General features: G+C 68.1%; 52 protein-coding genes, 1 tRNA gene and 1 pseudogene (1 of these 54 cut by a window edge). 26 read left to right on the forward strand and 28 right to left on the reverse strand.

What is annotated here, in order from left to right; genetic code table 11:
• Window positions 1–90: 90 nt before the first annotated feature.
• Window positions 91–984 (forward strand): alpha/beta fold hydrolase, encoded by an 894-nt coding sequence (locus AC3ERS_RS02515; RefSeq protein WP_431963000.1) that lies wholly within the window; start codon window positions 91–93, stop codon window positions 982–984.
• A 63-nt stretch (window positions 985–1047) separates the two neighbouring features.
• Here the strand turns inward: AC3ERS_RS02515 and AC3ERS_RS02520 are convergent, their stop codons facing one another.
• Entirely contained in the window at window positions 1048–2445 is a 1398-nt protein-coding gene (locus AC3ERS_RS02520; RefSeq protein WP_431963002.1) for a WS/DGAT/MGAT family O-acyltransferase, read from the reverse strand.
• A 171-nt stretch (window positions 2446–2616) separates the two neighbouring features.
• Between AC3ERS_RS02520 and AC3ERS_RS02525 the strand changes: the two genes are divergently transcribed.
• The 3 genes from AC3ERS_RS02525 to AC3ERS_RS02535 are packed head-to-tail and all read left to right on the forward strand — an operon-like array spanning window position 2617 to window position 6428.
• Entirely contained in the window at window positions 2617–3519 is a 903-nt protein-coding gene (locus AC3ERS_RS02525; RefSeq protein ID WP_431963004.1) for a metal-dependent hydrolase, read from the forward strand.
• Entirely contained in the window at window positions 3516–4622 is a 1107-nt protein-coding gene (locus AC3ERS_RS02530) for a PDR/VanB family oxidoreductase (protein ID WP_431963006.1), read from the forward strand. Before AC3ERS_RS02525 ends, AC3ERS_RS02530 begins: the two co-directional genes overlap by 4 nt.
• Window positions 4623–4655: 33 nt before the next feature.
• A complete protein-coding gene (locus tag AC3ERS_RS02535) occupies window positions 4656–6428 on the forward strand; it encodes an SDR family oxidoreductase (protein ID WP_431963008.1) in 1773 nt (590 codons plus the stop codon).
• On the opposite strand, the gene AC3ERS_RS02540 is transcribed toward AC3ERS_RS02535, so the two are convergent.
• Entirely contained in the window at window positions 6421–6948 is a 528-nt protein-coding gene (locus AC3ERS_RS02540) for a glycine-rich domain-containing protein (RefSeq protein WP_431963010.1), read from the reverse strand. The genes AC3ERS_RS02535 and AC3ERS_RS02540 overlap by 8 nt on opposite strands.
• A 521-nt stretch (window positions 6949–7469) precedes the next feature.
• Here AC3ERS_RS02540 and AC3ERS_RS02545 point away from each other — a divergent pair.
• Entirely contained in the window at window positions 7470–8465 is a 996-nt protein-coding gene (locus AC3ERS_RS02545; protein WP_431963012.1) for a zinc-binding dehydrogenase, read from the forward strand.
• 208 nt (window positions 8466–8673) lie between these two features.
• Here the strand turns inward: AC3ERS_RS02545 and AC3ERS_RS02550 are convergent, their stop codons facing one another.
• Window positions 8674–9105 carry a nitroreductase/quinone reductase family protein gene (locus tag AC3ERS_RS02550; protein ID WP_431963014.1) on the reverse strand — a complete coding sequence of 144 codons (432 nt, stop codon included), beginning with the start codon at window positions 9103–9105 and terminating at the stop codon, window positions 8674–8676.
• Between the two features lie 174 nt (window positions 9106–9279).
• Here AC3ERS_RS02550 and AC3ERS_RS02555 point away from each other — a divergent pair.
• Both AC3ERS_RS02555 and AC3ERS_RS02560 read left to right on the forward strand, forming a co-directional pair.
• Window positions 9280–9353: transfer RNA gene (locus tag AC3ERS_RS02555), tRNA-Ile, on the forward strand.
• Between the two features lie 497 nt (window positions 9354–9850).
• Window positions 9851–14158, forward strand: coding sequence for an nSTAND1 domain-containing NTPase (locus AC3ERS_RS02560; RefSeq protein WP_431963016.1), 4308 nt, complete (start codon window positions 9851–9853; stop codon window positions 14156–14158).
• A gap of 122 nt (window positions 14159–14280) precedes the next feature.
• Here AC3ERS_RS02560 and AC3ERS_RS02565 read toward each other — a convergent pair whose 3' ends face one another.
• Window positions 14281–14652, reverse strand: coding sequence for a hypothetical protein (locus tag AC3ERS_RS02565; protein ID WP_431963018.1), 372 nt, complete (start codon window positions 14650–14652; stop codon window positions 14281–14283).
• 263 nt (window positions 14653–14915) lie between these two features.
• Between AC3ERS_RS02565 and AC3ERS_RS02570 the strand changes: the two genes are divergently transcribed.
• A complete protein-coding gene (locus AC3ERS_RS02570) occupies window positions 14916–15797 on the forward strand; it encodes a hypothetical protein (RefSeq protein ID WP_431963020.1) in 882 nt (293 codons plus the stop codon).
• 52 nt (window positions 15798–15849) lie between these two features.
• Here the strand turns inward: AC3ERS_RS02570 and AC3ERS_RS02575 are convergent, their stop codons facing one another.
• The 5 genes from AC3ERS_RS02575 to AC3ERS_RS02595 all read right to left on the reverse strand — a co-directional run bounded on the left by AC3ERS_RS02575 (window position 15850) and on the right by AC3ERS_RS02595 (window position 20129).
• A complete protein-coding gene (locus AC3ERS_RS02575) occupies window positions 15850–16530 on the reverse strand; it encodes a class I SAM-dependent methyltransferase (protein ID WP_431963022.1) in 681 nt (226 codons plus the stop codon).
• A 106-nt stretch (window positions 16531–16636) separates the two neighbouring features.
• A complete protein-coding gene (locus tag AC3ERS_RS02580; RefSeq protein WP_431963024.1) occupies window positions 16637–17005 on the reverse strand; it encodes a hypothetical protein in 369 nt (122 codons plus the stop codon).
• A gap of 230 nt (window positions 17006–17235) precedes the next feature.
• The gene (locus AC3ERS_RS02585; protein ID WP_431963026.1) at window positions 17236–18372 is read right to left on the reverse strand and encodes an SGNH/GDSL hydrolase family protein; all 1137 of its coding nucleotides are present in this window, start codon (window positions 18370–18372) and stop codon (window positions 17236–17238) included.
• A 204-nt stretch (window positions 18373–18576) separates the two neighbouring features.
• Complete coding sequence (locus AC3ERS_RS02590) at window positions 18577–19704, reverse strand: zinc-dependent alcohol dehydrogenase (protein ID WP_431963028.1); 1128 nt, start codon at window positions 19702–19704, stop codon at window positions 18577–18579.
• Complete coding sequence (locus tag AC3ERS_RS02595; RefSeq protein WP_431963030.1) at window positions 19704–20129, reverse strand: tautomerase family protein; 426 nt, start codon at window positions 20127–20129, stop codon at window positions 19704–19706. Before AC3ERS_RS02595 ends, AC3ERS_RS02590 begins: the two co-directional genes overlap by 1 nt.
• Window positions 20130–20208: 79 nt before the next feature.
• On the opposite strand from AC3ERS_RS02595, the gene AC3ERS_RS02600 reads away from it, so the two are divergent.
• Window positions 20209–20793 (forward strand): TetR/AcrR family transcriptional regulator, encoded by a 585-nt coding sequence (locus tag AC3ERS_RS02600; protein ID WP_431963032.1) that lies wholly within the window; start codon window positions 20209–20211, stop codon window positions 20791–20793.
• A 33-nt stretch (window positions 20794–20826) separates the two neighbouring features.
• Here the strand turns inward: AC3ERS_RS02600 and AC3ERS_RS02605 are convergent, their stop codons facing one another.
• The 4 genes from AC3ERS_RS02605 to AC3ERS_RS02620 all read right to left on the reverse strand — a co-directional run bounded on the left by AC3ERS_RS02605 (window position 20827) and on the right by AC3ERS_RS02620 (window position 24357).
• Window positions 20827–21621 (reverse strand): enoyl-CoA hydratase/isomerase family protein, encoded by a 795-nt coding sequence (locus AC3ERS_RS02605; RefSeq protein ID WP_431963034.1) that lies wholly within the window; start codon window positions 21619–21621, stop codon window positions 20827–20829.
• A 54-nt stretch (window positions 21622–21675) separates the two neighbouring features.
• A complete protein-coding gene (locus AC3ERS_RS02610) occupies window positions 21676–22416 on the reverse strand; it encodes an SDR family NAD(P)-dependent oxidoreductase (protein WP_431963036.1) in 741 nt (246 codons plus the stop codon).
• A 404-nt stretch (window positions 22417–22820) separates the two neighbouring features.
• Window positions 22821–23450: a TetR/AcrR family transcriptional regulator gene (locus AC3ERS_RS02615; RefSeq protein ID WP_431963038.1), complete on the reverse strand. Its 630-nt coding sequence runs from the start codon at window positions 23448–23450 to the stop codon at window positions 22821–22823.
• Between the two features lie 97 nt (window positions 23451–23547).
• Window positions 23548–24357 (reverse strand): enoyl-CoA hydratase/isomerase family protein, encoded by an 810-nt coding sequence (locus AC3ERS_RS02620; RefSeq protein WP_431963040.1) that lies wholly within the window; start codon window positions 24355–24357, stop codon window positions 23548–23550.
• A 163-nt stretch (window positions 24358–24520) separates the two neighbouring features.
• Here AC3ERS_RS02620 and AC3ERS_RS02625 point away from each other — a divergent pair, with 163 nt between their 5' ends.
• Window positions 24521–25324 carry a thioesterase family protein gene (locus tag AC3ERS_RS02625; protein WP_431963042.1) on the forward strand — a complete coding sequence of 268 codons (804 nt, stop codon included), beginning with the start codon at window positions 24521–24523 and terminating at the stop codon, window positions 25322–25324.
• 79 nt (window positions 25325–25403) lie between these two features.
• Here AC3ERS_RS02625 and AC3ERS_RS02630 read toward each other — a convergent pair whose 3' ends face one another.
• Window positions 25404–25682 (reverse strand): hypothetical protein, encoded by a 279-nt coding sequence (locus tag AC3ERS_RS02630; protein WP_431963044.1) that lies wholly within the window; start codon window positions 25680–25682, stop codon window positions 25404–25406.
• A 241-nt stretch (window positions 25683–25923) separates the two neighbouring features.
• On the opposite strand from AC3ERS_RS02630, the gene mraY reads away from it, so the two are divergent.
• Entirely contained in the window at window positions 25924–27000 is a 1077-nt protein-coding gene (mraY, locus tag AC3ERS_RS02635) for a phospho-N-acetylmuramoyl-pentapeptide-transferase (protein ID WP_431963046.1), read from the forward strand.
• A gap of 114 nt (window positions 27001–27114) precedes the next feature.
• Complete coding sequence (locus tag AC3ERS_RS02640) at window positions 27115–27711, forward strand: TetR/AcrR family transcriptional regulator (protein WP_431963048.1); 597 nt, start codon at window positions 27115–27117, stop codon at window positions 27709–27711.
• Here AC3ERS_RS02640 and AC3ERS_RS02645 read toward each other — a convergent pair.
• A complete protein-coding gene (locus AC3ERS_RS02645) occupies window positions 27689–28621 on the reverse strand; it encodes an alpha/beta hydrolase (protein WP_431963050.1) in 933 nt (310 codons plus the stop codon). The two genes, AC3ERS_RS02640 and AC3ERS_RS02645, sit on opposite strands and share 23 nt — an antisense overlap.
• Before the next feature lie 549 nt (window positions 28622–29170).
• Here AC3ERS_RS02645 and AC3ERS_RS02650 point away from each other — a divergent pair.
• The 5 genes from AC3ERS_RS02650 (at window position 29171) to AC3ERS_RS02670 (ending at window position 35802) form a co-directional block, all read left to right on the forward strand.
• On the forward strand, window positions 29171–31099 hold the full coding sequence (locus AC3ERS_RS02650; RefSeq protein ID WP_431963052.1) for a hypothetical protein: 1929 nt from the start codon (window positions 29171–29173) through the stop codon (window positions 31097–31099).
• A gap of 72 nt (window positions 31100–31171) precedes the next feature.
• Entirely contained in the window at window positions 31172–32719 is a 1548-nt protein-coding gene (locus AC3ERS_RS02655) for an ABC transporter substrate-binding protein (RefSeq protein ID WP_431963054.1), read from the forward strand.
• A gap of 271 nt (window positions 32720–32990) precedes the next feature.
• Complete coding sequence (locus AC3ERS_RS02660) at window positions 32991–33656, forward strand: trypsin-like serine protease (RefSeq protein WP_431963056.1); 666 nt, start codon at window positions 32991–32993, stop codon at window positions 33654–33656.
• Window positions 33657–33792: 136 nt separating this feature from the next.
• The gene (locus AC3ERS_RS02665; protein ID WP_431963058.1) at window positions 33793–34266 is read left to right on the forward strand and encodes an SRPBCC family protein; all 474 of its coding nucleotides are present in this window, start codon (window positions 33793–33795) and stop codon (window positions 34264–34266) included.
• Window positions 34267–34329: 63 nt separating this feature from the next.
• Window positions 34330–35802 carry a vWA domain-containing protein gene (locus tag AC3ERS_RS02670; RefSeq protein ID WP_431963060.1) on the forward strand — a complete coding sequence of 491 codons (1473 nt, stop codon included), beginning with the start codon at window positions 34330–34332 and terminating at the stop codon, window positions 35800–35802.
• A gap of 59 nt (window positions 35803–35861) precedes the next feature.
• Here the strand turns inward: AC3ERS_RS02670 and AC3ERS_RS02675 are convergent, their stop codons facing one another.
• On the reverse strand, window positions 35862–36137 hold the full coding sequence (locus AC3ERS_RS02675) for a hypothetical protein (protein ID WP_431963062.1): 276 nt from the start codon (window positions 36135–36137) through the stop codon (window positions 35862–35864).
• Window positions 36138–36368: 231 nt separating this feature from the next.
• Here AC3ERS_RS02675 and AC3ERS_RS02680 point away from each other — a divergent pair, with 231 nt between their 5' ends.
• Window positions 36369–36662, forward strand: a complete 294-nt coding sequence (locus AC3ERS_RS02680; protein WP_357454087.1) for a hypothetical protein — start codon at window positions 36369–36371, stop codon at window positions 36660–36662.
• 66 nt (window positions 36663–36728) lie between these two features.
• Here AC3ERS_RS02680 and AC3ERS_RS02685 read toward each other — a convergent pair whose 3' ends face one another.
• Entirely contained in the window at window positions 36729–37166 is a 438-nt protein-coding gene (locus tag AC3ERS_RS02685) for a group II truncated hemoglobin (RefSeq protein ID WP_431963064.1), read from the reverse strand.
• Window positions 37167–37344: 178 nt separating this feature from the next.
• Between AC3ERS_RS02685 and AC3ERS_RS02690 the strand changes: the two genes are divergently transcribed.
• The gene (locus AC3ERS_RS02690) at window positions 37345–37824 is read left to right on the forward strand and encodes an SgcJ/EcaC family oxidoreductase (protein ID WP_431963066.1); all 480 of its coding nucleotides are present in this window, start codon (window positions 37345–37347) and stop codon (window positions 37822–37824) included.
• Between the two features lie 122 nt (window positions 37825–37946).
• Here the strand turns inward: AC3ERS_RS02690 and AC3ERS_RS02695 are convergent, their stop codons facing one another.
• A complete protein-coding gene (locus AC3ERS_RS02695; RefSeq protein WP_431963068.1) occupies window positions 37947–39968 on the reverse strand; it encodes a TerD family protein in 2022 nt (673 codons plus the stop codon).
• Between the two features lie 133 nt (window positions 39969–40101).
• Between AC3ERS_RS02695 and AC3ERS_RS02700 the strand changes: the two genes are divergently transcribed.
• Complete coding sequence (locus AC3ERS_RS02700) at window positions 40102–40599, forward strand: hypothetical protein (protein ID WP_431963070.1); 498 nt, start codon at window positions 40102–40104, stop codon at window positions 40597–40599.
• A gap of 6 nt (window positions 40600–40605) precedes the next feature.
• Here AC3ERS_RS02700 and pabB read toward each other — a convergent pair whose 3' ends face one another.
• Entirely contained in the window at window positions 40606–42939 is a 2334-nt protein-coding gene (gene pabB, locus AC3ERS_RS02705; RefSeq protein ID WP_431963072.1) for an aminodeoxychorismate synthase component I, read from the reverse strand.
• Window positions 42940–43019: 80 nt separating this feature from the next.
• Here pabB and AC3ERS_RS02710 point away from each other — a divergent pair, with 80 nt between their 5' ends.
• The 3 genes from AC3ERS_RS02710 (at window position 43020) to AC3ERS_RS02720 (ending at window position 46018) form a co-directional block, all read left to right on the forward strand.
• On the forward strand, window positions 43020–44084 hold the full coding sequence (locus tag AC3ERS_RS02710; RefSeq protein ID WP_431963074.1) for a phosphotransferase family protein: 1065 nt from the start codon (window positions 43020–43022) through the stop codon (window positions 44082–44084).
• Between the two features lie 72 nt (window positions 44085–44156).
• Window positions 44157–44741: a DinB family protein gene (locus AC3ERS_RS02715; protein ID WP_431963076.1), complete on the forward strand. Its 585-nt coding sequence runs from the start codon at window positions 44157–44159 to the stop codon at window positions 44739–44741.
• A 146-nt stretch (window positions 44742–44887) separates the two neighbouring features.
• The gene (locus tag AC3ERS_RS02720; protein ID WP_431963078.1) at window positions 44888–46018 is read left to right on the forward strand and encodes an NDMA-dependent alcohol dehydrogenase; all 1131 of its coding nucleotides are present in this window, start codon (window positions 44888–44890) and stop codon (window positions 46016–46018) included.
• 1 nt (window position 46019) lies between these two features.
• On the opposite strand, the gene AC3ERS_RS02725 is transcribed toward AC3ERS_RS02720, so the two are convergent.
• Together AC3ERS_RS02725 and AC3ERS_RS02730 are read right to left on the reverse strand one after the other, a co-directional pair.
• Window positions 46020–46373 carry an iron chaperone gene (locus tag AC3ERS_RS02725; protein ID WP_431963080.1) on the reverse strand — a complete coding sequence of 118 codons (354 nt, stop codon included), beginning with the start codon at window positions 46371–46373 and terminating at the stop codon, window positions 46020–46022.
• Between the two features lie 95 nt (window positions 46374–46468).
• The gene (locus tag AC3ERS_RS02730; protein WP_431963082.1) at window positions 46469–47659 is read right to left on the reverse strand and encodes a serine hydrolase domain-containing protein; all 1191 of its coding nucleotides are present in this window, start codon (window positions 47657–47659) and stop codon (window positions 46469–46471) included.
• A 188-nt stretch (window positions 47660–47847) separates the two neighbouring features.
• On the opposite strand from AC3ERS_RS02730, the gene AC3ERS_RS02735 reads away from it, so the two are divergent.
• On the forward strand, window positions 47848–48678 hold the full coding sequence (locus AC3ERS_RS02735; RefSeq protein ID WP_431963084.1) for a serine hydrolase domain-containing protein: 831 nt from the start codon (window positions 47848–47850) through the stop codon (window positions 48676–48678).
• A gap of 92 nt (window positions 48679–48770) precedes the next feature.
• Entirely contained in the window at window positions 48771–49307 is a 537-nt protein-coding gene (locus tag AC3ERS_RS02740; RefSeq protein ID WP_431963086.1) for a DUF3145 domain-containing protein, read from the forward strand.
• A 190-nt stretch (window positions 49308–49497) separates the two neighbouring features.
• Here the strand turns inward: AC3ERS_RS02740 and AC3ERS_RS02745 are convergent, their stop codons facing one another.
• From AC3ERS_RS02745 to AC3ERS_RS02760, 4 genes are all read right to left on the reverse strand, one after another.
• Window positions 49498–50250, reverse strand: coding sequence for a YwaF family protein (locus AC3ERS_RS02745; protein ID WP_431963088.1), 753 nt, complete (start codon window positions 50248–50250; stop codon window positions 49498–49500).
• A 443-nt stretch (window positions 50251–50693) separates the two neighbouring features.
• Window positions 50694–51563 (reverse strand): metal ABC transporter permease, encoded by an 870-nt coding sequence (locus AC3ERS_RS02750; protein ID WP_431963090.1) that lies wholly within the window; start codon window positions 51561–51563, stop codon window positions 50694–50696.
• Window position 51564: 1 nt separating this feature from the next.
• Window positions 51565–52314: a metal ABC transporter ATP-binding protein gene (locus AC3ERS_RS02755; protein WP_431963092.1), complete on the reverse strand. Its 750-nt coding sequence runs from the start codon at window positions 52312–52314 to the stop codon at window positions 51565–51567.
• Window positions 52311–53231 carry a metal ABC transporter substrate-binding protein gene (locus AC3ERS_RS02760; RefSeq protein WP_431963579.1) on the reverse strand — a complete coding sequence of 307 codons (921 nt, stop codon included), beginning with the start codon at window positions 53229–53231 and terminating at the stop codon, window positions 52311–52313. Before AC3ERS_RS02760 ends, AC3ERS_RS02755 begins: the two co-directional genes overlap by 4 nt.
• 678 nt (window positions 53232–53909) lie before the next feature.
• Here AC3ERS_RS02760 and AC3ERS_RS02765 point away from each other — a divergent pair.
• Window positions 53910–54317, forward strand: coding sequence for a VOC family protein (locus AC3ERS_RS02765; protein WP_431963094.1), 408 nt, complete (start codon window positions 53910–53912; stop codon window positions 54315–54317).
• 173 nt (window positions 54318–54490) lie between these two features.
• On the opposite strand, the gene AC3ERS_RS02770 is transcribed toward AC3ERS_RS02765, so the two are convergent.
• From AC3ERS_RS02770 to AC3ERS_RS02780, 3 genes and pseudogenes are all read right to left on the reverse strand, one after another.
• The gene (locus AC3ERS_RS02770; RefSeq protein ID WP_431963096.1) at window positions 54491–54877 is read right to left on the reverse strand and encodes an MmyB family transcriptional regulator; all 387 of its coding nucleotides are present in this window, start codon (window positions 54875–54877) and stop codon (window positions 54491–54493) included.
• Between the two features lie 494 nt (window positions 54878–55371).
• Complete coding sequence (locus AC3ERS_RS02775; RefSeq protein WP_431963098.1) at window positions 55372–55770, reverse strand: GNAT family N-acetyltransferase; 399 nt, start codon at window positions 55768–55770, stop codon at window positions 55372–55374.
• Window positions 55771–55825: 55 nt separating this feature from the next.
• Window positions 55826–56285 (reverse strand): annotated as a pseudogene (locus AC3ERS_RS02780) (transposase) (its annotated part continues 248 nt past the right edge of the window); the annotation flags it as partial.

Consider the following 56285-nt stretch of genomic DNA (forward strand, 5'->3'; position numbering starts at 1 on the left):
AATCCGCCGCGCAGCACAGACCGGTCCGTAACGCTGTGGCATCATCGAATGGAACGTGTTCCAGTATTGTCGCCCGGAGGAGGTCCGAGGATGGCGAATCCCGACCGGATCCGACGGTGGATCCGCCGCGCGGGCGTTCCCGACATCGCCGAGGTGCCCGGCGGCCGCGTGGTCGAGTTGGCGGGCAGGGGACGCACCTACGTGGTCGACATGCCGGGGCCAGAGGGCGCGCCGACCGTGATCCTGCTGCACGGCACCGCGAGCACCGCCTACCTCACCTGGTTTCCCGCGCTGGCTGCGCTAGCCGAGCGCTACCGGGTGATCCTGTTCGACCAGCGCTGGCACGGGCGCGGCATCAAGTCCCCGCACTTCTCGGTGCGCGACTGCGCCGACGACGTGCTGGCGGTCGCCGACGCCATGAACGTCGAGCGGCCCCTCTGCGCAGGCTATTCGCTCGGCGGCGTGGTCGCGTTGACGGCGGCCCACCGTCATCCGGACCGCGTGGGCGGGCTGGTGCTGTGCGCGACGCCGTATCGATTCCGGGAGAAGTGGCGCGAGCGGGCGTTCCATCAGGTGTTCGGCGCTTTCGCCGATGCCATCGGCCCGTATTCGCTGCGGCGCCTCGACGCATTCGCGAGCAGGTTGTCCGAACTGCCGGAACATACCTGGCCGCCAGGCGGTTTCGAGCGCTGGGCGCTGGAGGAATTCCGCAGCACGAGCGGCTGGGCGCTGGCTCAGGTGATCGCGGAGGTGGGACGGTTCGACGCGTCGGCCTGGCTCGGCGCGATTTCGGCGCCGACGGCGGTGGTCATCACGACCCGCGACCGGGCGATTCCGGTGTATCGGCAGCTGGAGATGGCGACGATGATTCCCGGCGCGACCATTCACCTGGCCGGGACGGGACATACGGGCTGTGTCTTCGGCGCGGAGCGTTTCGTTCCCGCGCTGCTCGACGGCTGCGCTGCCGTTGCCGCGCGGCAGTGACCCGGCGAAAATCGCTGCGGGAGACCCTGTTCGGCGTCGGTGGCGAACAGGGCGGCATGGGGATTACTCCACTTCGCGTGCCGCGGTGCGCAATTCGTCGATGATGCCCGGCACCGCATCGGCCATCGTGGCGAGATCGGGCACGAGCTCCTTGCAGGCGATGAATCCGATGTCGAGATCGCCGTTGTTGGACAGCACCGTGACGGTGAGCCCTGCCCCGTGGAAGACCGGCCCGAACGGATACATCGCGTCCACCTTGATGCCCAAGAAGTACAGCGGCATCGGCGGGCCCGGCACGTTCGAGACCACGAGGTTGTGCACCACCGGATGATGTTCGGCCAGCTTCAGCGACGAGTACACCCGCGCGGCGAGCTGGAAGGTGTTGGGCGGGGCGTACTTCGACCAATCCTGCAGGAAGTCGGCGCCGATCAGATCGTGTTCGTCCTTGGCGTTCCGATTCGCCGCGGCCACCGCGCGCAGCCGCTCGACCGGGTCGGCGATGTCGGTGCCGAGCTCGGAGAAGAGCGAGGAGACTTTGTTGATTCCCTCGGTGTGCCGCGAGGATTCGTGCACCGAGACCGGCACCGAGGCGATGAGCGAGCGATCGGGCAGCTCGTCGTGCTTGTCCAGATAGGCGCGCAGCACGCCGCCGACGACGGTCAGCACAACGTCGTTGACCTTCACGTCGAAGGCGGTCTTGATCTCCTTGATGTCGGCCAGATCCGCTTCGGCGAAGGCCACCGCGCGGTGCGGGGTGATCGCCTTGTTGAACGGGGTGCGCGGCGCGGTGAGCGGAATCGCCATGCCCGCCTGGTTGTTTCGCCGCCGCTGCGCGAAACCGGCGAGCATGCCGACGGTCTTGGGCACCATGCCGACGATGCCCATCTTGCCCGGCAGTCGAACAGCCGCCTCCGCGAACAGCTTCAAGTCGTTCGGCGCGGACTCGGGCCGCCATTCCTCCGTCGGCTCCGGTCGGGTCACGCCCGGTTCCATGTCGCACAGGTGCATCATCATGTTCGTGCCGGTGATGCCGTCCACGGCGGCGTGGTGGTACTTGCAGATCACCGCGACCTTGTCGCCGTCGACGCCTTCGACCACGTTCATCTGCCACAGCGGCCGGTCGCGGTCCATCGGCCTGCTGGCGATGTCGCCGACCAGTTCGGCCAGCTCGCTCCTGCCGCCCGGACTCGGGATGCCGATGCGCCGGATGTGGTAGTCGAGATCGAAGTCGGGGTCCTCCACCCAGACCGGATGGTCCAGGTTGAACGGCACTTCGTGTAGTCGCCGCCGCATCTGCGGGATCAGGGGTACTCGGCGGCCCAGCTCGGCCTTGAAGGAGTCGAAGGAGTAGCGCGCGCCGTCGGCCGCCGGGTCCAGGATGAGCAGCGCGCAGACGTGTAGATGCTGGGTCCCGGTCTCGAGATAGAGGAAACTGGCATCCAATCCGGTCAATCGTTCCATAGCCGAAGCCTACTAGAACGTGTTCTAATTTCGGGCTCGATTGACGCTCCCTATGTGTGTTACCGCTAGTTCCATATACGTGTATGATCGTTGCTACACCCGCGCAGGAACCGGCGCTGACCCATGCCGATTCGCTGCCGAGGTGCACGTATGAGGATCGAGGGAGTACCGATGAAGCTACTTCGCAGGGCTCACCGGCGGCCGGACACCGATCCGGGCGAGGTGGCGCTCAACGCGCGCAATGTCCAGTTCGATTGGGCCGACACTCCGCTGCACTGGATGCCGGAGGAGCCGATCGCCTCGCACCTGATCAATTCGCTGAACCTGCTGCTCCCCGAGGGCGAGCGCATGTTCTGCGCCGCCTACGCCGAGGCCTTGCCCTACGTCAAGGACGAGAAGCTCCGCGAGGCGATGCTCGGCTTCATCGGCCAGGAATCGATGCACGCCGAGACTCACGACAAGGTGCTGCACGAGGTGCTCTCGGCGAACGGCATCGACCCGGAGCCCTATGTGCGCCAGGCCGAATACCTGTTCCGCAAGACGCTCGGGCCCACGGACGTCGAGGGCATCGCGCAGCGCCAGATCATGGTCGAGCGGCTGGCCTTCATCGCCTGCCTCGAGCACTTCTTCGCCTTCCTCGGCGACTGGGTGCTCAACGCCGACCTGGAGAAGTTCGGCGCGGACCCGCGGGTGGCCGACCTGTTCCGGTGGCACGGCGCGGAGGAAGTCGAGCACCGGCATGTCGCCCACGACGTGGCGGTGTATTTCGGCGCGGGGTACGTCCGCAGGTCGGCGCTGATGGTGCTGGTGTTCCCGATCTTCGTCTCGCTGGTCGTCCGCGGCACCAAGTTCATGGTCCAGCAGGACCCCGCGCTGCCCGATCTCGGATACCCGCGGCTGATCAAGCGCGTTTTCGGCGCCATGTGGCGCGGCTCACTGCCCGGCGTACCCTCGCTGCTGTGGAGTGCGCTGTCCACGTTCAAGCCCGGCTACAACCCGGAGACGGTCGGCTCCACCGCCCAGGCGGTGGCGTACCTGGCCACGTCGCCCGCGGCGCGCGCGGTCGCCTCGTGAGCCCGCGGGTCATCCCGGAGCGGCTACCCGCCGATCTGTTCGGCAAGCGTGATCGGGACCGCGCGGTGCGGGTGTTCGACGCGCTGGCGACGGCCCGGTTGCGCTGGGCCACGCTGGTCAACCGGCGGGATCTGAGCCCGAAGGTCGACGACCGCAGGCTCGCGCTGGTCGTCACCGAGCGCCGGGTCGAGGCGCACGACCAGGACGTGGTGAGCCTGCGGCTCGAGGCGCCGGACGGGCGCGAACTGCCCGCGTGGCGGCCTGGCGCGCACCTGGATCTCGAGTTGCCCTCCGGCAAGCTGCGGCAGTACTCGCTGTGCGGCGACCCTGCGGACACTCGTGCCTATCGGGTCGCGGTGCGCCGCATCCCGGATGGTGGCGGCGGTTCGGTCGAGGTGCACGACGCCTTGCCTGTCGGTAGCCCGATCGTGGTGCGCGGTCCGCGCAACGCCTTCCCGTTCGCGGTGCCCGGCTACGGTTCGCCCGCGGTGCATCTGCACTTCGTCGCCGGCGGCATCGGAATCACCCCGATCCTGCCGATGGCGCGGCTGGCCGTGCGGCTCGGACTCGACTGGTCCATGGTGTACGTCGGCCGCAGTCGCGAGACCATCCCGTTCCTCGACGAGATCGAGACGTTCGGCGACCGCGTCACCGTGCGCACCGACGACGAACACGGACTGCCGGACGCGGCCGCGCTGCTGCCCGGCGTCACCACGGGCACCGCGGTCTACTGCTGCGGCCCGGTGCCGATGACCGACACCGTCGCCGACGCGGTGCGCCGGATGCGCGGCGTGGAACTGCATTCCGAGCGTTTCTCGCCGCCGCCCGTGGTGAACGGGCGGCCGTTCGAGATCCAGCTCGCCTCCACCGGGGAGGTGCTCCAGGTGCCCGCCGACGAGTCGGCGCTGGCCACCCTCCTGAAATCCCGTCCTGATCAACCGTATTCGTGTCGGCAGGGTTTCTGCCGAACCTGCAAGGTGCGCGTACTGGCCGGTGAGCCGGACCATCGCGACACCGTGCTCACCGAGGACGAGCGCGCGGACGGCGAGATGCTGGCCTGCGTATCGCGCTGCGATCGAGGGCGTCTCGTGCTCGACCTGTAGTGAAGACCCCTCCGACCAGAACAGGAGACGTCGATGACTACGGATATCGACTCGGAAGTGACCGAACGGATCGTGCGCAACGGTGAATTCGAGCTCGCCGTCTACGAATACGGCGATCCCGCGGCCCCGACCGTGGTGCTCGTGCACGGCTGGCCGGACACCCACCACCTCTGGAGCGCCGTGGTGCCGCTGCTGGCGCGGCGGTTCCACGTCGTCACCTACGACACCCGCGGGCACGGCCGGTCCACCCGCACCCGGCGGACCGCCGACTTCCGGCTGGACGCGCTCGCAGCCGACTTCTTCGCCGTCGCCGACGCGGTGAGCCCGGACGCGCCGGTGCACGTGCTCGCCCACGACTGGGGTTCGGTCCAGGTGTGGGAGGCGGTGTGCGAACCGCGCGCCACCGCCCGGATCGCGTCGTTCACCTCCGTGTCCGGCCCGAATCTCGACCACATCGGAAAGTGGGTGCGCGCCAGGCTCTCCCGGCCCACCCCGCGCAACGTGTGGCAGCCGTTCACCCAGCTGCTTTCCTCGGCGTACACGGCCTTCTTCATGACTCCGGGATTGCCGCGGGCCGCCTTCGGCGCATTCGGTACCGAAGAGCGTTGGCAGCGTGCGGTTTCCCTGATGAACGGCACGCCCACGTCGACCGTCACCCTCGCCCCGACCTTCCGGCGCGACATCGTCGACGGTCTGCTCATCTATCGCGCGAACATCGTGCAGCGGATGCTCGCCCCGCGCGAGCGGCGCACCGAGGTGCCGGTTCAGCTGATCGTGGCGGGCCGCGATGTGGCGGTGCGCCCCGCGGGTTACGACGACGAACGCAAGTGGGTCTCGCGACTGTGGCGACGGGACGTGCCCGCCGGGCACTGGATGCCGTTCTCGCACCCCGAATTGCTGGCCACCGCCACCACCGAGCTGATCGACACCCTCGACGGCGGCGCGGCACCGCGCGGTCTGCGCCGTGCCGAAACCGACCGGACCCGAAAAGAGTTCGACGACCAGCTGGTGGTGATCACCGGCGGTGGCAGCGGGATCGGCCGGGAGACGGCGCTGGCGTTCGCCCGGCTCGGCGCCGAGATCGTGCTGTCGGACATCAATCTGGACGCGGCGAAGCAGACCGCCGAGCTGATCGCCGCGGAAAACGGTGTGGCGCACGCCTATCGGCTCGACGTCTCCGACGAGGCCGCGGTGACCTCGCACGCGGCCGAGGTGATCGCCGCGCACGGCGTGCCCGACATCTTGATAAACAACGCGGGCATCGGCCAGGCGGGCGGGTTCTTCGACACGCCCTCGGCGGAGTTCGATCGTGTGCTGCGGATCAACCTCGGCGGCGTGGTGAACGGCTGTCGCGCCTTCGGCGCCGCCATGGCCGAGCGCGGCCTCGGCGGACACATCGTCAATCTGTCCAGCATGGCCGCCTACGGCCCGCAGCAGGGGTTCAGTGCGTACTCGACCAGCAAGTCGGCGGTGTTCATGTTCTCCGACTGCCTGCGCGCCGAGCTGGCGGGCCGCGGTATCTCGGTGCACACCATCTGCCCGGGCATCGTGCACACCAATATCGTTGCCACCACTACCTTTTCGGGCCTCAGCGCCGAGGAGGAGAAGCGCAAGCAGGCCAAGTACGACAACCTGTACCGGATGCGCCGCTACACGCCGGACAAGGTCGCCGATCAGATCGTGCGTGCCGTCCGGCGCGACCGCAGCATCGTGCCGGTCACCCCGGAGGCGCGGTTGCAGTACCAGTTCAACCGCTTCGCGCCCGCGGTGGTGCGGTTCCTCGCGGCGCGGGTGAAGCTCACCTAGGGTCCGTCGACGCCCGGTGCAGCTCGGCCTCGATCGCCGCGACGCGCCGGGCGTCGATGCCCCACGGGTGGGCGACCCCGACCTTGCTGTCGAGATCCCACAGCACGCAGGTCTCGTCCGGTCGCGCGACCATCGACCAGGCCACCACCGTGCGGCCCAGCTGTTCGGCCATCGAGCCGTGCGCCACGAGCTTGCGCGGCGGCGCGTCACCGTCCGGATAGTGGTGCAGGAAGCGGCCGTAAGCGGCCGTGCAGAACGCGGCGTAGCGCTCCGTGCACAGAATCAGGCCGTGCCAGGCCTCGTCCACCGCGTGCGAGGGCATGCCGATGACCTGGCCGTCGCGCATCGCCGCGCCGCAGCAGCGCAGCCACTGACGCAGACCGGTCTCCACCAGCTCGCGCGGCTGCCACGGGCACGTCTTGAAGACGGCCTCGGAGAGTTCCAGCTCGGCCACGGCCTGCTCGACGTCGCGCAGGTCGACCTGGCGGCGGAGGCGCTGTCGGGAACGGAAAAACTGCACGATTCACTGTACGGCCGCGCGCCGCTACCATTCCGTCATGACGGCTGCGCTCATTGTCCTGAGTCTCATCCTGACCCTGCTGATTGTGTGTGCCGTCGTGGTGTTGGTGGTGGCGCTGGTCAAGGCGGTCAGCACGCCCCCGCGGCAGCCGGGGTGGCCGCCGAACCGCAGCCAGGGGCCCTGGTTCGCGGGCGGCGCCGGGATGGGACACCGCAGGCACGGGAGCGGGTGCGGTGGCGGCGACTCGGGGAGTAGCTGTTCGGGCGGCAGCGGCGGCGACAGCGGGTGCGGCGGGGGCAGTTGCGGCGGGGGAAGCAGCAGCTGTGGTGGGGGAAGCAGCAGCTGCGGCGGAGGGAGTAGCAGCAGCTGCGGCGGTGGCAGCAGTTGCGGCGGCGGCTCCTGAACCACGCGTCATGCACTACCGGCCGCGCGAGTGATCTGACTCCCCGGCTCTTGACCTCGACTGGACTTCAGGTTTCATGCTTGGCGCTGTTCGACCAGATGTGATCAGGAGGTCAGTGATGCGAGCTGTGCAGGCAAGGGAATTCGGTGGACCGGAGGTACTCGCGGTGCGCGAAGTACCCGATCCCACCCCAGGTTCCGGGCAGGTGGTCGTCCGAGTCGCGGCGGCCGACGTGATGTTCCTCGACACCCGGCTGCGCTCGGGTTGGGGAAGCGAGTACTTCGAGATCGAAACCCCTTACGTGCCGGGCGGGGCGATCTCCGGCGTGGTCGTGGAGGTGGGCGCGGACGTCGATCCGTCGTGGCTCGGCAAGCGCGTCGCCACCAGCACCGCCGCGAGCGGAATCGGCGGCGGACAGCCCATCGGCGGCTATGCCGAGAAGGCGCTCGCCAAGGCGGAGACTCTCATCGAAGTGCCGGAAGGGCTTTCGCTGACGCAGGCCGTCGCGCTCACCCACGACGGCCGGACCGCGCTCGCCGTGTTCGACCGCGCCGCCATCCAGCCGGGGGAGTGGGTCCTCGTCACCGCGGCGGGCGGCGGCCTCGGCACGCTGCTCATCCAATTGGCCCGCGCCGCAGGCGCATACGTCGTCGCGGCGGCCCGCGGGCACGCCAAACTCGAGCTCGCCGAGCGGCTGGGCGCGCACGCCGCCGTCGACTATTCCGAACCGGACTGGACCGCCAAGGCGCGCGCCGCGACCGACGGAGCCGGGGTGAACATCGTGCTCGACGGCGCGGGCGGTGAGCTCGGCGCGGCGGCCGCCGAGACCATCGCCGATCACGGCCGATTCCTCGGATATGGCGCCGCGGCAGGCGATTTCGCCGCACTGGACCGCGACGCGCTGGCCGCGCGCGATATCGCCGTGCTCGGCCTGTTCGACCTCACCGGCGCCGACATCGACTGGAACGCGCTCTCGCGCCGCATCCAGGCGGCCGTCGTCGCCGGTGACATCGAGGTCGTGATCGGTCAGACCTTCTCCCTCGAAGACGCCGACAGTGCCCATGCCGCAATCGAATCCAGGAAATCTCTCGGACGAACGCTGCTCACATTGTGACTTGTCCGGCATTGTGTGCGATCGGTCTGAGACAGCGCTAATGTGCCTGCCGTGCAAACTCTGATCGTTATCGGTGTTGTCGCCGTCGTCCTCTTCCTCGTTTTCGCCGTTGTCCAATTCGCAAGTCGCCCACCGACAATGGAGAGCCGATGGGACGACCGCGTGCCGGTGGACAAGGGTCAGTGGGGAGACGGCGGCGACTGACGGTTCACTTGGTCTGCGTCAAAACCACCACTGCGATGGGCCGTTTGGTCATCTTTTGATAGGCGCTGTAGCGGCCCTTGTTCACTTTGTCGACGATCGCCCACCGTCGTGCGTAGTCCGCATCATCCGGATACGTCGCTTGTGCAACCACTTTCACCCGGCGCCGCCCGACTTGAATCTCACACTCGGGCGTCGCCTTCACATTCGCCAGCCACCCCGGCGGGCGCGGCGAGCCGCCGTTCGATGCGGTCACCAAGTACGCCTCGCCGTCCCGCCCGTAGGTCAACGCCGAGATCCGTTCCTGACCGGACTTCCGCCCCACCGTCCGCAACAGCAGGGTCGGATTGCCGAACAGCAGCTTGTGGCCGACCAGCCCACCGCTGTTCTCGTACACCCACTGATGAACCCGCAGCACATTCGCGAACACACTGGCCATATCTGACCCTCCAGTAAGTTTCGGTTTCGGCCCACACTAGTGGACGCCGGCAGCGGAACGCCGCACGAAACCCCGCGTGTGAGCGTCTACCTGCCCAGCCGCCGGGGAGTCAACTGGTGCCCGCCCCGCCACGCCCGGTAGCATCCCTGACAGTCGCGGTTCCACCGCGCATGCGGGGCGGTAGCTCAGTCGGTTAGAGCCGTGGACTCATAATCCATTGGTCGCGGGTTCGAGCCCCGCCCGCCCCACAAACCCCCGCTGACCAGCAGGTTTTTGTTTTTCACGAGAGTTTCGATCTAGAACAGCGCTCTTCCAAGCGGTAAGGGTATGCGCGGCGGCGTTCGCCGCCTACCCCCGACGACAAGGCGTGTGGCGATGCGCCTCGAGCTGCACGCCCAGGGACGCCGTATCGGGTCGACCGACGAAGTTGAGAGCAGCGGCCGGTCGCGGATGCGGTCAGGTCATCCTACGAGCAGTGCGCCTCAGCGCACGTTGCTGCTGGGCAGCGCCATATCTACCAGGTAGAAGTGCCAGCCCGGATGGCCGCTCGCAGAAACGAGTATGGGACTACTCGTTCATCGAGTGGTGTGTCGGCCCAAAATGGAAGTTACTGCCCGGCACCAGGTTCCTTCGTTCCGCAAGGAGGCAATATGGCCACACCGACGGTGTGTCGGAAGCCAGATGCGACCGCGGGGTTGACGATAGTGGCTCGTGGGCTCATCGGGTCTGAACGTTGTGTGACCAGATGTCGCGCGTCTTTCTAAGTCATTCGAGCCGGGACAATCGCCATGCGATCGCGTTGAAGCGTTGGCTCGAGCAAGCCGAGCCGGGGTTGGCCGGCGAGATTTATCTCGATCTGGATCCCGAAACCGGTATCCGTACGGGGAGGCGCTGGACGGAAGCGCTGTGGCAGGTGAACGCGCGCTGCGAGGCGGTGATCTGCCTGGTGTCGAAAGGTTGGGTGGCGTCGAAGGAATGCCACGCCGAGTTCCGTCAGGCCGAAGGCATGGGCAAACCCGTCTTCTGCGCCCGACTCGAGGAACTCGACGAAAGGGATGTGACCCGCGCCTGGCAAAGCTGTGACCTCTTCGGGGCGGGTCCGTGGACAGAGATACCGGTCGACGAGGAACCGCCGGTGCGGTTGGCCAGTGACGGCCTGCGTCGGCTGCTGGCCGGGCTGAGAGATGTCGGAGTCGGTGCATTCAGCTTCGCCTGGCCGCCGCCGGGGGATGCGGACCGCTCACCGTACCGGGGTTGGCAGCCGCTGGAGTCAGTCGATGCGGCGGTCTATTTCGGACGTGACGCGCAGATCGCGCATGCTCTCGATGAACTTCGTGATATGCGCGGCGCCGGTCAGGAACAGATGTTTGTCATCCTGGGCCCGTCCGGGGTCGGGAAATCATCCTTTCTGCGGGCGGGACTGTTGCCCCGTATGCGACGCGACGACCGACGTTTCCTGACATTGGGCGTGGTGCGCCCGGAACGTCGCGCACTGACCGGCGACACCGGTCTGGCTCGCGCGATTCACCGCCTGCGAGTCGACGTCGGTCTGCAGGCGCCGAGCTTCGGCGACGTCAAGAACGCGATATCGGATTCGGAAAGGGTGCGGGGGTGGCTGGTCGAAGCCGTTGCGGCCGCGCACGACCGATTGCTCGAAATGCCGGCGTCGGAACGGTCCCCGACACTCGTACTCCCGGTCGACCAGGCCGAGGAGTTGTTCGGAGTCGACGCGGGAGAAGAGGGGCCGACGTTTCTGGCGCTGCTCGGCCGACTGCTGAGCGACTCCGATTTGGACATGATCGTGGTCGCCACGATTCGCTCGGATCAATACGAGCCGCTGCAGACCGCACCGCAGCTGTCGACCGTCCAGAGTCACCTGTTCGACCGGTTGAAAGCGATGCCGCAGGCTCAGTTCACCGAGATCATTTGTGGGCCCGCCCGGCGTGCTGCCGAGTCGGGATCCAGCTTCACGCTTTCCCCGGAGCTCGTCGACCGGCTAGCCCAGGAATCCTCCGGCGGCGCCGACACGTTGCCGCTGTTGGCGTTGATCCTGTCGCGGCTCTACGAGGACTACGCCGGCAGCGGTGATGCCGTCACCGTCGACCGCTACGAGGCGACCGGCGGCATGCGGCGAGTAGTGCAGAACGAAATCGACAACCTGCTGTCGGCGGATCCATCGGAGCGCCGCGAGCAGCTGGACCGGTTGCACGATGCCTTCGTTCCCTGGCTGGCGACGGTGAATTCGGACACCGATCAACCGATGCGCCGTATCGCGCGCTGGGCCGATCTACCGGAGGACAGTCATGCGCTGCTGAACGCTTTCGTCGGTCGGCGGCTCATGGTCAAGGGCGAGCGTGACGGCCAGGTCGTCGTCGAAGTGGCGTTGGAGAGTCTGCTGCATCAGTGGGAGGAGCTGGCGAACTGGTTACGGACCGAAGCGTCGGACCTCCGCGACGCCGACGCGGTCGAGCGGGCCGTCGTCGCGTGGGTGCGAAGCGGCCGCCACGACGACTGGCTGCTCGACGGCGCGCGCTTGGATGGGGCCGAAACGCTCAGTGCGCGTCCAGGATTCGGGGCGCGCCTCAACTCCGCCGGTGAGTTCCTGCTCAACTCGCGGCGGCGCGCGAATCGCAAGCTGGAAGACGCGAAGTCGGCGGCGGAAGCGCACGCGCGCTCGCTGCGGCGCCGCTCGCAAGTGCTGGCGGCGCTGCTGGCCGTGATCGTCCTCGTCGCGGTCGTTGCCGGCATCAGCTTCGAACAAGCGAGGGACGCCGAGCAGGGTGCCCGCCAGGAAGCCCAGCGGGCGATCGCGGCCAAGCTCGTCGTGGAGTCGCGGGCGATGCTCGATGGAACCCGGCTCGGCGGCGATCGGCGCGCGATCCAGCAGATGCTCGCCGCCGAGGCGCTGGCTCCCCGATCAGACCCGGATGCCCTGCTGAACACGCTGATCGATGCCCGACGTTTGGAGAAGATCATTGCGACACCGTCGGACGTCACCAGTATCGCGATCAGTCCCGATGGCCGACAAATCCTTTCGGCCGGGGATGACGGCCTCATCCGCAGGTGGGACCTCGAATCCGGCAAGCCGGTCGGAGATCCGCCGGCCGGGCACACGGGGAAGGTTTGGGCCGCCCAGTACAGCAGGGACGGGCGCTGGATCGTTTCGGCCGGGGAGGACAAGACCGTGCGCATTTGGGACGCGAATACCGGTGCAGCCGTGCACGTGCTAACCGGTCGACTCGACGACGCCTTGAGTGTGGCCTTCAGCCGCGATGGTGCCCTGCTCGCCACGGGGAACCGTGATGGCACAGCCCGGCTGTGGAACGTGGCGACCGGCGAGCGGATGGGCGAGCCGATCCGCGGACACGACGGCTGGGTATCTGCGGTCGCCTTCAGCCCGGACGGATCCCAGCTGGCCACGGGCGGGGCAGACGGTGTGGTCCGACTGTGGCATGTCGACAGCCACCAGCCGGCGGACCCGCCGCTGCCTTCGCACAAGGGCCCGGTCGTCTTTGTGGACTTCAGCCCCGACGGCCGGCGCGTCGCCTCGATGAGCTCTTTGGTCGCGGGCAACCCGGCGGATTCGGAGCCCTCAGCCAAGGGCACCGGCACACCTGTGGACGCGTCGCAGCTGCGCATCACCGACGCGGCCACGGGCAGGCCGGTCGTCGACGGGCTGACCGAATTCGGCTATGCGGGACGCGACTTGGCGTTCAGCCCCGACGGGCGACGCGTCGCCATCGGGACCTCCGATGGCAAAATCGTCGTGCGCGACGCCGACACCGGGGCGGCGGTCGGGCCACCATTGAGCGGTGACACCGACGCCGTGAAGGTGGTCTACAGCGGCGATGGCACGCGGATCATCAGCGGCGGCGGCAATGCGATCCACGTGTGGGCAGCCGAGCCCGATCAACCCATCGGAAAGAGATTGCCAGGCCTCGCCTTTGTCCGGTCCGTGCCCGCGGTGGTCAGTCCCGACGGGCGCATCGCCGCGACACGTGACGCGGACAACGAATCCGACATCGCGTTGTGGCGGATTGACACCCGCGCGCTCATCCGAACGATTTCGACCGGCCACGTCGGACCTGTCTCCGCCCTGGCATGGAGACCGGATGGGCGGGCGATCGCGTCCGCCGACGGTAAGGTCAATACGGTCCGGATCTGGGATGCGCAGACCGGTGAGCCATATGGCCCGCCCCTCACCGGCCCCACCGACACCATCCCAGGTCTGTTCTTCAGCCCGGACGGGCAGCACATCGCTTCCATTGGCTTCGATCCCTGGCTCTGGGATGTCGCAACGAGCCCACCCCACGGCAGAGCGCTGCACGGCGAAGAAGACTTCGTGGCCGCCGTGGGATTCAGCGCCGACGGGCACCGGCTGATCACCGTGGCGCCAGTGCATACCGCCTCCGGCGACGACAGCACGATAATGGAGACAGGCAATATCTTCGCCAGCTCATACGAATTGACATCGTCCGCTGTCCGGGTATGGGACACCGACACCGGCGCGCCTGCCGGCCCACCCGTTACCGGACGCGGCGGCCGCTTGGTGGACCTAATGGAAGGCGAAGACGAACTGCCGATCTCCGCCGCCGCGATCAGCCCGGACGGCCAACGCATCCTGGTCCGTACGACTGGAGAGCTGCGCCTGCACGATGTGGCCACCGGGCGGCCGGTCGGCGAACCGTGGATCGACATCGCAGGCAGTGGAAATGAAAGTCGCGTCGCGTTCAGCCCCGACGGCACCTACGTCGTTTCGGCAGGCAGGCGTACATCAGCAATACAGCTGCGCGAAGCCAAGACCGGCCGGCCCGTCGGCAGCCCAATGTTCGGCCACACGGGTCTGGTAACCAGTTTGGAGTTCACCGCTGACGGCAACCATATCGTGTCCCGCGGAGACGACGGGTGGAGGCTTTGGCCCGGCCCAAGCAGATGGCGCGACGAACTGTGCAACAGGCTCACCACCAACATGAGCCGAGCCGAATGGGACGAGTGGGTATCGCCGACAATCGAATACAAGGCCGCCTGCCCCTCGCTGGACGTGCCCGCGTGATCCGTTGACATTGCGCGGCCAGCGTCCGGCCGAAAACGGGTGTGGTGATTTCAGGCAATTACCGGCGGCATCGGTGCGGCAGGCCACCGAATTACCGGCACTTTCGACCCGCTACGGCGAGATCAGTAATGCGGCGGGTATTGCGGCTGACCGTGGGGCGGGCCGGGGTACACCGGCGGTGGACCCGGTTGACCGTACGGGGGTTGGCCATATGGAGCGCGCGGACCGTACGGTCTGAGACGTCCAGGTGCTGTCGCCAGCCAGCGGGTGGTGGAACTGGCCATCGTGAGTCCGAGGACGAGGGCCGCCACCCCCAGACCGATGAAACTGCCGATCGCGGCCGCGGGCACTTGGGAATCGAGACTGGCAATGCCGGAGTACAGGCTGCTGACGCCGCCGATGCAGGCCAGCAAGATGAGCATGATGCGGCCCGCGGATTTGCGAGACATCAGTAGCAAGCCGCCGATCGACCACAGCACACCGATGCGGCCCATATGGATAGCTCATATGTCGACTCCCCTCTCGCCGTTCCTGTGGGAACCCTACCGGCCACGTCCGTGACTACGTCATCACGAGCACCGTCGCGGGACCGTCGGGTGGCGGCGGTGGACCGGTCGAACCAGGCAACGCTGCCAGGAGGTTTGCGGCAGGGGGCAATTCGAATTCGGAAACGTGCTCGAACGGCGCTCCGACTGGCAATGATGTACACCTGAGTCGTCACCACATCGATCGGGAACATCTGCACCGGGGAGACACAGTGGTAATCGCAGCCGATGAGGTTGTCCTGAGCGACAATTGGTGGCGCGCCATCATCGCCGTGGTGGCTGTGATCGTCGGATTCGTACTCAAGGAAGTCGCGGATCAGCTTCGCGATCGCAAGAAGGTCAAGCGCCTGACCTACAGCATGAACGTCGGTTCGACGATGGCCGACGTCCCGCAGAAGCTGGCGCAGAAGGTATCCGTACAGTTCGGCGGCTTGCCGGTGGAAGGCCAGGTCTACGAGGTCACGTGCCGGGTCGAGAACACCGGCCATCTGGTCGTGAAAGACGAGTACCTGAGGTTCAGCTATCCCGCGCGCTGCCAGATTCTGGAGGCTTACGTACTCGGTGATCCGCCGCTGGAGTACGGGATCGAAGAGGCGCCGCTCGCCGGTCAGACGGTCGGTGATCAGCGTTGGGTTGTGGCGCATCTGGAGCGTCGCCAGTCGGTGAGCTTCGGTTTCCTCGTCGCGGGTCCGACGGCGTCGGCGCCGCAGCTCTTCGGCCACAACGACGAGGGCGATGTCGAACTGAATCCGAAGGGTAGGACCGCTGATCGCGAAGACGTATCCCACGTTCGCCCATTGCTGACGTATGTCCTGCTCAGTGTTCTGGTGCCCACCTTGCCCTTCTACGAGCTGGGTGAATCCATCAGCGCCCTGGTGCGGTTGGTGCTTCTGCTTCTGACCATCCCGCACCTGTACCCGGTCGGGCGCGTGCTGGCAGCCTTCCTCACCCGGGCCGACGAGGCGCCGAACACTACCGCCGACGTCCTGATCAATCAGGCGAGTGTCGGCGGCAATATCACCATCGCGAGCCGGGGGAGCGACCTGGCGTTCGGCGCGTCGCCGACCCGGCCGGACGAGCATCCTGTGGTGTAAGACGTCCGGTCGGGCGCATCGGTGATCGAGCTGGCCTCGGTGGCGAAAAGGCTCAGCGTCGGGTCTGAACCACGCTCCACAACCTCCGCGGCAAGGCTCCTTCTTCGAACTCATCGATCTGCCGCAGGTCCCAGCCTTCGGCGAGTTCGTCGACGAAAGCGCGTGAAAAGAAGTGCACCGCGAACCCGCCGTGTTCGAAGATGTCGTCACCGTGATCGATGCCGGCGCCGTAGTGCGGGTCGCCGGTGTGGCGCACCGTGTAGAAGAAGGTACCCCGCGGACGTAGCACACGGTGAATCTCGCGGACGAGGGCGACGATCTCCTCGCTCGACAGTGCCATGCACAGCAGCATGTGGGCATACACCGCGTCGAACGACGCGTCGGGGAGTGGCAGTGGCGCACGGACGTCGATGATCCCGGTGGTCAGCCCCTCGACGGCTTCGCTGTCGGCGCGCTCGCGCAACTGGTGGAGTCCGACGTCGCTGAAATCGGTTGCGTGCACGCTGAATCCAACACGGGCGAAATGCAGGGCGTCCCGCCCGTGGCCTGCGCCCAGTTCGAGAATCGCGCGCACGTCGGCCGCGCCGAAGATCTGCGCGGCCTGTATCGCGGGTGCCGAGGGTTCGTCGCCGTACATTTCGGGGTTGGCTCGATAGGTCGACTGCCAGTGCTGACGCTGGATGTCGCCCAGGTCTGCGGGGTCGCCGCCGCTCACCGCATCCTCGTTCGTCACGTACACCATTATCGTCACGTGGTCCGGCCGAACCGCGGAGGCGGAACGGTGCGACTTTCGGCCGACAGCCGTTGCGGCGGTCGGCCGGAAGGGGCTCGCCCCGTGATCACTCCCGGCCCGCCAGTGGGGGCATGGTGTCCAGCCCCAGCTCCTCCCGCAGAGCGGACAAGACCTTGTACTGCGTACTCCAGAGGCGATTCAGCAATTCGGGTGGTACTTCGACGGCTGCGCAGTCGGCGCGGGCCGCGGCGATCTGCCGGGCGATCGTGACCACCTCCAGGCAAGCGTCGGAGACCTCGACGGACGTGCAGACCAGTCTCGTCGCCATCCACGCTGAGTCGAGCCGGACCTTGTGGCGCAAGCCGCGTTCGTCGAAAAGCGGAGTCATCTCCCCTGGAATTCGTGGATGCGGAATCGCTACGACCTTCACGGTCTCGCTGAGAGCGTAGGCGACGAACTGGCGGTAGGCGACCACGAAGTCGTTGTAGGTCGTCAGCCGAATGTCGAGCCAGTGGCGCTCGTAATCCCGTCCCCACCATGTGCTTCTGGTTGCGCAGCGTCAGCCATCCACCGATCAGGACGCCTGCCAGGACACCGGCCGCGGAAATCGCATTGCCCAGGACATTCATGACTCCTCCCCCTCCGCGGGACGCCTGCGACGCCGGGATGCGCGGCGTCGCAGGCGATCCGGCTACGCGACGGCTCTCACCCGATCGTGCGGAACGGCCGAATATTCTGCCAGGAAGCAGGATTCAATCTGCCCAACGTGTACCCGTTCAGCACGACATCGACGATCCTGCGGGCGATGAGCTGATACACCGCCTCCGTGGGATGGGCGAGATCGCTGGTGGTGAGGGCGCGGCGGAGCTTCGGCACCAATATGTCTTGCCTGCCCTGGTAGACGACCGGCCCATGCTCCTGGGCGATCGGGGTCAGGTCGAAGTTCTCCGCGTGCTGGGAGACGAAATCCATCCAGTCGGACATGGGTACGAACGAGATGTTGGCCGGATTCGCACCGGGCCCTTCGTTCTCGCCGGGCGGCGGCCAGCGCGTGGCCAGATTGCGCAGGGCGGCATTGAATTCGGCGACATTGCGCACCACCTCGGCCGCCGCGTCCGCACCTTTGTCGGCGACCTTGTCCTGATAGCGCACGGAGACGAGCGGACTGGGTAGATCGATGAGGACGAAGTGCTCGTGGGCGGGATTGGTCGGAAACGAGCTGGGGATGCGGTTCACCAGACGACGAATCTCGTCCACCATCGGTTCGATTCCGGTCCCCGCCTTCGCCTTCTTCGGGTTCTCGGGGCAGGGGCGTTCGGCGGTGATGAGGTCGTTGAGGCCGATCCAGAGGATGTGCAGGGTGTGGCCGGTGTACTGATCGTGCGCCGTGCCGTCCAGCACCGCCTGGGTGTCGCCTGCCAACAGTGCGCGGCGCGCCTTGATGTACGCGTCCACTTGCGTTTTCAGGTAGCCGAGGCCGGCTGGGCTCCAGTCGGAGGCCGCGACGGCGCCGCCTTCGGCGTAGTTGGCGTACCGCACCGGCGTGAGGTTCCCCGCATTGCTGCCGAGGACGTTCGACTGCACGGCGGTCAGGGTGCGATGGACCTTGGTCAGCGATTCGGTCTCGTCCTTGTCCGCGCCGATGAGCGACGTTCCGCCCATCCATTCGACTAGAAAGTCGGTCCAGTTCCTGCCGTCGCTGTAGCGGCCGATCTCGTTGGTGCGCATCAGTCCTGCGGCGCGGGCGAACCGGCCGGCCGGCGCTGTCCGCTTGATGCCGATGTCGGACAGGCTGTCGCCGAGAACGATCAGATTCTGAATGGGGGTGGGGGCGGGATGCATGAGAACTCCACGGCTGGTTTCGTACCGCCGGGTCCGCGCCGCAGCGCGCACGCGGAACCGACTTGATCATGAAAGGTGTAGTGGCACAATGTGTTCCGAGCATTCAGAGGATACGTCGTCGATGCCGCCAGCGGAGGGCGAATACGTGCGGGAGCATCCCGGCTCTCGGCGCGCACATCGCCGAGAGCCGGGAAGCCGAGAAGGTCAGGCGCCGAGCGGTGGCCTGTGCAGCACGAGTTTGGTGGTGTGCGCTCGATACGCCTCGGGCGCGTCTTCCCAGTCGGCGAGCAGGGTGGTGACCTCCTCGGCGGCGAAGTCCGTGCGGGCGACGAAGTCGAGCAGGTCGGGCAGGACCGGACGTACGTGCGAGATACCGATTCTGAGCGTCGCGTCGTTCGCGTACATGTGCATCAGCGGCACCTTCGTCCCGGGCGGCAGGTAGTAGCCGACCGGTGCGCAGATTCCGCCGGGCTGCAGGGCGCGTAGCGCGAGGTCGACACCGGCGCCGGTGGAGGTGCCTTCCACGACGATGTCGTAGCGGCGCGCGGGCAGGTCCGCTCGGCGGAGTTTGCCCTTGGCGACCGGATGTGCCCGGGCGCCGAGCTTTTCGGCGATCGACAGGCGCTCGGGGCGGTGGTCGACGTAGTCGACGACCTCGGCGCCGTGCGCGACGGCCAGTCCGGCGGCGTAGAGCCCGATGCTCTGCGCCGCGCCGCCGAGGATGAGCACCGAGCCTCCCGGCCGTGCGGCCAGGGCCGGGACGACGCAGCGCCACGCGTCGGCGAGATTGTCGCTGGCGGCGGCCACCCGCAGCGGGTCGAGGCCGTCGGGCAGGCGCACGAGCATGTGGTCGGCGTAGGGGATGCGTAAGCGGTCGGCGACCATACCGCCCCACGGGCCGCTCGCCGGTCCGAATCCGAACGCGGCGAGGGTGCTGGTGCGGGTGGTGGCGCACTTGGCGGTGAGTCCGCGGCGGCATTCGAGGCAGTCGCCGCACGACACGGCCCACGGCACGACGACGAACTCGCCGCGCGTGAGGCCGGTGACGTCCGGGCCGACCTCGAGTACCTCGGCGATGCATTCGTGGCCGATGCCGAACGGTCCCTGGAACGGGACCGGTCCGCAGATGGTCGCGACCACCGGGTCGACCATGCCGACGCGAATGCCGAGCTGCATGGCGCGGGAGACGTGCCGGTGGATGGGCATGGTGTCCCCGTCGCAGCGGCCCGCGACGAACGGGCGAACGATCGCGTCCCGCGGCCCTTGCAGTACCGGGTCGGGCCGTTCCCGCCATTCGAGGTGGTGAGCACGGATGAATTGCAGCTCCCGCATCAGCCGCGCTGCCCCTGCGCCATGGCCTTCAGTTCGGCGAAGCGCACGATGTTTCCCGCTGCGCCCCAGGTGCCTTCGGGCTGCTCGTGGATGAGCACCCACACCCGCAATGCCGCGCTCTGGTCGAGTCCGGCGGCGGCGAGCACCTCCGCGGTCACCTGCTCGATCAGGCCCTGTTTGCGGCGATCGGACAACGCGCCTTCGGGCACGGTGACGTCCACCCGGAAGCGCGGCAAGTCGTCCTCCGCGTTGACGAACGCGCCCTCGGGCGTCTCGTCGATCCGGCACCAGGCCTGCGCACGGAAGAACGCCGTGTCGGGCGCGCCTTCCCAGTGCAGCAGCGTGGCGGCGAGGGTCTTCGGCAACCCGCTGCGGGCCTCGGCGGACAGGACGCCGCTGGGCAGGGTGAGCTGGATCATCGGCATGACAACACCTCCGTTATGACGACTGTTATAAGCGGGGACGGTACGCTATGACAGTCGTTATGGGCAAGAGAGGTGTGTGATGGCGCAGTCGGAGGCGCGGGATCGGATGGTGGCGGGTGCGGCCGACATGCTTCGGCGGCGTGGCCTGAACGCGACCAGCGTGCGGGAGCTCGCCAAGCACTCCGGCGCCCCGCTCGGCTCGACCTATCACTATTTCCCCGGCGGCAAGGCGCAGCTGGCCGCCGAGGCGGTCCGCTTCGCCGATGCCCTCACCGCGCGCAAACTGGCCAAGGAACTGCCCGCGGGGCCGGTCGCCGGCCTGCGGGCATTCGTGGATATGTGGCGAAAGGTTGTGCTGGACAGCGACTTCCGGGCCGGGTGCCCGGTCGTTGCGGTCTCGGTGGAGGACCAGCCCGACGAGGACGACGCACCCCGCCGCGCGGCCGCCGAGGCCTTCGATCGGTGGACCGGGTTGCTGTCGGATTCGCTGCGCGCGCACGGCGCGACCGAGAGCGCCGCCCAGCAGACCGCCACCCTGATCGTCGCCGCGCTGGAGGGAACCGTCGCGATGTGCCGGGCCCAGCGCAGCACCGACGCGCTCGATCAGACCGCGGACGCCCTCGAATCGGTCGTCCGCGCCGTCACAGATTCCGCCGGGGACTGAGCGGTCGCCGCTCGGGTCTGATTCAGTACCCGATCACCCGAACGACGGTGTGCGCTTGTCGAGGAAGGCTTGGATGCCCGCGAGGCCGTCGGGCCTGTCGATCACCTGTGCGATGGTGGCCGCCTCGTCGTCGAGCTGCGCCGGAAGGTCGCGACCGGCGGCCGCGGTGACGAGTCGTTTCGTCTCCGCGAAGGCGATGGGCGATCCCGACCGCAGGACGGCCACGACCTGTGCGGCGACGTCGGCGAGCTCGGCGGCCGGTACCGCGCGGCTGATCAATCCCCATGCCGCGGCTTCGGTTCCGGTGAGGGTGCGGTTGGTGAGCGCCAGGTCCAGCGCGCGGGCGGGGCCGAGGCGGTGGGCGAGCGCCCATGTCGAGCCGCAGTCCGGAGTGAGGCCGACGGCGGTGTAGGCCAGGCGCATGGCAGCGTCGTCGGCCATCAGGACGATGTCGGCGGCGAGGGCGAGCCCGATGCCGCCGCCCGCCACGGTTCCGTGCACGACGCTGACAACCGGAATCGGGGCTCGGGTGAAAGTCAGGATCGCCTGGTGCAGTTCGGCGGCGACGGCGGCGACATGGGGTCCGCGGTCGGGGGCGGTGGCGAATTCCCGCAGGTCGCCGCCGACGCAGAAGGTCGGTCCCTCGGCGGCGATCACCGCGACGCGGACGGACCCGTCGACCGCGCCGTGCGTCACCCGATCGGCCGCCTCGCGGAGGCCCTTGGCCGCGGCCATGTCGAGGGCGTTGCCCGCGCCGCGGATCAGGGTGATTCGGGCGATCCGGTCGGTCACCGTCCAGCTCACTCGGTCGTGCAGAATTTCGGACACCGGTGCTACCTCGCTTCTGATTCGTGTCGGTATGGGGAAGGGACGCGGGGGAATTCAGTCGGCCATGGTCAAGCCGCCGCTGACGCTGAGCACCTGGCCGGTGACGAACGCGGAGTAGTCGCTCGCGAAGAACAGCACCGCGTCGGCGATCTCCTCGGGCGTGGCGAGTCGGCGGAACGGTATCGCGCGGATCAGCCCGCCCCGGACCTTCTCGGGAAGAGTGGCGAACAGCGGCGTGTCGGTGGGGCCAGGGCAGACGCAGTTGACGTTGATCCGGTGCCGGGCCATTTCCCTGGCGAGCGATTTGGTGAATGCGATGAGGCCGCCCTTGGTGCCCGCGTACACGGTCTCACCGAGGCTGCCGACCCGTCCCGCGTCGCTGGCGATGTTGACGATCTTCGCCGTTCGTCGCCCGGCGAGGATCGTTTCCAGGAAGGCGTGCGTGAGCCGCACGGGTCCGAGGAAGTTCACGGCGACCAGCGATCTCCACAGGTCGTCGTCGTTGTCCATGAACGGCTCGACCCGGTCGAACCCGGCCGCGTTGACGAGCACGTCCGGAGCGCCGTGCGCGGCCACGATGTCGTCGCGCACGGCGCGAATGGCTTGCGGATCGGACAGATCGGCGCGGTGAGCGGTGGCACGGCCCGCGGTCGCTTCGGTCGTGGCGGCGAGTCTCGCGCTGTCGCGATCGACCGCCGCGACCACCGCGCCCGCTTCGGCCATGCGGAGGGCGATGGCGCGGCCGATGCCGGATGCCGCCCCGGTGACCACCGTGACCTTGTCGTTGAGATCCATGCTCTTCCTCTCGCCGGTCTCGTCTCGTTCGACACGTTACCGACCTAGCGATCTATTTTTCAACCCTTGGGTCGAGAAATGCCCCGATGGGTTGATTGAGCGTGGGGATCGAACGGCGGTTCGGCGTCAGGCGGTGACCAGAAGGGCGGGCTCGGCGCTTCCCGCGCGGGGCCTCTGTCGTCGCGCACGGTCATGGGAAGAGCGGCGGATGGCCGCGGAACGTGCACGGAGGCAAGCGTCGAGAAAGAGACCGTCGCGAAGGCGCGAGAAGGAGCGCGTCGCGAAGGCGTGAGAAGAGGGCGTTGCGAAAGCGCGAGAAGGAGGACGTCGCGAAGGCGTGAGAAGCTATTGCGCGCCGCCGCAGCGAAAGCCGCGAGCGCGCAGCGAAACGGCGCGGGAGCCGGTCAGGCTCGCGCGAACAGGCGGATGGCTTCGTCGACGACGGCGTCGCGAGTGCGGCCGTCGGGATCGGCGTCCGGGCGCAGCCAGATGGAGGCGTGGTTGAGGATGCCGTGCAGGCAGTGCAGCGCCACCGACGGGTCGGGGCAGTCGAATTCGCCGGAGTCGACGCCTTCGTCGACGACCCTGCGGAAGATCCGGTCGTGGCGGCGGCGCATCGTCTTGATCGCGTCGCCGTGCTCGGCTGGCCACGGTGCTGGGAAGGAGAAGAGCGCGCCGACCTCCGGATACAGCACGGTCAGCACGTGCAGCTGCGCGGCTACGAGCGCGCGCAACTGCTCGGTCGGCGACTGCTCCGCGACGGTGTCGAGGACTTCGCCGAGCCGGGTCAGTACATCGGTGGTGAGCTTTTCCAGCGCCGCCGAGACGAGCGCGTCCTTGCTCGGGAAATAGTGGTAGAGAGTCGCTTTCGCGATGTCGGTGCGCTCGGCGACATCCTCGAAGCGCAATCCCTGATAGCCGTTGCTGGAGAGGATCTGGAGCGCCGCCGCGATCATCTCCGCCTTGCGGCGGTCGCGACGCCGTGCCGCGCGCCCGGTGGACGCGCCGGTGTCCTCTCCCACGGTCGATGTCACCGCCCGATCATATCCGGCCGGATCGTCGGTCGATCCACCGCCGAGTGGGGAAGCGAACCCTTGCGTTCATTCTTCGACCTGGCCGAATATTCGATAGTCAACTCGGCATCGCGGAGGGGAACTTCGGCGCGCGCTTCTGCCGCAGCGCGGCGACGCCCTCGACGACGTCCGGTCCGAGGAACGTCAGCATTTCGTAGGCGGCGGACTGATCGAAAATCGGTCCCGCGGTGCGCAACCAGTTGTTGAGACTGCGCTTGGTGAGCCGGATCGCCTGCTGTGATCCGGTCGCCAGGACGTCGGCGACCCGCAGCGCCTCGTCGAGGACTCGATCGCGCGGCACCGCCTTGGCGACCATTCCGAGGCGCTCGGCCTCGGCGCCGGTGAGCATCTCGCCGGTGAGCAGGTAGTAGCGAGCCTTCGCCATGCCCGCCAGCAGTGGCCAGATGATGGCGGCATGATCGCCCGCCGCGACGCCGAGCTGGACATGCCCGTCACCGATACGGGCGTCCTCGGCGGCGATGGCGACATCGGCGAGCAGCGCCGCGACCGTGCCCGCGCCGACCGCGACGCCGTTGATCGCCGACACGATCGGCTTGTCGCAGTTGACGATGTTGTAGACCAGGTCGCTCATCTCCCGCAGCATGTGCGAGACCCGGTCGTAGTCGCCCGCCATCCGTTCGACCATGCCCAGATCACCGCCCGCGCAGAAGGCCTTGCCCGCCCCGGTGACGACGGCGACGCGCACCTCGGGGTCGTCAGAGATGTCGTTCCACACCCGCGTGAGCTCGGTGTGCATCGTCTCGTCGGCGGCGTTGTATTTCTCCGGCCGATTCAGCGTGACCAGCAGGACCCCGTTCTCGCGCCGCGTGAACGTCAACTGCTCGTAGTCGTCGAATCTCGACACCATGGCTCCTCTCGTTCGGCAGCGGCCCGCCCGCGCGGGCCGGACACCGTGAAGTCAACCACAAAGATTGCCACTCGACTAGTAGAAATGAAATTCGACCCGTAGGTTGAATTCTGATGTCCGGTTCCGTGAACCGGGGCCGCAGCACACAGAGAGGTGTTTTCCCTTGACCGGAACGGCCGAACCCGAGTCCTATTTCGAGCGGGTCGATGCCCACTCCTTCGTCCCCACGCGCCACGCGGGCGGCGCGTGGGCCGCCGACGAACAGCACTTCAGCCCGCTGGGCGGGCTCATCGTCCACGAAATCGGACGAACGCGGGCGCGCGAAGGCAGGCCCGATCTACTGATGGGCCGCATCGGCTTCGACGTCCTCGGCCGCATCGCATTCCAGCGGTTCGACATCCACGTCGAGACGATCCGGGCGGGCCGCACCATCGAACTCGTCGAGGCCACCGTCGTCATCGACGGTCGCGCCACCGTCGCGGCCCGCGCGTGGTTCATGACGACCCAGGACACCGGCATCGTCGCAGGCGGCGAACCAGAGGCGCTCGCCGCACCGGAGACGCTGTCGTCCTGGCCGTTGACCTCCGTGTGGCCCGGCGGCTACGTCGCGTCACTGGACACCAGGCCGGTCGGCATCCCGCAGCCCGGCCGGACCACCGCGTGGTTGTCCTCGCCCCTCGATCTCGTTTCCGGCGAGCAGGCCAGCGCTCTCGCGTCCTTCGTGGCCCTGGTCGACACCGCCAACGGCATCGCGGTCAGGCAGGAGCCCGCCAAATGGATGTTCCCCAACCTCGATCTGACCATCCACCTGTACCGGCAGCCCGAGGGGCCGTGGACGGGACTCGACACCACCGTCACCTTCGGTCACGTGGGTCAAGGCCTGACCAGCACGGTGCTGCACGACGTCCGTGGTCCCGTCGGGCAGGCGCAACAGATCCTGACCGTCCGTCCGCAACCGGACGCGTAAGCGAGTTCCCGCCGAGTGCGAACGGTCGAATGTCGATGCGTCTCCGCGAAACTCACACGGCGGACGCGCTCCGGACGAGTCAGTAGCGTCGGTCGACGGTTTCTTGGATCTCCCATTCGTCGGTGATCGCGAAAGCGTTCTCGGCGCGGCTTCGGGCGTCGGCGAGGAGAGCGTGGGAGTGCCTGCTGCGCTTGGTCAGCTCGTAGCGGCGAGCTCCGAGGCTCGTGGTGGTCTGGAGCTCGTAATCGAGATCGTCGACCAGGCGGTGTAGTTGCTCGATCCTTTCCAATGTCGGCTGGTCGTTCGTGTTCTCGAGCTCATCGATGGCGTCGCCGAACCGGTCTTCCAGACTGCGCATCGCGCGTCCTCCCCTGTATCAACCTGTGCCCCTTGCAATCTCAGAGTATGACGGAATCCGTTGTGGAGCTGAACATCGGACCGGTCCGCGGAGCCCCGCAGATCGAGTCGTGCGCAATGGGTCGACCGATAGCGGGTATTGCCCGATTCGGGCGTGCGAGGCGTGCTTTGGTTAGCATCTGACCGAGACGTACGGGTTTTGGTGTGGAACGGGCGGAAGCTCAGCGGCGGTACGGGGGCCCATGAAACAAATACTGTTCTCGGCGATGATCGCGCTGGCGGTCTCGATCATGGTCACGCCTTTCCTGATCCAGGCCTTCGCCACCAGGAATTTCGGTCAGGAAATCCGGGTCGACGGACCGGCCAGCCACCAGGCCAAGCGCGGCACCCCGACGATGGGCGGCATCGCCATCCTCGCCGGTCTGTGGGCCGGGTACCTCGGCGCGCACCTGCTCGTCGGGGACGACGGCGTGGACGGTCTGTCGGCTTCCGCGCTGCTCGTCCTCGGCTTGGCGACGGCGCTGGGCATCGTCGGGTTCCTCGACGATTCCATCAAGCTGCGCAAACAGCGCAATCTCGGCTTGACCGCCACCGGCAAGTACGTCGGACAGCTCTCCGCCGCCGTGCTCTTCGGCGTGCTGGCGTTGCGCTTTCCCGACAGCACCGGGCTGACGCCCGCAAGTCGGCACCTGTCCTATGTCCGGGATATCAACGCGGTGTCGTTGGGGCTCATCGCCTTTCTGCTCGTGGTCTGTTTCCTCGTGGTGGCCTGGTCCAATGCCGTGAACATCACCGACGGCCTCGACGGGCTGGCGGCCGGATCGATGAGCTTCGCGCTCGGCGCCTACGTGATCGTCACGTTCTGGCAGTACACCAACGCGTGCTCGACGGCGCCCGCCGTCGGCTGCTACGAGGTGCGTGACCCGCTCGATCTGGCGATGGTGTGCGCCTCCGGGGTCGGCGCGTGCATCGGATTCCTCTGGTGGAACGCCGCACCGGCGAAGATCTTCATGGGCGACACCGGTTCGCTGGCGCTGGGCGGCCTGCTGGCCGGACTCTCGATCACCACCCGGACCGAGGTGCTGATGGCGGTGGTCGGCGCACTGTTCTGCGCGGAGATCCTCTCGGTGCTGTTGCAGATCGTCGTCTTCCGAACCACTCGCCGCCGCTTCTTCAAAATGGCGCCGTTCCACCACCATTTCGAACTCAGCAACTGGGCCGAAACCACGGTGATCATCCGCTTCTGGCTCCTCGCCGGCATAGCCGCCGCCCTCGGTCTCATGCTTTTCTACGCCGAATACCTCGCGGTTGTCGGCTGACCTCGCAGGCTGTTCGCACGCCGCACAGAGGTTGCGGCCAGTGCGAGGCGTACGAAACCTCTGCGAGGTCGGAGGTCGTCGCTGTGGTGTGCGCGTGGATTAGTGTGAAGGGCGATGACCGACTCACCGCGTAAGGCGCCGCGGCAGCGGCGGTCCAGGGAGACCGTGGACACGCTGCTCGAGGCGGCCGCGCAGATGTTCGGGCGCGAAGGGCTGGCGACGACGACGAATCGGATCGCCGAGCGCGCGGGAGTGTCGATCGGGTCGCTCTACCAATACTTTCCGAACAAGCACGCGCTGTTGCACGCGCTGGCGGAACGACATGTGGCCGAAGGCGTGACGCGACTGGAGGCGGTGTTCGCCGAGGTGCGCTCCACCGAGCCCGGTTTCGACGAGACGATGCGGGCGATTCTGGACGTCGTCGTGGATCTGCACCGGGATCGGCCCGCCCTGCACGCATTGCTGCATCGGGTGGCGCCGCGGTCGGCGGGGGAGCTGGCCGCGCTGCGGGCGTTCGAGGACCGGCTGGTGGAGGAGATCGCCGGTCAGCTCGTGCGGTGCGGTCGTGGCGGCGACGATCCGGTGTACCTCGCGCGTACCGTCGTGCATGCCGTCGACGTTCAGGTACACCGCGTGCTGATCCCGCATCGGCTGGACACCGAGCTGTTGCTGGCGTTGGTCTCTCGAATCACCGCCGATCCGGCGGCGTGACGTTCGCAGTGTCGGCGAGGACGCCGCGCAGCGCGGTGGCCAACTGGCTCAGGCCGGGTTCTTCGATCGGGAAATGGCCGCAGTTCTCCAAGAGGACGGTTCTTGTCGGTGCGGAGATGCGGGCCAGGAACCGCAGGCTCAGCGCCGGTGGCGTCCACCGGTCCGAGGCGGGGTGCACCAGCGTGACCGGAGTCGAGGTGAACTCCTCCGGGGGCGTGTGCCGGTAGTTCATGAAGTCGGCGAGGAATCCCAGCGGCACGTGCACACCGCCGCCTCGGGGATCGCTGCCGCACAGGGCGGACAGTGCGGGATCGAGACTCATGTTCCGCATATCCGCCAACCACCGGATCGGCACCCGCAGTCGTCGAGCCCGCGGCGGAAGCGAACCGAGCAGCCGGGGCGCGAAGCCGCCGGTCCACGACCAGCGCGCCGCCGCGCGCCGGGCCGCGGGGTCGGCCGGATCGAGCAGACAGGTCGCGATCACGTGGGCGACGGCCCCGGTGCGCGCGGCGATTTCGTAGGCCAGCATCCCGCCGATGCTGGCGCCGAACACGATCAGCGGCCGTCCATCGGATTCCCGTTCGGCGCGCACGAATTCGGTGAGCAGCAGCACCCAGTCGGAATAGCGCACCGAGCTCGGCGCGGGTTCGACGGTGTCGCCGTAGAGCGGAAGGTCGATGGCCATCGCGTCGACGCTCTCGGCCGCGGCGAGCGCCGCGAACGGCCACACGAGTCCGGCGTGCCCACCCGCGCCGTGGACGACCAGCATCCGCACGGTCGCCTCGGGGCGCGCCGCCCTGGCGACGTGCACGCGCCGGCCCCGCCACGGCCACCAAGTGGCGACCGGTTCGATCAGTGGTTCGCGCCGGTAGTCGGCGGGCAGGAACTCGGCGTATCGCAGGTATTCCATGTCTTCAGCCTCGGGCGCGGCGGGCTCGCGGACAACTCGCGTTTGCGCCTGCGGTCTCGGCTTCGCGCGGCCATCGTGAGCTGGGGCGATCGGTAGGGAATCGAGACGAAGGAACCGGTGGCTCGCATTCGTGGGCGGCGGCTGGCGCGTGTGCTGTCGAAGGTCTGTCGCATCGCCGGTCCGGCGCCGCGTCATCGCTGCGGAGATCCGATATGGCGCCACCGCGGCGAAAGTCCGGGAGAGCGCCGGAGGCTCACTCGGGCTGCGCGCGGCGGCGTGACGGGCGCAGTGGTCAGCAATATTCCGGTGTGGCGGCACGGTGGGGAAGGCTTGGTGTGGCGGCACCGTGGGGAAGGCAGAGTGTCGCGCCATCGCGGCGAGGAGCCGGTGTCGTGTCATCGCGGCGAGGGCCCGATGTAGCGCGTCCGCACCGAACCCGCGCTCCCGCCGCGGACGACGCGCGCGGGCCGGCGTCACGGATCGAGTTGTCTCACAGCGGGATCGGCGTCGCGCTGCTAGAGTCGCGCCCGAGCCTGAGGGAGGTGAGGCTTGGTGATCGTGGGGCGCGCCGAGCTGCTCGAACTGATCGACACCCTGGTGCGGGTTCCGAGGGGGAATACCGAGACGGCCGGGAATCCCGTGCTGGCGCTGGAAGGATACGGCGGCGCGGGACGCACCACCGTGCTCGAACAGGTGCTGGACCGGTGGCAGCGACGGACGCCGACCGTGCTGGTCCGGCCGCTGGAACGTCCCTACGACCAATACAATCCGGCCCGCCCGGTGCTCGCCGCGGCCATGCTCGGCCTGAGCATGGATCTGCCCGGCTTTCCTATCGCGTTTCCGCGCACCCTGGTGGCGCAGCTCGCGATCAACGAGAACTTCACGGAGGTTCCCGCGACCGAGCATCGGGAGCGGTTGCGCACGGTGCTGAATCGGTACCGGGACCGGGCGGCGCTCGTCGGCTTCATCGGGGATCTGGTCGGGCTGGTCGGCGCACAGGCCGCCAACATCAAGCTGCCCGGCGCCGCGGTGATCGCGCCGACGCTGAGCCAGCACCTGTCGAATCTCGTGGTCGGCAGGCTCACCCGCGGCAGGCTGATCACCAAGATCACCTGGGGTTCGGCGGTCTCGTGGTACGGACACCAGGATCTCGGGCTGCGGGCCGACGCCGAGACCGTGCTCATCGAACTCGCCATCAAGGCGGCCGTCGAGGATCCGGACATCCGGCGCGGCGTGGACGACCTGTTGATCAGCGCCTTCCTCGCGGATCTGCGCAACAGCGCGGCGCGGGTCGCGGGACGGCCCTCGAATGTCGTCGTGCTGCTCGATGACGGTGACGCCCCGGCCGCGGTCGCGTTCACCAGTGCGCTGCTGCGCTCGCGCAAGGCATTGGCCGCCGCCGGATCCTCGCTGACCGATCCGCTGACGTTGATCACCACCAGTTCCGGCGTCCTGGCGGAGGAACTCGACGGGCAGGTTCCTGCCGCCGCGACATGGACGTCTCGGCAGCGCGCCGATCCCGCCGCAAACGAGGCGTGGGCACGATTGCCGCTGAACGATCTGTCGGAATTCGAGGTCAAGACCCTCGCCAAGGACGTCACCGCGATCGAGGCGGATCGCATCGGCGCCCAGGTGTATCGGCTGACCGACGGCCACCCCGCCGCGACGGGCTATGTGCTGAACCGGATCAAGCAGGCGCGGCAGCGGTCCGACGACCTGGAAGCATTGCTGCGCGACAATCACGCGGGACCCGGCACCACCGTCCAACGTCACCTGCTTGGGCTCTTCGCCAGGGACCTGCACCCGCGCAAGCAACTCGACGAGGGCATCCTCGACGCGCTCGTCACGGTGTCCGCGGCGCGCACCAAGGGCGACGCGCTCCGGCTGCTCACCCTGGTGCCATCCGGGATCGGGGACCGTTCGCCGCTGTTCCGATCGCCGACGCTGTGGAGCGCGCCCACCGACGACGGGGTGCTGCCCGCCTTCACGCGGCGCATGGGACTTCGCGATCTCGCCGGGCGAACGGACGACACGCCGCCCGGCTGGGACCGCGTGTTCGGCATGCTGCTCGACACGGTGAGTTCGGAGGATCGCGCAGGCAGGCTGCACTACACCCGGCTGCTGCACGGCGGCGCCGCCATCGTGGACGAACTCGCCGACCTGCTGTCGACCTCGGATACGACGAAGTGGTTGTCGCTGTTCGACGAGATCGTGGAGATCTCCGATCCGCGCAGGCCGGATGCGGGCCTTATCGACGGCAGCGACCATGCCACCACCCCCGGCGAGCACATCGCGGTGCTGCTCGCGGTGGTGCCCGCGCTCGAGTCGGACCTGCGGATCACCACCGTGCAGCGCAGGGAGATCCTGTGCGCGCGGGCGGGGCACAGCTTCGACCGGCTCGCCGATCACGCCTTGGACCGAACCCCGATCCTTGTGCGCGCCAACGTCTATCACGACTGCGCGCGCCGATCCCGTTGACCTGACCTCGATGAGGAGTCCGCTGTGGAGTCGCGTTACTGGGTAGGAATATTCCCGAAGCGACGCAGGCCGATGCCGCGACCGTGGACGGACTGGGTGCGGCTGGGTGCGGTGGTGATTCTGGTGGTGGGCACACTGAGCGGGATCGCGGCCCGCGAGCCGCTGCGGCGGCTGGCCACCTGCAACGACGGGTGGCCGAGCGCGGCGGCGTGGGCGGCGGGCGGCGAATGCGTCGGATTGTCCGAGGGGCCTTACGCTTTCGGGCTTCCCGCGTTCGACCACGTGATGCGTGTGATCGACGAGCAGAACCGCACTTCGGCCGAGGGATGTCTCGGCACGCCGGTGACCGTGGGCGTGCTGCTGACCATGACCGACGAGCTGGCGGGCAGCCGCGCGGTGCACGAATTGGAGGGGATGGCCACCGGTCAGCGCCGGGCCAACGACACCGGATGTGTGCATCCGATGCGGCTCGTCGTCGGCAATCTCGGCGACTACGGCGGCGAGGGCGCCGCGACGGCGGTCGCGCGAGAACTGGCGCAGCGCGGCGATGTGGTCGCCGTCGCGGGCGTCGGGCTCAGCGACCAGACCACGGCCGAGGTCGCCGATCTGCTTGCCGCCGAGAAGATTCCGATGGTGTCCGACCTGGTCACCGCCGAGGGTTTCGATCAGTCCGGCTCCGCGGGCGACGATCCGGATTTCACTCGATGCGACGAGGACATCACCTATCCGCATGGCGTCGGCAAGGACTACTTCTACCGGGTCGCGTTCCGGGTGGCGGTGCAGGTCCGCGCGCTCGGCACGGTGGCGCCTGCCAGGCCGGATTTCGTCATGGTCCCCACCGGCGGGTCGGACCCGTACACCTGCACGACGCTGCCCTTCCTGCACCGGCAGTACGGCGGCGACCCCCTGCTCGAGGTGAAGTTCGACGCCGAGGAGCCGACCACCGTCTTGCAGACAGCCCGGCGCGTCTGCGCGACAGCCAAGGACGTGACGATCGCTTATCTGGCTCGCGGACGCGACCTCGGACGCCTCCTCTACAGCCTGGACGAGGCCTACACCAACGGGCAGTGCGCGGCCACCTCGATCACGGTGCTGAGCACCTCCGACGGAAATCGCCTGCGCACCACGGAATCCGATCCCGCGCTGGAAGACCTGCGCAGCAAGGCGCTGAGCTCGCCCAGCTTCACCGGCGGGCGCGTGCGTCTGCTGTTCACCCGCGTCGCGGGCGCCGACGGACCCGAGCAGGGCAATCCGCAGTGGTCTGCCTTCGAAGAAGCCTATGCCGCAGCGGGATTCGATCTCGCGCACATCGGCGACGGCTGGGCGGTCAACGCCTACGACGCGCTGAGCACCGTCGTGACCGCGGTGCGCGCGCTACCGGCAGCGTCGACGGTGCAGCGCAGTCAGGTCAACATCACCATCGGTGGTTTCACCTCGCCCGAGCTGGCGGTGGCCGGTGCGGGCGGCCCCATCGTCTTCGACAACAGCGGCAACCGGGCCGGTGCGGGCCCCGCGGTCGTCCGGCTGTGCCCGGCGGGCAGCGCAGGCGGTCGGCCGTACGTGCCGACCGTCGAGGCGAAGCCAGGCGAGCCGACCCCCGAGTGCCTGCGTGGAGCGTGATTTAGCAAGGGGCGCTGAGGATTCGACGCCAAACGAAGCTGTCGTCAGTGCGTGATACGGTACGGCGCGGACGGCGAAAGGCCGTCCGTACGGGGTGAGGGGGAGTGGGCGAGTCCGCCGCGTGATCCGTGCTTCGGTTAGTCGATCGTCGTGCGCGTCGGGGCGCGCGACGGTCGGCTCGTCCGAGGACGCGTGGCGAGCCTTCCGCCGATCGGGCGCATCGAGTTACCCGGGCCGACCGCGCCTCGGCCACGCACGAGGAAGCGTGAACATGAACTACCGCAACAAGCTGACGCAGCTCCTGCTGGCGACGGCGTTGGCGACGGGTCTCGGCGCGGTGTTCCCCGCCGTCGCGCAAGCGCAGGGGGTCGCCTATCCCGGCATGACGATCACCACCGGCGAGAGCATCTGCTCGGTCGGCGCGACCGGGCACATGGGTGAGGCGAAGTACGCGGTGACCGCCGCGCACTGCTTTCAGGAAGGGCGGCGCGTCTACGACGAGAACGGCCGCCTGATCGGCTGGTACGAGCAGAGCTACGGTGACGACGCCACCATCGGCGGGATCGGTTTCGCGCTCATCCGGCTGGCCGCTGGGGTCGGGGTCTCGGCCTCGCTCGGCAACTTCGGCATCGAGTCCACCTACACCGATGCTCGAGTGGGACAGGAGGTCTGCCACGTCGGCTGGGCAACCAACTGGACCTGTGGCCGGGTCAGCGAGGTCGGCGACACCTTCTTCATCGCGGATTTCGCTGCCGACAAGGGTGATTCGGGCGGCATCGTCTACTTCCCGACGCCGCAGGGCCGCGCAGCCTTTCTCGGCATCGTGATCGGCACCCTGGAATCCGGTGGCGTGCTGGTCGAGTCGGCCAACTATCTGCGCGATACCATCGACGCACACGCCCAGGGGCCTGACCACTTCCGTTGGTACGTAGAGTGATTCGGAAGATGAGCGGGCTGACCGCCCCGCTCTCCCGCGGCTGTCGCGATCACGTGTGCGCGTTCCGATCTTGGGCGCTTGTCGCCGGTTCCGCCTACCCTCGACATCGGCGGGAAACGGTGGAAGGGGAGTAATCATGGGCCATCTCGAGCACTCGGCGACCGGCCGCGCGCCGGTGGATTTCGCGTTCGCGTACGTGGCCGACTACCGCAATGTGCCGAAGTGGCTGTTCGGGATTCGGCATTACACACCGGTCGGGGAGCAGACCTCCGGTGCCGGCGCGGTATTCGACACGACCGTGCAGCTGGGCCCGACCACCCTGAATCTGCGTGTCGAGATCGTCGAATGGGAAGACGGCGCGAAGATTTCGCTGCACGCGATCAAAGGTATCGAGGGCACCGTCCGATGGGGCTTCGAGTCCGTCGGCGAGGACAGCACCAAGATCGACGTGGTCGTCGACTACCGGGTGCCGGGCGGATTGGCCGGACGGGCGCTGGACAAGATCATTCAGGCGTTCGTTGGCCCGGCCATCCGGCACACCGAGAAGAGTCTGCGCGAGCAGATCCTGGCCGCACATCGGGCGTCCCTGGACAGCACATCCGAGCGCTGAGAACGATCCGGTCCCCGGGACGCCTGTCGTACGCTGAGCCGGGCGCGACGGCAGGAGTTTTCGGTGGGCACATCCTTGGTCAAGGGTCAGAACGGACCTGTGGCGGCGGCGCGGGTCGTGGTGTCGGTGCGCACCGAGGCGGCGGTCGACCTGTCGGCGCTGCTGGTCACCGAATCCGGCACGGTGCGCTCCGACGCGGACTTCGTGTTCTTCAACCAGCCCGTCGCGCCCGGCGTCGAGCTGACCTCGGGATCGCCCGCCGCGCTGGCGATCTCCCCCGGAGCGCTGCCCGGTGAGATCGCGCAGGTGCGCGCGGTGCTCACGCTGGACGATCCCACCGACACCTTCGGACGCTACGCGCCGCCGGTCGCGACCGTCGCGGACGACCGGGGAAACATGCTGTACGAGTACGTGATCGAGGGGCTGGGGGCCGAATCGGTCGTGATCGCCCTCGAGCTCTACCGGCGAGGTGAGCAGTGGAAGGTGCGTGCCGTCGGCCAGGGGTACGCGGGCGGGTTCGCCGCGCTGGTCACCGATCACGGAGTGGTCGTCGACGACGAGCCCGACCCGTCGCCGAGCGCCGATCCGGCATCGGCGCTGCCGACTGCGCCTACTTCACTTCCCGCGTCGCCGCCCGCGACACAGTCTCGAGCGGCTGCGGACGACTCGGCTGTCCGGCAGACATCGAGCCCCCACATCGCGGCGGCCGGTACGGCGCCGTCAGCGACTGTTCCGGCATCCGAATCCGTTCCGACGTCCGGGGAATCCGGATCCGCCCTGACACAGGCCAAGCAGCCTCTCGAGCCGGACGTGCGCACCGTGCCGGGCGAGGCGACGCTCTCCTTCGAGAAGCGCACCGTGCTCGATCTGCGCAAGCGCGAGGTCGCCAAGGTGCTGATCGACCAGGACGCGCTGGGTGTCCGGGCGCGAGTGGTGCTGGTCATCGACAAGACCGGCAGCATGGTCAAGCAGTACCGGAAGAAGGTCGTGCATCGTGTGGTGGAGCGGATGATCCCGGTCGCCACCCAGCTCGACGACGACGGGACGCTCGAGGCCTACCTTTACGCGCTGTCGTACACCAGGCTGCCCGATATCGCAGTGGCCGAGGGCGATCGCTGGTCGGAGACCTACCTGCACCTCAGCGGCACGCACGCGGGCATCGACTACAGCGGGCTCGGCGGCCGCAACGACGAGTTGCCGATCATGCGCGCCGTCATCGATACGCTGCGGCCCGGCGGCCGTCCGACGCTGGTGTTGTTCTTCACCGACGGCGGGTTCGCCAAGAAGCCGGAGATCACCGCCCTGATGCGGGAAGCGTCTCGGCTGCCCGCGTTCTGGCAGTTCGTCGGGCTCGGCCAGGCCAACTACGGACTGCTGCGCAGTATCGACGAGATGGACGGCAGGCTGGTCGACAACGCCGGATTCTTCGCGCTCGACGACATCGACCGCGTCGACGACGCCCAGCTCTACGCCAGGCTGCTAGGCGAGTTCCCGCAGTGGTTGCGCGCCGCGCGGGCCGCGGGCGTGACCAGCTGACCCGCGCCGCCGTGTCTTCCGGAGCGCACCCGATGACGAAGCCCAGCCGATGACAAAGCTCAGCCGATGACGGCGTTCATGATGGTGCCCGCGCTGGTGGCGACCACGCCGCCGATCATCGCGCCCGCCACCATCTTCGGCGATTCGAGGCCGCCGCCCGTCCACTTCTCCCAGGCGAACCGGCCGCCCGCGTAGATGATGCCGCAGACACCCGACAACAGAACGAACCAGGTCAGGTAGCGGACGAGCTGGAGGATCTTGTCGGACACCGGCGGCGCCTCGGGCGTCGGATTACCGATCTGCGCCAGGGTGTCGTATGCGATGGCCAGGATCATCGTGTGCTGCTCATTCCGGGTTCGGGACAAGGAGAATCGCTGTAAAGGATGGTATCCGGTTCTGCGGCGTGGCGCAGAAGCCTCGTGCCGCGACGCGGACGCCGCTCGACCGTGCACACAGACGCCGTTGTCGTCCAGCGTCTTGCGAGCGGACGGGTCCATCCGGATCATGGGTGGAGCGTGGTGGTCGACCCGGCTGCCACGAACCGGTGAATCCCGAGGTAACCAACAGTGAGCATGATCTTGATGTCGGTCGGGGACACGTATTCCATCCTGGCGCAGATCGGTAACCCGACTCCCGAGGCGCCGCCGTTGTCGGACAAGCTGATGCAGTTCGTCCGCTACGGGACCTGGTTCGCGATGCTGTCCGGCGTCACGAGCATCATCTACGCGGGCGGCCGATTCGCCTGGGAGAAATGGTCCGGCGGTGCGCTCCAGTCGCCGAAGATGGTGGCGGGCGCGATGCTCGGAGGCGTCGTCGCCACCAGCGCGGGCACCATCATGAACGCCGTCGTCGGCAGTTGACCTGGACCGAGCGCACATTCCGGATATCCGCTCGGCGACCGGTGCGTGCCCCGGGCAACGGGCCGCTCAGCCCTCCCAGGTCCAGAGCGGCACCGCGCGGATCGGGTGCAACTCCCCGTCGGTCTGCGCGTGCGAGTTCTGCTGCGCCACTTGCGCACCGAACTCCACGTGCGAACGGACCGCGTCGCGGAACGCCTCCGACTCCAGCAGGCCGGCCTCCTCGAACGCCTCCATGTACAACTCGGCGAAGCGCTCGCGCTGTTCGTCGGTGATCTTCAGGTGCCGGTGCACCGCGATGAGGTAGTCGAACCCCAGTTCGCGGCTGAAGCGATCCGGGCCGCCGAACGATTCCGAGGTGAACCAGGTGAGGTGGTCGACGTGGGTCGGGAGACGCTCGGGGAACAGCGACTTCAGCACCGGATCGGCGAGCACCTTGTCGTAGAAGGCGGACTCCACTCGGCGCAGCGCCTCCTCGCCTCCGGCGTGTTCGTACATGCTCGTCATGGGTGACCTCCACTGCGTGCGGGCTGCGCTACCCATTAGAGTCCCGCGCACCGGAGGATGCGTCCGATTTCGCCGAGAGCGGACCCGAAATCCATGTTTTCTCAGGGTGATTCCCGATATCCAGGCCCGTGTTCCGAGCTCACTATCGATGCGACGGGAATCGATCAGGGGAGAAGAAATGACAGATCGGACCAAGGACGAGGCGCTGATCCGCGAGGTGGTGGCGCGCGCCGCGCAGGCGTGGGACGACAACGACGCGACGGCTTACGCGGCCGAATTCACCGAGGACAGCGACTACGTGGCGTTCGACGGGACGCTGCTGCGCGGGCGGGAGGCGAACCGCGACTTGCACGCCGGGCTGTTCGACGGAGTGTTGTACGGCACCAGGATGGACGGCGCGATCGAATCGATCCGCTTCCTCACCGACGACGTCGCCGTCATCCACGGCACCGGGTCGGTGGTGTTCGCCTGGCAGCGCGAGGTGCCCAAGGGACGGCGCTCCCGCAATACCTGGGTGCTGGTGCGCACGGCGGACGGCTGGCAAGTCGCCGCGTTCCACAACACGCGGGTGCGGCCGGTCCCGGGGGAGGGGCCGGTGGTGCGGTTGTTCGGTAACTACGTGCGTTGGCGGACGGAACGGGCGCGCGCGAAAAAGTAGCGGGCGACGGCCGGGGAGAACATCGGTCTGGCAGCCGGCTGACCAACGTTCTGCGCGAGTGTCATCGGCGCACGACCCTGGCGATCGCTGCCTTCGGAGGCCTGCGGCCGCCGCCACAACCCTCAGATCCGCGCGCCCTTCGCGCGATTGCAGGCGCGGCAGAGGATCTGTAGGTTGCTCGCGCTGGTCGCGCCTCCGCGGCTGAGCGGAATGACGTGGTCGAACTCGAGGTAGTGACCGCTGCCGCACTCGACGCATTTGCCGCCGTCGCGCTGCCACACCTCGGCTTTCACCTCCTGCGGGATGCTGCGCGTGTCGCGCTGCCCCGGCGTGAGCACCAGGCGCTTCGCGACCCGCAGCGCGCCTTCCAACGCGGCCGCGACGTAATCGGGGTCGGCGACTTCGAAGCTCGCGCCGCCGCGCGCCGAGGTCGCCGCGATCGCCACGACACCGGCCTCGATGTGCACCGAGACGACCCGCGACCAGGGCATCTCCACGCCCGCGCCGCTGCCGACGAAGCGGAGCTTCTTGTTGCTGGCGATCAGCCTGCCCTCGGTGAGTTTCGGGCCGCGGGCCAGCTGGCGCACGTGCGTGGCGACCAGGTCGAGATGCACCTTCTCTTCCGAATCCAAGTGCAGGCCGGGCGTGCGGACCACCGGCAGATCGCCTTCACGCAGCCTGCACAGCGTGCGCCCGCGATGCATCCGCCTGCGCAGATCCTCGACCAGCGGGCCGGTCAGCGCCAGCTCGCCGACAGCGCGTTCGAAGGTGTCGTATTCGTCCTGCTGGATCGCCCCATCCGCGAACGCGAAGGTGACCAGCCGCTCGATGTAGCTGAGTCCGACCTCGCGCAGCGCCGTGCGGCCGATGTTCTCGTCGATGCGCTGGTAGCGCAGCGACGCCCACAGCGCTTCCCAAGGCTCGCCCTGCGGACCCGACGCGACCAGCACCCGCCAGGCTCGGGTGTGCCAGTGGGTGAGGAACTCCTCGATCTCGGCCTCGCAGAACTGGCAGGGCACTGCGCCGCCGAACAGCTTGCGGCGCAGCGTGTTTCCGCATCGCGCGCAGGCCCGTGGGCCGGCTGGGGTGCGGCGGAAGGTCGCCGAGGTCCATTCGGCGCCGTCCCACCAGCGCAGGCGCGATGGGTCCTCGGGGTCCGGATGCCAGTCGGCGCGTTCGGGATTCGGCGGTGGTGGCGGCGGGGCCGGTTGCCGCGTCTGCCGCGTCAGATCGACGCGCTGGGGAGTGCGCGCGGGCCCGCCCGCGGCGGAAGGCTCGAATGCGGTGGAGCTCACAGGGGCGGGTGTCGAAGCGGCTGCGGCGGATTCACCGCGAGGCGGCGCTTGCCGCGAGACCGCAGGAGGGCGTAGCGCGCCGTCCTCGTGGTGCGTGGAGGTCGCCGCGGCCTCCGCGTGTTCGGCCGCCCGCCGCGGCGCGGTCTCCGGGACCGGCCGCGTCGGGTAGGGGGCTCCCGAGGGCAGATGCCGGTCCTGCGGTGAGGACGGTTCGGTGGCCGGTCGTGCGTTGCGCGGCGGAGCGGTGTCGTGCGCGGCAGGTCGTTCGCGCTCGGCGTCCCGCACGCCACCGGGGTGCGGCCGGGCGAACGGATCCGAGGGTCGCGGGGTGCGAGCCTGCCGGGGCGAGTCGTCGACCGCGACGCCGAACTCGGTGACCAGCCCGGCCAGGCCGCTGCTCCAGCCCTGACCGATGGCGCGGAACCGCCAGCGACCCTCGCGGCGGTAGAACTCGCCGAACATCATCGCGGCCACCGCGTCGGCGTCCTCGATGTCGAAGCGGGCGACCGGTCCGTCGGCGGCGAAGACGGTCACCGTCAAACCCGCTATGTCGCCGAATGTTCCGTGGTCGAGCGAGCCGCTGACCACGATCCGGTCCACGTCGCTCTCGGTGCGCGGCAGCGAGACGCTCAGCCGCGCGGTCCCCGGCGCGGGCTCCTGGTCCACGGTCACCGCCTGTGACATGTGCCGAGGCGCGTTGTAGAACACCAGATCCCGGTCCGTGCGCACCGTGCCGGTGCCGTCGAGCAACAGCGCCTGCGCGTCGACGACATGCTCCGACCGCCATGAAACGACCACGGCTAGAAGGGATGTCGGTACCGGCGCGTGCGCGCCCTTGCTGAGTTTCATCGTGCTCGAATATTGCCACGCCCCTCCGACACGCCGAATTCGTCGGGTCCGCGCGCAGGCGCGCCGAGGCGACACAGACCGGGCGGTCGGGGAATTACCGGTGTTCGGGCGTCCGGTCGGGCACAGTAGTGCCATGACTACCCCGAGGGGGTCGGGCCGCAAGAAGCAGACCCCGAAAACAGCGGGACCGCGCGTCCCCGGCCCCGCGGAGATCCTGGCGGCCGCGCAGTCGGCGGTCGAGGCGGCCCAGTCGGTCGCGGGTCAGGCGCTGGAATCGGCGCAGCTGACCGCGGAACATGCGTTCGACGCCGCGGTCCGGCTGCCTCCGGCCTCGGCCCAGCTGGCCGCGCAGCTGCCCGATCTGCTCGAGAACCTCTCGCTGGCCATCGACCGGCTCAACGCGACCATCGACCGGCTCGACCGGACGCTGGCGCTGGCCGACCCGGCCTTCGCGGCCTACGACCGGCTGCTGCCGCGGTTGGAGGCGATGATCGGCCTCGGCGAGGACGTGCTCGGCAAACTCGCCCGGCTGCCCGGCATTTCGTTGCTCGGCAAGGTGACGGGATTGGGCGGCAGGCGGCCCGGTGACGAGGAGCCGCCGCCCGCGCCGCCGAAAAAACGGCGGCGCTGACCGGATTCAGCGGGCGGCGGCGCGATAGGCGGCCGCCGCTTTCAGCAGCACCTCGCGGTACTCCTCCTCCGGGTCGGAGTCGAGGACGATCGCGCCGCCCGCGCCGATGCGCCACTCGCCGCCGTGCCGCACGGCGGTGCGGATGACGATGTTCAGATCCGCCGTGCCGCCGAGCCCGAGGAACCCGATGGTGCCGGAATAGACGCCGCGTGCCTCGGTCTCCAGTTCGTCGATGATCTCCATGGTGCGCAGTTTCGGCGCGCCGGTCATTGAGCCGCCGGGAAAGCAGGCGCGCAGACAGTCGACCACGTCGACGTCGGGGCGCAGCGTCCCGCGCACCGTCGAAACCAGTTGGTGCAGTGTCGTGTACGTCTCGGTGGCCATCAGCTTGGGCACGTGCACGCTGCCGATCTGGCAGACGCGGCCGAGATCGTTGCGCAACAGGTCGACGATCATCAGGTTCTCGGCCCTGGTCTTGGGGCTGTCGGCGAGCTCGCGGCGCAGGCGCTCGTCCTCGGCGGGGGTCGAGCCCCGCGGCGCGGTGCCCTTGATCGGTTTGCTCTCCACGGTGCGCGCCCGGTCGACCTTGAGGAAGCGTTCCGGCGAGGAACAGGCGATCTCCAGGTCGTCGAAGCGCAGGAACGCCGCGTACGGGGCCGGGTTGCAGCGGCGCAGGGTGCGGTAGAAGTCGAGGCCCGCGGTGTCGGCGGCGACGGTGAGGCTGTCGGTCAGGCAGATCTCGTAGGACTCGCCCGCGTGCAGCCGGTCCAGGCAGACGTCGATGTCGGCGAGATAGCGCGCGCGGCCGCGGGCGAGCAGCCCCCCGACCGCCGTGATATCCGAATCGACCTCGAGCGTAGGCGGATTCGACCAGGTCGGCAGGGCGGCGAGCGCCTCGGCGGTGTCGCGCAGCCAGTCCGCCGCCGCGCGCGGGGTGTCGCCTGCGGGATCGGTGAGGGCCAGCAGATGGGTGCGCCCGGCGACATGGTCGACCACGACCAGCCGGTCGGCGAAGATCCACTGCGCGTCGGGCGTCGGGGCGCGGTGCGCCGCGTTCGCGCCGCAGTCGGCCTTCACCTCGTACCCGAGATAGCCGACGTACCCGCACGCGAAGTCGAACGGCAGATCGGGGATTTCGGCGGTGCGCCAGCGCAATTCGGCGGCCAGGTAGTCGAGCACGTCGCCCGCGACCGTCCGGCGGTCGCCGTCGGCGGTCTCCACCACCACGGAACCGTCGCCGACGCGGTACCGGACGACCTCGGCCAGCGGCCCGCTCGCGTCGCCGAGGAAAGAGAAGCGGTCCAGGCCGGGTTCGACATGCTCGCTGTCCAGCCAGAACGCGGTGGGCGAATCGCGGTACAGCCGCAGGAACGCGGCCTCCGTGTCGACGGCCCGATCGATGATCTCGTGGCGCAGCTGCCACGGACGCTCGGGTTCGCCGCTGCGGTAGGGACTTTCGCTCTCGGGCTCCGGCGACATTCGGGGCGGCGTCTTGACCGCGCCCGGCCCGAGGTCGATCACCGTGCGCTCGGTGGTGAAGCCGGAGGTGTCGGTCGGCCAGGCGGGAGCATCGGTCGCGCGGGCCGGTCGGTGGCGGGTCGCCGCGGCCGAAAGGGATGCCGTCGCCGGGAGTCGTGGAGCCGTGGTGACGTTCGCCGTTTCGGCCGTTCGCGGGAGTTCGACCGTCGCCGCCCGGCCGCGCCCGGCCGGTACGCCGACGGGTCTGAGTCGAGTGCCGGTGGTATCCGATCGTTCGTAGTGCGCCGCGGTGAGTTCGGCGAAATTGCGCAGCAGCGTGGCGCCGTACTCGCTGGCGATGGACTCGGGATGGAACTGCACGCCCCACTGCGGTCTGACGCGGTGGCGGACGCCCATGATCACGCCGTCGGGCGTGCTCGCGGTGATCTCCAGGTCGTCGGGCAACGGACGGATCGCGCACAGCGAGTGGTAGCGGACGGCGGTGAAGTGCTGCGGGAGACCGGCGAACAGGTCGCTGTTGTCGTGGCCGATCTGGTCGAGGTAGCCGTGCCGCGCGATCGGGGCAGGCGCGACGAGACCGCCCGCCGCCACGACGATGCCCTGGTGGCCGAGGCACACGCCGAGCAACGGAAGCTCGGTGGTGGCGATGACGGCGGCGGAGATGCCCACGTCACGGGCGATATCGGGACGCCCGGGGCCGGGGGAGACGACGACATTGGCGAAGCGATGCAGACCCAGCCGGGCCGGGTCGTCGGCCTCGTCGTTGCGCACGACCGTCGGCTCGACGCCGTTCACCTCGCTGATCAGCTGATACAGGTTGTAGGTGAACGAGTCGTAGTTGTCGATCAACAGCGTGTGCATGGTGTGCCAAACCCTACGCCTGGCCCGGCGGCACGAACTGTTGTCACATGCCTTCAGTTGCTGGGGGTGGGTGGTGCAGAATGTGGGGCATGTCTGTTGCGCAACCGGTCGAAGTGGATCGCGAGGTCGTCGATTTCGCGATCGTCGGGAAATGGATGGAAGAGCAGGGCCTGCCCGGCGGCGCGTTCGAGGGGGTGACCTCGCTGGGCGGCGGCACGCAGAACATCATGCTGCGGTTCCAGCGCGGCGGCGGGGACTACGTACTGCGGCGCGGGCCGAAGCATCTGCGCGCCAAGAGCAATGAGGTCATCCGTCGGGAGGCGCGGCTGCTCGGCGCGCTCAGCGGGACCGGCGTCCGCGCGCCCGAGGTCGTCGCCGCCTGCACCGACGAGTCGGTCATCGGCGCGGTCTTCTATCTGATGGAGCCGATCGTCGGCTTCAATCCGCAGAACGAGCTGCCCGAGCTGCACGCGAACGATCCCGAGATCCGGCGGCAGATGGGCCTGTCCGCGGTCGAGGCGATCGCCCGGCTCGGCGCGCTCGACTACCGGGCGCTCGGCCTGGAGGATTACGGCAAGCCCGAGGGGTTCCTGGAGCGTCAGGTGCCGCGTTGGCTGGGCGAGCTCGAATCCTATTCGGCCAATGAGGGTTACCCGGGTCCGGAGATTCCCGGCGTGCAGCAGGTCGGGGAGTGGCTGGACCGCAACCGGCCCGTGAACTGGACGCCGGGCATTCTGCACGGCGACTGTCACCTGGCCAACATGATGTTCTCCTACGAGGGGCCCGAGGTCGCGGCGATGGTGGACTGGGAGATGTCCACCATCGGTGATCCGCTGCTCGACCTGGGCTGGCAGATCGCGACCCGGCCGGAGCCGGGCACCACCGGCGCCGCGCTGATCGGCAAGCTGGGAGCGGTCGGCGATCTGCCGACCCCGGCGGAGATGGTCGAGCACTACGGCCGGTTCTCCGAGCGCGATCTGAGCCACGTCACCTGGTACACCGTGCTGGCCTGCTTCAAGCTGGGCATCGTGCTGGAGGGCACGCACGCGCGCGCCTTCGCGGGTAAGGCGCCCAAGCAGGTCGGCGACTTCCTGCACGCCATCACCCTGGAGCTGTTCGAGCGGGCGCATCGTCTGATGGAGTGACGGACCGTATCTCGACGAAGTCTGGCCGTATATGGATGGAAATTCATATACGGCCAGCTCTATTTTCGACGCATGCCGATCGTTCCCGACGTGAAGAACTGGACCTGGGTGCTGGAGCGCGCCTGCCCCGAATGCGGATTCGACGCCACCGCCACCCCGTACGAGCAGGTGCCCGGGCTGGCCCGGGCGAGCGCCGACCGGTTGCGCGCGGTGCTCGAACGTCCCGATGCGCGGCGTCGCCCGGACGAGTCGACCTGGTCGCCGCTGGAGTACGCGGCCCACGTGCGCGACGTGTGCCGGATCTTCGCCTATCGCGCCGCGGTGGCCGCGCGCACCGCCGCGGTGGATCCGCGGGTGCCCGCCTTCGACGCGTGCGGACGCACCCCGGAGGAGACGCCGGACGGGCTGCCGGTCTTCTCGAACTGGGATCAGGACGCGACCGCGATCGCCGACGGCTACGACACCCAGGACCCCGGCGCGGTCTCGGGAGAGCTGGCGCTGGCGGCCGAGACGGCGGCGCGGGCATTCGAAGCGGTGCCCGCGGCGGATCGCGGGTTGCGGGTGCGGCGCGGCGACGGGTCGGTCTTCACCGTCGACTCGCTGGCGAAGTACTTCGTGCACGACCTCGTCCACCACGTCTACGACGTGCGTGGCTGAGAACCGGGGCCGAATCTGGAACGCGTTCGGGCATCACGCCATCGCGCACCGATGAATTTTCGGACCGGTACTAGAACGCGTTCCACTTTTCTCGTACTGTGGGTGCAGTCACATTGAAGCACTGTGCACGCGAGAGGTCGACAGGAATGAAGACGAAGGGCGCGATCCTGTGGGGGATCGACGAGCCGTGGTCGGTGGAAGAGATCGAGGTCGGCGATCCGGTCGCCGGCGAAGTGCAGATCCGGATGGAAACAGCCGGTATGTGCCACTCGGATCACCACATCGTCACAGGTGCGACACCGATGCCCGCGTTCCCCGTGATGGGCGGCCACGAGGGCGCGGGCGTGATCACCAAGCTCGGGCCGAACGTGCCGGGCGACCTCCAGGTCGGTGACCACGTCATCCTGTCGTTCATCCCCGCGTGCGGCCGCTGTCCGGCCTGCGTCTCGGGCAACATGGCGCTGTGCGATCTCGGCGCGGGTCTGCTGCTCGGCCAGGCGATCAGCGACGGCACCTATCGCATCCAGGCGCGCGGCCAGAACGTCATCCCGATGTGCCTGCTCGGCACCTTCGCGCCGTACATGACGGTGCACCACACCTCGGTGGTGAAGATCGACCCGACCATCCCGTTCGAGGTGGCCTGCCTGGTCGGGTGCGGTGTGCCGACCGGTTTCGGCTCCTCGACGCACGTGGCCAACGTGATGCCCGGCGAGACCGTGGTGATCGCGGGCATCGGCGGCGTCGGCATGAGCGCGTTGCAGGGCGCGGTGCTCTCCGGCGCGTCCAAGGTCGTCGCCATCGACCCCAACCCGTGGAAGCGGGAGCAGGCGCAGAAGTTCGGGGCCACCCACACCTACGCCAGCATGGCCGAGGCCATCATGCCGCTGATGGACGCCACCGAGGGACGGATGGCCGAGAAGGTCATCCTCACCATGGGCGAGATGCACGGCGACTACATCGAAGAGGGCCTGATCCTCACCGCCAAGGCGGGCACCCTGGTGGTCACCTCCATGGGCCGCATGGACGCGGGCGAGGTCAAGATGAACAGCTTCCTGCTGTCCATGCTGCAGAAGACGGTGAAGGGCTGCATCTTCGGCGGCGGCAACGCCCGCCAGGACGCGCCGCGCCTGCTGTCGCTGTACAAGTCCGGCCAGCTCAACCTGGACGACATGGTGACCCGCAGCTACAAGCTGGAGGAGATCAACCAGGGCTACCAGGACATGTTGGACGGCAAGAACATTCGCGGCATCATCCGCTACACCGAAGCCGACTGGTAGATCAGCCGCCGACCCGCTCGGCGAGCCGGACCGCGACCTGGGTGACCAGATCGTGCGGGATCGGCGCGTCGAGCGGGAACCGCAACGTCCCCTTGCCCGCGCGGTAGGGCTCGATCGCGAGCTCGAAAGCCATGTCGCCCTCCGGGATCGGGTAGAGGCTGACGTGCTCCTTCCATCCCGCGAAGTGCACGATATTGCGGCCGTGCAGCTTGAAGGTCGGGATGTCGTAGCTGATCGACTCGACGGCGCCGGGCAGGGCGGTGTGGATCGTCTCGCGCAACTCGGTCAGTACCGCGCGCACGTCCTCGGGGAAGCCCGAGATGTACGCGTCGATGGTCGCGGGATGCCCTGCCACGAGGTCCTCCGATCGGTGATCGATGGATGAGTCCGGCGATGCCTCGCCAGTGTACGCAGCGGGGGTGGCACGGGCGGGTACCCGCGCCCGGCGGTTCAGGCTTTGCAGCGCAACAGGGCTGCGCGCAGGTTGCGGCTGCGCACGTCGTCGAGGACGGCCATGCCGAGGCGATTCATGGTGTAGCCGAAACCGAGACCGGTGCTCGGATCGGCGAAGCCGAAGGAGCCGCCGAGGCCGGTGGTGCCGTAGGCGCGTTTGTCGGAGCCGAACCGGAACGAACCGCGGGACTTGCGGAAGCCCAAGTGGTAGCGACTCTTGGTGTGCAGCACCAGATCCTCGGCGGGCACGTCGTCGGCGGTGTCGGCCGCGGCGAGCAGGCCGAGCAGGTCGTCGGCGATGGGCAGCGCGCCGGTGCGCGCCGCGGCGGCGCCGTAGACCTTGGCCAGCGAGCGGGCATTGCCCACGCCGCCGTGACCGGGCAACTCCACGCCGAGGAACTCGCGGCGAGTCGCGCGCGCGGGCGCTCCGCAGCGCGGATTGGTCAGCGCCGCATAGGAATGCCCGCGTTCCAGGAAGATCTCGGCGCCGATGCGCAGCGGCATGTCGCGCTCGTAGCGCAGGATGTCCAGGCCCTTGGTGGCCGAGAGCACGGCGACGCGCTCGATCGGCTCGTCGGCGGGCAGGCCGATGAAGAAGTCCGCGCCCAACGGCTTCGCGATGTCCTCGGCGAAGACGCGCCCGAGCGTCCGGCCCTCGGGATCGACGCGGCGTACCAGCTCGCCCTGGTAGAGCCCGAGGGTGATCGCGTGATAGCCGTGCCGGGTGCCGGGCTGCCACGCGGGTTTCTGGGCGGCGAGGATTTCGGCGAGGCCGTCCAGATCGGCGATCTGTGACAGCTTCACGATGGTGTCGAGACCGGACAGTCCGGCCTGGTGATCGATGAGCTGGCGCACCGTGATCGCACTCTTGCCGTGCGCGGCGAACTCCGGCCAGTAGTCGGCGACCGGTTTCTCGTAGTCCAGCACGCCCCTCGATACGGCGGCGGCGACCACGAACGCCGCCATGCCCTTCGTCGAGGAGAAGACCGGCACGATCGTGTCCCGCTCCCACGGCTGCGTGCGACGCCGGTCGCGGTGTCCGGCCCACAGGTCGACCACGGGCTGGTCACCCGCGAAAACGGCTACGGCCGCTCCGATTTCGCCGTGCCGGGAAAAATTGCGACGGAACGCGTCGGCGACCGGGCCGAAGCCGGGGGCCACGTCGCCGTGGATCGTGGGTGCACTCATGCCTGTGCCTCGCTGACGCTCGGCTGCGGCATGCGCGCGGCACGCTGGCACATGATTCGCTCACTACGTTCACTCATGGTGAGTCGATGGTACCGGCGGTACCGAGATCTTCCCCGGGGATGCCGCGCACCGGATCGATTTCCGGTCGCGGTGCTACGGCGCAGGCGCGGTCTCGTTAGGCTCGTTTCGTGCGTGCACTCGAGCAGATCAAGGACTGGCCGGTTCGACACGCGGCCGCAGGTGTGGTCACCGGCGCGGGCGCGGTCTCGCAGGGCGACGCCGAGCGCGTCTTCCCGCTCGCCTCGGTGACCAAGCCGCTGGTCGCCTACGGTGTGCTCGTCGCGGTGGAAGAGGGCGCGATCGAGCTCGACCAACCCGTGGGTCCGCCAGGAGCGACCGTCCGCCATCTGCTCGCGCACACCTCCGGCCTCGCCTTCGACACCACCGACGTGCTCGCCGAACCCGGCGCCCGCCGCATCTACTCGAGTTCCGGTTTCGAGGTGCTCGCCGAATTCGTCACCGAGCAAACCGGTATCGCGTTCGACGAATACCTGCGGGACGCGGTGTTCGAGCCGCTCGGCATGAAATCCTCGGTGCTGTCCGGATCCGCCGGGCACGCCTGCCGGTCCACCGTCGCGGACCTGCTGCTGTTCGCCGCCGAACTGCTGGACCCTCGGCTGATCTCCGGGCAGACCCACGCCGAGGCGAGCACCGTGCAATTCCCCGGCGTGAACGGCATCCTGCCCGGCTACGGCTCGAAGCGGCCCAACGACTGGGGACTCGGATTCGAAATCCGCGATGGGAAATCCCCGCACTGGACCGGCGGCGCGAACTCCCCGCGCACCTACGGCCATTTCGGCCAGTCGGGCACCTTCCTGTGGGTCGATCCGGAAATTCGGGTGGCGTGTATCGCGTTGGCGGACGAGAATTTCGGCGACTGGGCACGGGAGGTGTGGCCGGTCCTGAGTGACGCCGTGATCGCCGAAACGAGACTCGCGGGCAACACACGCGCGAAGTAACATACGTAACTTCGGGCACTCCAGTACACTCAGGCAACGCCAGCTGGACGGGTCGTTGGGGAAGACGTCCCTCGTCTGAGCTGGAGGTAGTGGTGCGCGCATCGAGTCAGTTCGCGGACGCGACGGCGGGTGTGGTGTGGATCCACTCGTCGCCCGCCGCGCTGTGCCCGCACGTCGAGTGGGCACTCACCTCGGCCCTCGGTTCCCCCGCGAAACTGCGGTGGACCACCCAACCCGCCGACGGTCAACTGCGCGCCACCAGCGACTGGATCGGGCCCGTCGGCACCGCCGCCCGAATCGCCCAGTCGTTGCGCTCCTGGCCGGTGCTTCGATTCGAGGTCACCGAGGACCCGAGCGACGGGGTGGACGGGGAGCGCTACAGCTTCGTGCCCGGTCTGGGGTTGTGGCACGGGTCCACCAGTGCGAGCGGTGATGTCACGCTGGGTGAGATGCGGCTGCGAGCGATGCTTCAGGCAGCGCGAGAATTGGGGAAGTACTCGGCGTACGACCTGGCCTCGGAGATCGACCGCGCGCTGGGGACGGCGTGGGACGAGGATCTGGAGGTGTTCCGCTCCGGAGAGTGCGGTGCTGGTGCGGAAGTGACGTGGTTGCGGCGGGACGTGGGGTAGGGCTTCGGCTGTCGCTGCGGACCGGTCGGGTTCTGCGCCGCGGTTGGGTGGTCGGGGCGAGAAGCCCTGTGCCGCAGCGTTTCTTCTGATCTGCTCGGTTTCTTGGGTTTCGTTCGGGTGGGCGTTGTGGGCGCGTTGGGTGACGCGGTTCCGGGGGTAGGCCTGCGTTTCATGCGCAGTTGTCTGCAAATCAGCCGTGTTCGGCCCTCGGCGAGCTCGTCGCCTGGTTCGCAGCAGGCAGCCTCGGCGTCGACGCGGAGCGGACCCACGGCCAGGTCATCAAGGCCCACACGACGAGCAACACGACAGCCACGGTCCCCAGGTACCAGGGCCATGGCCCGAGCACGTCGAGCAGCGACAATGTCGAGGGCTTTCGGTTGACGAAACCGTAGTTGGTGTCGGCGAGGGAGTTGAAGACGAAGGTGATCGCGACCCACACCACGGTGACCGCCACGGCGAACCAGTAGCTGCGCCAGTTCGGGTGCATACCGATGCCCCAGGTCAAGTAGATCGCGGCCCAGACCACGGCCAGGTGGATCGCCCAGAAGGCCAGGAACACCTTGTTCGGGAAGTCGGGGCTCTCCAGCGCCGGTGAAATGAGCGCCTGTGTGCTCAGAGTGAGGCACCAGTAGTAGGTGAGCGCGTATGCCCAGCGCTGGTGTGTCAACAGCGCGTAGCCGGCGACGATGGTCGCGAGATCGGTCAGGCGCAGCGGCACTGAGCGTCCGAGGGCCGGAGGGAACAAGGTGGTGATGTAGATGGTCAGGTATATCCCCAGCGTCACCGCGCCGAACGTCCGGCTGAAACGGCGTGCGGCGAAGTCGTTTCGATGCCTTCGTCCGATCACGACGACCAGCACCGCGCCCACCGCGAACAGAGCCAGCACAATCCAGTGCGACAGCCCGTATGCGGAGAACTCCCGCTGCGCCGTGGGTGCGTCCACCTATTTAGTTTAGTGGCGGCGAGCCGTGGATTTCGTGGATGCAGCACGGGGCGAGTCCCCGACCAGCGCCTCGATGCCGCTGCGTTCAGTAGGTCCGGGCCGGGACCCGGTGCCGATCGCGACGTTCGCCAGGATGCGCGCGGTGAGCACGCGCGTCGCGTCCATTGGACAGAGACCGCGACGGCTGCGTCTTCGGCGGGCAGTTAGTCCGGCGTGTGCCACATCGTCGTCGACGAGGCACCGCGGCCGCCGTCTGGCGTCATGTTCGCCGAGGAGGGCGAGTGCGATCCCGGCGCGCGAACTCCGTGTACATCGAGCATCCGCTGCCGACCGGACAGGCGATCAGCCGTGTTGTGGGGAGGTTATCCTCGACCTCCCCGCCGCGGCGGTCGCTCCCTTCGACGGAGTCGTCGAAGAGTACGGGTCGGCGGGGTCCCCGAGGCTCAGGCCGCGACCGCGGTGCGGCGGCGAGCGGCGGTGATGCGGCGGCCGATGACGCCCTGACGTGGAGCGAACAGGTATACGAGCGTGAAGGCGACGCCTTGGACCACAACCACCATGCCGCCCGGCGCGGTGTCGAGGTGGTAGCTGATGTACAGGCCGATCACCGAGCAGAGCGCGGATACCGACGGAGCGATCAGCAGCATGCGGCCGAAGCGATCGGTGAGCAGGTAAGCCGTGGCTCCGGGGATGATCAGCATGGCCACCACCAGGATGACCCCGACCGCTTGGAGCGCGAGGACCGCGGTCAAGGCGAGCAGCGCGAGGAGCGCGGTGCCGAGCAGGCGAGGACGCAGGCCGATGGCGTGGGCGTGGGTGGCGTCGAAGGCATAGAGGGTGAAGTCGCGTCGCTTCAGGACCAGGGCCGCGAGGACGATGACGGCGAGTATGGCGATCTGGACGAGTTCGTCACTGCTCACGCCGAGCAGGTTGCCGAAGATGATGTGGTTCAAGTCGGTTTGGCTCGGCGTCACCGAGACCAGGACCAGGCCGAAGGCGAACAGGGTGGTGAAGACGATGCCGATCGCCGCGTCTTCCTTGACCCGGCTGGTATTGCGCACGACGCCGATGAGCCCGACGGCGAGGAAGCCGAACACGACCGCGCCCACCGCGAACGGCGCACCGACGATATAGGCGAGGACTACACCGGGCAGCACCGCATGCGATACCGCATCGCCCATCAGGGACCAGCCGATCAGCACCAGCCAGCACGACAGCGTCGCGCACACCACGGCGGTGACCAGGGTGGTGGCCAGCGCCCGCACCATGAACTCGTAGCGCAGCGGATCGACGAAGAACTCGACGAGGGACATCTCAACCCGCCTTCGGAAGTGAATCGCGTTCCAGCACATCGAGTCCGAAGGCCAGGGCCAGCTTCTCCGGGCGCAGGATCTCGTGGGTGTCGCCGTGCGCGAGCACCTTTCGCATGAGCAGCACCGATTCGTCGGCGAGGTCGGGTAGCGCGTGCAGGTCGTGGGTGGAGACCAGGATGGTGGCGCCGTCGGCGGCGAGTTCACGCAGCAGTGTGGTGATGGTGGCTTCGGAGCGCTTGTCCACGCCGGCGAACGGCTCATCGAGCAGCAGAATCGTTGCACCCTGGGCGATTCCGCGCGCCACGAAGGCGCGTTTGCGCTGTCCGCCGGACAGTTGGCCGATCTGCCGATCGGCCAGGTCGGTCAGTTCCACTCGCTCCAGGGCGTGTGCCACGGCCTCTCGGTCCGCGCGACGGGGGCGGCGGGTGAAACCCATGTGGCCGTAGCGCCCGGTCATCACCACATCGCGCACCGAGAGCGGGAAGCTCCAGTCGACGGCCTCGCTCTGCGGCACATAGCCGAGCGTTCCGGCGCGCCGTGCGCCGGCGGGATCGGTCCCGCCGATATGGACCGTGCCCCGATCGGGTCGCACCAGACCCATGATCGTCTTGAACAGCGTCGACTTGCCGGAACCGTTCATGCCGACCAGGCCGCACACGCGTCCCGATTGCAAGGTCAGATCGACGCCGTCGAGCGCAAGCACCTCGCCGTAGTGGACTGTGACATCACGGATTTCGATGCTGGGTGTCATGGCCGGGCTCCCGTCAGCGCCGCACTGATGGTCTTGGCGTCGTGCCGGACGAGATCCAGGTAGGTGGGCACCGGGCCGTCCGCCTCCGACAGCGAGTCCACGTAGAGCACACCGCCGAATCGGGCACCGGTCGCCTCGACCACGCGCTGCATGGGCGCATCCGACACCGTCGACTCGCAGAACACGGCGGGCACCCGGTTCGCGCGGACGAAATCGATGGCCGAGGTGATCTGCTGCGGAGTGGCCTGCTGTTCGGCATTGACAGCCCAGATGTACTTCTCGGTGAGCCCTGCGTCGCGAGCCAGGTAGGAGAACGCGCCCTCGCAGGTCACCAGCGCGCGCTCGTTGGGCGGCAGCGTGGCCAGGGTGGTTACCAGTTCGTCGTGGATCTTCTGGAGTTCGGCCTGGTAGGCCGCTCCTGCGGCGTGAAAGTCGGCGGAATGCTCAGGATCGAGTTCGCTGAAGGCGCGAATCATGTTGTCCACGTAGGTCTTCACGTTCAACGGCGACATCCACGCGTGCGGGTTCGGCTTCCCCTGGTACGCGTCCTCGGTGATCGACATCGGCGCCACACCCTCGCTGACGACCACATGCTTCACGTCGACATCCTCGACGAACTGCGCGAACCACGCCTCGAGGTTCATGCCGTTGTCGAGGATGAGATCGGCGGTCGAGGCCCTGCGCACATCGCCCGGAGTCGGCTCGTAGCCGTGGATCTCCGCGCCCACCTTCGTAATCGATTCGACGGTGAGATGCTCACCCGCGACCTGCCGAGCGATATCGGCGAGCACGGTGAACGTGGTCAGCACGACCGGCTTCTCGTTCTGGTTCGCGGATTCACCACAGGCGGCGAGCGCGGCGGTCAGTGCGACGGTGCCGAGCAACGCGGCGAACACGCGAGCGGGAGTGCGGAACAACGGGTGGAGCCAAACCTTCACGAGGCGAATGATAAATTTCGGGTTACCTAAATTTCAAGTTCAAGGGGTCCAAACTGACCTTGTGATTGATGCCACATCGTGCTAGGGCAACGACTTCACACAGCGGATCGGACCCCGCCGCGCCGGTTGGGTTCGCGACGGCGGTACGTCACCAGGGCGAACTCCCGGGATCGTCCAGTACAGTCCGGCACGGTATGGACCGACCATCCGATCGTCGGACGGTGGGCAAGGCTGAGGCCACTTTCTCCGCCCGAGGCGGAACAATCGTTGCGCTGGCGTCCTCGGTGCTGAGTGCGGTGGCGACTCTGCGCGCGGCTTCGTGGAGCGGGGTGCCGAGCACATCGGTCGCACCGCGTCGGAGTCCTTCGCCCTCGATGTCCGCCGCCGACCGGACCCGCCGTCCAGGACCGGCGAGGGAGTCGGCGTACACGGATTCGGGGCGGGTGCTCGATGCCGGGGCTAACCGACGGCGTCGTTGGCGTAGATGTCGCGATTGAGGCCGGGGGGTCTCCGCCGAATCCGTGACGAGGAGAACGCCGACGGACTTGCGCCACAACCATGTCGAGGTCGATCGCGTCCGGCTGCGCTATGTCGAAGCCTGCGGCATCACGCCGCGAAAGACCTGCGGTGTGCGAGGCCGAGCCCTACGCTCGGCCAGTGCACCTGGAACTGATCACGATCATCGTTGCGGAGTACGACCCAGCCATCGAATTCTTCGTGGAGACTCTGGGTTTCGATCTGATCGAGGACTCCCCATCCTTGACCGACGACGGGCGTCCCAAGCGATGGGTCGTCGTTCGCCCGCCCGCCGCCTCCACCGGAATCCTGCTGGCACGCGCCGATGGTGACAGGCAGCGTGCTGCGGTCGGAGACCAGGTCGCAGGTCGGGTCGGGTTCTTCCTGCGGGTCGAGGATTTCGATGCCGCATACCACCGAATGACCTCTGCTGGTGTGGAATTCGTGATCGGCCCGCGCACGGAGCCGTACGGTCGAGTCGCGGTCTTTCTCGACATCTCCGGCAACCGCTGGGACCTCCTCGGCCCTACGGAAACATCTACAGCCTGAGCGCGAATCGAGTAGCCGCGGGCATGGGGGCGAGGATGCCGTCGAAGGTTTGGGGTACACCAGTGCTGAAACCCGCCGGGCGGAGTGTGGGGCTTCGCCTGGTGACCGGATGTCGTGGGTCAGTAGCAGGTTTCGGGCAAGACCGTTGTCCGAGCGCGGTGGGCTTCGTCGAGTTATTCGCGGACTCGAGCGTTCATTGTGGGATGCGCGTCCCCGCTGTCCGCGCCCAGGCCCGCGAGCAGGCGCAGCCCGTCCTCGGTGGGGCTGCCGGGGGCCGCGGACAGCACCAGCAGCTCCATGCCTGATTCGTCCGGTAGCGCGAAGTTCTCCTGGTGCAGTTCCAGCAGTCCGACCAGCGGGTGCCGGTACGCCTTGCGTCCGTGCGTGCGGGCGCACACGTCGGCACGAGCCCAGAGGCGGCGGAAGCGCTCGCTGCCCATCGCCAGCTCGCCGATGAGCGAGGCCAAGCGGGGGTCGTCGGGGTATTTGCCCGCGGACAGGCGCAGGTGCCCGACCACGTCGAGGGTGCATTTCTCCCAGTCGAGATCCCCTCGCTGCACCTGAAGGAGGGACTGGAGCCCGCGGGCTGCACGGGGTTCGGGCTGCACGTGCGCGGCTGACCGCCGATCGACAGGACGAGCTGGGCGGGAACCCGAGGAGCAGCCCGAGGGCCGTGGCGGTGGTGAGGGTGAGCGGCACTTCTGGTATGCCTCCGACCGTGTATCGGCGCCGGGTGGAATGGTCCATGAGTAGCGCCGAGATCGATGCGAAGAAGTCCGCAGCCAAAGGCGCAGCGGGACATGTCTTACGGAGCTGTTCGGCACCGAGCCTGAGGCGCAGGTCAGGGAAGCGCGGCATCCGGGATCGACCGGCTCGGGGCCGGGGTTCCGGAGGCGAAGGGTGGCACCAGGTAGGCGGGCTCGAGGTGGAAGAACGCGGCATCGGGATCGGCGGGCCTCCGGTCGGGTCCGGAGAAGGCGGGACCAGGGGTGTCCCTATGGTTTTGGTCAAGCTGGATCGGTCGTGGTCGGTTGCGCCGCTGTGGCGTTCGGTGTCAGTTCAGCCGTAGTAGGCCGGCGTCGGTGGTTCGGAACCCGCAGGTGTCGCGATAGAAGCTGTTGAGGTGTGGTTCGTAGTCGACGTGGAGCCACTCGATACCGAGTTCGCGTAGGTCGCCGATAAGAGCCGCGACCAGGCTGGTTCCGATGCGCTGATGCTGGAAGTCGGGGGCGACCACGGTGTCGAGGAGGAACGCATGCCGACCTCCGCCCCAGACCGCGTGCACGAACCCGACAAGCCGATTGCCGACGAACGCACCGACCCACGATCTGCTGTGCCGTTCCAGGCGCGCCGTCCAAGGGCTCGGCACGTGGTCACCGCCGAAGGCGTCGGTGTGGAGCCGTGAGAGCTCCTCATCGTCGACAGCGAAACGGATGCGGAGATCCGCGATCATGCGGTGTCCTCTCAGCGCAGGTCGTCATGACGAATGAAGTCACGTCATCGTGGCATCACGTCGATGCTGGGACCAGCGGATTTCGGTAGGGCTGTTTGGTTTTGAGCATGGCGTAGAGGACGTCGCAGCGGCGCCGGGCCAGGCAGACGAGGGCGGTGTTGTGGTTCTTGCCCTCGGCGTGCTTCCGGTCGTGGTAGGTGCGGCTTGCCGGGTCGTGCAGGGCGGCGAAGGCGGACAGGAACAGGGCGCGTTCGAGTTTGTGGTTGCCTGATCGAGCTGGTGATTCCCGCGGATGGAGCTGCCGGATCGGTGGGTGACCGGGGCGATCCCGGCGTAGGAGGCGAGGTGGCCTGCCGAAGCGGAGCGCGTCGGCGAGTTTCGGTAGCACGACCTCGGCGGCTTTCGCGCCGGGAACGGTGACGGTCTGTGCGGGCAGGGCGGCCAGGACCTCATCGACCAGGCGTGTGTCCATCCGGGGCGCGTGCTCGGTGGCGATCGTGGTGAGTTTGCGTTTG

The sequence above is a fragment of the Nocardia sp. bgisy134 genome (assembly GCF_057708325.1).

Bases quoted from the DNA above. Each gene is read 5' to 3' on its own strand.
- AC3ERS_RS02690 (WP_431963066.1), top strand. From the start codon at position 37,345: ATGACAGATCGGACCAAGGACGAGGCGCTGATCCGCGAGGTGGTGGCG.
- AC3ERS_RS02565 (WP_431963018.1), bottom strand. From the start codon at position 14,652: ATGGGCCGCATCGGTGTGCTGTGGTCGATCGGCGGCTTGCTACTGATG.
- AC3ERS_RS02700 (WP_431963070.1), top strand. From the start codon at position 40,102: ATGACTACCCCGAGGGGGTCGGGCCGCAAGAAGCAGACCCCGAAAACA.
- AC3ERS_RS02545 (WP_431963012.1), top strand. From the start codon at position 7,470: ATGCGAGCTGTGCAGGCAAGGGAATTCGGTGGACCGGAGGTACTCGCG.
- AC3ERS_RS02515 (WP_431963000.1), top strand. From the start codon at position 91: ATGGCGAATCCCGACCGGATCCGACGGTGGATCCGCCGCGCGGGCGTT.
- AC3ERS_RS02595 (WP_431963030.1), bottom strand. From the start codon at position 20,129: ATGCCGATGATCCAGCTCACCCTGCCCAGCGGCGTCCTGTCCGCCGAG.
- AC3ERS_RS02695 (WP_431963068.1), bottom strand. From the start codon at position 39,968: ATGAAACTCAGCAAGGGCGCGCACGCGCCGGTACCGACATCCCTTCTA.
- AC3ERS_RS02730 (WP_431963082.1), bottom strand. From the start codon at position 47,659: ATGAGTGCACCCACGATCCACGGCGACGTGGCCCCCGGCTTCGGCCCG.
- AC3ERS_RS02655 (WP_431963054.1), top strand. From the start codon at position 31,172: ATGCCGCGACCGTGGACGGACTGGGTGCGGCTGGGTGCGGTGGTGATT.
- AC3ERS_RS02665 (WP_431963058.1), top strand. From the start codon at position 33,793: ATGGGCCATCTCGAGCACTCGGCGACCGGCCGCGCGCCGGTGGATTTC.
- AC3ERS_RS02750 (WP_431963090.1), bottom strand. From the start codon at position 51,563: ATGTCCCTCGTCGAGTTCTTCGTCGATCCGCTGCGCTACGAGTTCATG.
- AC3ERS_RS02710 (WP_431963074.1), top strand. From the start codon at position 43,020: ATGTGGGGCATGTCTGTTGCGCAACCGGTCGAAGTGGATCGCGAGGTC.
- AC3ERS_RS02525 (WP_431963004.1), top strand. From the start codon at position 2,617: ATGAAGCTACTTCGCAGGGCTCACCGGCGGCCGGACACCGATCCGGGC.
- AC3ERS_RS02550 (WP_431963014.1), bottom strand. From the start codon at position 9,105: ATGGCCAGTGTGTTCGCGAATGTGCTGCGGGTTCATCAGTGGGTGTAC.
- mraY (WP_431963046.1), top strand. From the start codon at position 25,924: ATGAAACAAATACTGTTCTCGGCGATGATCGCGCTGGCGGTCTCGATC.
- AC3ERS_RS02620 (WP_431963040.1), bottom strand. From the start codon at position 24,357: ATGGTGTCGAGATTCGACGACTACGAGCAGTTGACGTTCACGCGGCGC.
- AC3ERS_RS02775 (WP_431963098.1), bottom strand. From the start codon at position 55,770: ATGATCGCGGATCTCCGCATCCGTTTCGCTGTCGACGATGAGGAGCTC.
- AC3ERS_RS02755 (WP_431963092.1), bottom strand. From the start codon at position 52,314: ATGACACCCAGCATCGAAATCCGTGATGTCACAGTCCACTACGGCGAG.
- AC3ERS_RS02585 (WP_431963026.1), bottom strand. From the start codon at position 18,372: ATGCATCCCGCCCCCACCCCCATTCAGAATCTGATCGTTCTCGGCGAC.
- AC3ERS_RS02720 (WP_431963078.1), top strand. From the start codon at position 44,888: ATGAAGACGAAGGGCGCGATCCTGTGGGGGATCGACGAGCCGTGGTCG.
- AC3ERS_RS02630 (WP_431963044.1), bottom strand. From the start codon at position 25,682: ATGCGCAGTCTGGAAGACCGGTTCGGCGACGCCATCGATGAGCTCGAG.
- AC3ERS_RS02675 (WP_431963062.1), bottom strand. From the start codon at position 36,137: ATGATCCTGGCCATCGCATACGACACCCTGGCGCAGATCGGTAATCCG.
- AC3ERS_RS02590 (WP_431963028.1), bottom strand. From the start codon at position 19,704: ATGCGGGAGCTGCAATTCATCCGTGCTCACCACCTCGAATGGCGGGAA.
- AC3ERS_RS02560 (WP_431963016.1), top strand. From the start codon at position 9,851: ATGTCGCGCGTCTTTCTAAGTCATTCGAGCCGGGACAATCGCCATGCG.
- AC3ERS_RS02640 (WP_431963048.1), top strand. From the start codon at position 27,115: ATGACCGACTCACCGCGTAAGGCGCCGCGGCAGCGGCGGTCCAGGGAG.
- AC3ERS_RS02645 (WP_431963050.1), bottom strand. From the start codon at position 28,621: ATGGAATACCTGCGATACGCCGAGTTCCTGCCCGCCGACTACCGGCGC.
- AC3ERS_RS02715 (WP_431963076.1), top strand. From the start codon at position 44,157: ATGCCGATCGTTCCCGACGTGAAGAACTGGACCTGGGTGCTGGAGCGC.
- pabB (WP_431963072.1), bottom strand. From the start codon at position 42,939: ATGCACACGCTGTTGATCGACAACTACGACTCGTTCACCTACAACCTG.
- AC3ERS_RS02520 (WP_431963002.1), bottom strand. From the start codon at position 2,445: ATGGAACGATTGACCGGATTGGATGCCAGTTTCCTCTATCTCGAGACC.
- AC3ERS_RS02600 (WP_431963032.1), top strand. From the start codon at position 20,209: ATGGCGCAGTCGGAGGCGCGGGATCGGATGGTGGCGGGTGCGGCCGAC.
- AC3ERS_RS02610 (WP_431963036.1), bottom strand. From the start codon at position 22,416: ATGGATCTCAACGACAAGGTCACGGTGGTCACCGGGGCGGCATCCGGC.
- AC3ERS_RS02660 (WP_431963056.1), top strand. From the start codon at position 32,991: ATGAACTACCGCAACAAGCTGACGCAGCTCCTGCTGGCGACGGCGTTG.
- AC3ERS_RS02535 (WP_431963008.1), top strand. From the start codon at position 4,656: ATGACTACGGATATCGACTCGGAAGTGACCGAACGGATCGTGCGCAAC.
- AC3ERS_RS02685 (WP_431963064.1), bottom strand. From the start codon at position 37,166: ATGACGAGCATGTACGAACACGCCGGAGGCGAGGAGGCGCTGCGCCGA.